The organism is Anaerosolibacter carboniphilus, from assembly GCF_014205875.1.
GTDB lineage: Bacteria > Bacillota > Clostridia > Peptostreptococcales > Thermotaleaceae > Anaerosolibacter > Anaerosolibacter carboniphilus.
This window is the reverse complement of sequence record NZ_JACHEN010000029.1, coordinates 1-57671: the sequence shown is the minus strand read 5'-3', so window position 1 is coordinate 57671 and position 57671 is coordinate 1. Positions and strand designations below refer to the sequence as shown.

Annotated in this window: 43 protein-coding genes and 2 riboswitches (1 of these 45 running past the window's edge); of the genes, 10 read left to right on the top strand and 33 right to left on the bottom strand. The window is 36.2% G+C overall.

From position 1 onward, the window contains the following. The 13 genes from HNQ80_RS19585 to HNQ80_RS19525 all read right to left on the bottom strand — a co-directional run. Nucleotides 1–366, bottom strand: the 5' portion of a protein-coding gene (locus HNQ80_RS19585) for a 6-phospho-beta-glucosidase (RefSeq protein WP_184312384.1). It extends 948 nt beyond the left edge of the window; the window shows 366 of its 1314 coding nt (coding positions 1–366); its start codon is at nucleotides 364–366; the stop codon falls past the left edge of the window. 61 nt (nucleotides 367–427) lie between these two features. Continuing rightward, nucleotides 428–1864 carry a 6-phospho-beta-glucosidase gene (gene ascB, locus HNQ80_RS19580; protein ID WP_334297395.1) on the bottom strand — a complete coding sequence of 479 codons (1437 nt, stop codon included), beginning with the start codon at nucleotides 1862–1864 and terminating at the stop codon, nucleotides 428–430. A gap of 67 nt (nucleotides 1865–1931) precedes the next feature. Then, the gene (locus tag HNQ80_RS19575; protein WP_184312382.1) at nucleotides 1932–2258 is read right to left on the bottom strand and encodes a PTS lactose/cellobiose transporter subunit IIA; all 327 of its coding nucleotides are present in this window, start codon (nucleotides 2256–2258) and stop codon (nucleotides 1932–1934) included. Nucleotides 2259–2353: 95 nt separating this feature from the next. Then, nucleotides 2354–3712: a PTS sugar transporter subunit IIC gene (locus HNQ80_RS19570; protein WP_184312381.1), complete on the bottom strand. Its 1359-nt coding sequence runs from the start codon at nucleotides 3710–3712 to the stop codon at nucleotides 2354–2356. Nucleotides 3713–3714: 2 nt separating this feature from the next. After that, complete coding sequence (locus HNQ80_RS19565) at nucleotides 3715–4035, bottom strand: PTS sugar transporter subunit IIB (RefSeq protein WP_184312380.1); 321 nt, start codon at nucleotides 4033–4035, stop codon at nucleotides 3715–3717. A gap of 505 nt (nucleotides 4036–4540) precedes the next feature. Then, entirely contained in the window at nucleotides 4541–7309 is a 2769-nt protein-coding gene (locus HNQ80_RS19560) for a sigma 54-interacting transcriptional regulator (protein WP_184312379.1), read from the bottom strand. A 470-nt stretch (nucleotides 7310–7779) separates the two neighbouring features. Beyond that, nucleotides 7780–8739: a 6-phosphofructokinase gene (gene pfkA, locus HNQ80_RS19555; protein ID WP_184312378.1), complete on the bottom strand. Its 960-nt coding sequence runs from the start codon at nucleotides 8737–8739 to the stop codon at nucleotides 7780–7782. A 90-nt stretch (nucleotides 8740–8829) separates the two neighbouring features. Continuing rightward, complete coding sequence (ptsP, locus tag HNQ80_RS19550; RefSeq protein ID WP_184312377.1) at nucleotides 8830–10539, bottom strand: phosphoenolpyruvate--protein phosphotransferase; 1710 nt, start codon at nucleotides 10537–10539, stop codon at nucleotides 8830–8832. Nucleotides 10540–10555: 16 nt separating this feature from the next. Then, nucleotides 10556–10816, bottom strand: coding sequence for an HPr family phosphocarrier protein (locus HNQ80_RS19545; protein WP_184312376.1), 261 nt, complete (start codon nucleotides 10814–10816; stop codon nucleotides 10556–10558). A 121-nt stretch (nucleotides 10817–10937) separates the two neighbouring features. Next, the gene (gene ptsG, locus HNQ80_RS19540) at nucleotides 10938–12950 is read right to left on the bottom strand and encodes a glucose-specific PTS transporter subunit IIBC (protein ID WP_184312375.1); all 2013 of its coding nucleotides are present in this window, start codon (nucleotides 12948–12950) and stop codon (nucleotides 10938–10940) included. Between the two features lie 380 nt (nucleotides 12951–13330). After that, entirely contained in the window at nucleotides 13331–15313 is a 1983-nt protein-coding gene (locus tag HNQ80_RS19535; protein WP_184312374.1) for a PTS transporter subunit IIABC, read from the bottom strand. Between the two features lie 112 nt (nucleotides 15314–15425). After that, nucleotides 15426–16262, bottom strand: a complete 837-nt coding sequence (locus HNQ80_RS19530) for a BglG family transcription antiterminator (RefSeq protein ID WP_330602965.1) — start codon at nucleotides 16260–16262, stop codon at nucleotides 15426–15428. 358 nt (nucleotides 16263–16620) lie between these two features. Further along, the gene (locus tag HNQ80_RS19525; protein WP_184312372.1) at nucleotides 16621–17499 is read right to left on the bottom strand and encodes a glycoside hydrolase family 16 protein; all 879 of its coding nucleotides are present in this window, start codon (nucleotides 17497–17499) and stop codon (nucleotides 16621–16623) included. 156 nt (nucleotides 17500–17655) lie between these two features. Here HNQ80_RS19525 and HNQ80_RS19520 point away from each other — a divergent pair, with 156 nt between their 5' ends. From HNQ80_RS19520 to HNQ80_RS19505, 4 genes are read left to right on the top strand one after another with little or no spacing between them, the layout of a single operon-like run. Next, the gene (locus tag HNQ80_RS19520) at nucleotides 17656–18288 is read left to right on the top strand and encodes a PIG-L deacetylase family protein (protein ID WP_184312371.1); all 633 of its coding nucleotides are present in this window, start codon (nucleotides 17656–17658) and stop codon (nucleotides 18286–18288) included. 39 nt (nucleotides 18289–18327) lie between these two features. After that, complete coding sequence (locus tag HNQ80_RS19515; protein ID WP_184312370.1) at nucleotides 18328–19461, top strand: glycosyltransferase; 1134 nt, start codon at nucleotides 18328–18330, stop codon at nucleotides 19459–19461. 21 nt (nucleotides 19462–19482) lie between these two features. Next, nucleotides 19483–20094 carry an LbetaH domain-containing protein gene (locus HNQ80_RS19510; protein ID WP_184312369.1) on the top strand — a complete coding sequence of 204 codons (612 nt, stop codon included), beginning with the start codon at nucleotides 19483–19485 and terminating at the stop codon, nucleotides 20092–20094. A 19-nt stretch (nucleotides 20095–20113) separates the two neighbouring features. Continuing rightward, on the top strand, nucleotides 20114–20929 hold the full coding sequence (locus HNQ80_RS19505; protein WP_184312368.1) for a polysaccharide deacetylase family protein: 816 nt from the start codon (nucleotides 20114–20116) through the stop codon (nucleotides 20927–20929). 64 nt (nucleotides 20930–20993) lie between these two features. Here HNQ80_RS19505 and HNQ80_RS19500 read toward each other — a convergent pair whose 3' ends face one another. The 5 genes from HNQ80_RS19500 to HNQ80_RS19480 form a co-directional block, all read right to left on the bottom strand. Further along, complete coding sequence (locus HNQ80_RS19500; RefSeq protein WP_243183420.1) at nucleotides 20994–29615, bottom strand: GH36-type glycosyl hydrolase domain-containing protein; 8622 nt, start codon at nucleotides 29613–29615, stop codon at nucleotides 20994–20996. Between the two features lie 74 nt (nucleotides 29616–29689). Continuing rightward, nucleotides 29690–32254, bottom strand: a complete 2565-nt coding sequence (locus tag HNQ80_RS19495; RefSeq protein ID WP_207727107.1) for a sugar phosphate nucleotidyltransferase — start codon at nucleotides 32252–32254, stop codon at nucleotides 29690–29692. A 111-nt stretch (nucleotides 32255–32365) separates the two neighbouring features. After that, nucleotides 32366–33655: a protease modulator HflC gene (gene hflC, locus HNQ80_RS19490; protein WP_184312366.1), complete on the bottom strand. Its 1290-nt coding sequence runs from the start codon at nucleotides 33653–33655 to the stop codon at nucleotides 32366–32368. A gap of 11 nt (nucleotides 33656–33666) precedes the next feature. Further along, a complete protein-coding gene (hflK, locus tag HNQ80_RS19485; protein ID WP_184312365.1) occupies nucleotides 33667–34593 on the bottom strand; it encodes an FtsH protease activity modulator HflK in 927 nt (308 codons plus the stop codon). 354 nt (nucleotides 34594–34947) lie between these two features. Then, on the bottom strand, nucleotides 34948–35628 hold the full coding sequence (locus HNQ80_RS19480) for a phosphoribosyltransferase (protein WP_330602964.1): 681 nt from the start codon (nucleotides 35626–35628) through the stop codon (nucleotides 34948–34950). A gap of 158 nt (nucleotides 35629–35786) precedes the next feature. On the opposite strand from HNQ80_RS19480, the gene HNQ80_RS19475 reads away from it, so the two are divergent. Continuing rightward, entirely contained in the window at nucleotides 35787–36875 is a 1089-nt protein-coding gene (locus HNQ80_RS19475; protein WP_184312364.1) for a radical SAM protein, read from the top strand. Nucleotides 36876–36994: 119 nt separating this feature from the next. On the opposite strand, the gene HNQ80_RS19470 is transcribed toward HNQ80_RS19475, so the two are convergent. The 4 genes from HNQ80_RS19470 to HNQ80_RS19455 all read right to left on the bottom strand — a co-directional run bounded on the left by HNQ80_RS19470 (nucleotide 36995) and on the right by HNQ80_RS19455 (nucleotide 41406). Next, nucleotides 36995–37684, bottom strand: coding sequence for an S-layer homology domain-containing protein (locus tag HNQ80_RS19470; RefSeq protein ID WP_184312363.1), 690 nt, complete (start codon nucleotides 37682–37684; stop codon nucleotides 36995–36997). A gap of 448 nt (nucleotides 37685–38132) precedes the next feature. After that, nucleotides 38133–39029, bottom strand: coding sequence for an EamA family transporter (locus HNQ80_RS19465; protein ID WP_184312362.1), 897 nt, complete (start codon nucleotides 39027–39029; stop codon nucleotides 38133–38135). Between the two features lie 488 nt (nucleotides 39030–39517). After that, the gene (locus HNQ80_RS19460; RefSeq protein WP_184312361.1) at nucleotides 39518–40657 is read right to left on the bottom strand and encodes a DUF1266 domain-containing protein; all 1140 of its coding nucleotides are present in this window, start codon (nucleotides 40655–40657) and stop codon (nucleotides 39518–39520) included. Nucleotides 40658–40683: 26 nt separating this feature from the next. Then, complete coding sequence (locus tag HNQ80_RS19455) at nucleotides 40684–41406, bottom strand: copper amine oxidase N-terminal domain-containing protein (protein WP_184312360.1); 723 nt, start codon at nucleotides 41404–41406, stop codon at nucleotides 40684–40686. Between the two features lie 117 nt (nucleotides 41407–41523). Further along, nucleotides 41524–41611, bottom strand: a riboswitch (cyclic di-GMP riboswitch). 152 nt (nucleotides 41612–41763) lie between these two features. On the opposite strand from HNQ80_RS19455, the gene HNQ80_RS19450 reads away from it, so the two are divergent. Further along, on the top strand, nucleotides 41764–42105 hold the full coding sequence (locus tag HNQ80_RS19450) for a carboxymuconolactone decarboxylase family protein (protein WP_184312359.1): 342 nt from the start codon (nucleotides 41764–41766) through the stop codon (nucleotides 42103–42105). A 99-nt stretch (nucleotides 42106–42204) separates the two neighbouring features. On the opposite strand, the gene HNQ80_RS19445 is transcribed toward HNQ80_RS19450, so the two are convergent. Genes HNQ80_RS19445 through HNQ80_RS19430 form a run of 4 tightly spaced genes read right to left on the bottom strand, consistent with a single transcriptional unit; the run spans nucleotide 42205 to nucleotide 47138 of the window. Further along, nucleotides 42205–43575, bottom strand: coding sequence for a uracil-xanthine permease family protein (locus HNQ80_RS19445; RefSeq protein WP_184312358.1), 1371 nt, complete (start codon nucleotides 43573–43575; stop codon nucleotides 42205–42207). 44 nt (nucleotides 43576–43619) lie between these two features. Then, entirely contained in the window at nucleotides 43620–45902 is a 2283-nt protein-coding gene (locus HNQ80_RS19440; protein WP_184312357.1) for a xanthine dehydrogenase family protein molybdopterin-binding subunit, read from the bottom strand. A 1-nt stretch (nucleotide 45903) separates the two neighbouring features. Next, nucleotides 45904–46353 (bottom strand): (2Fe-2S)-binding protein, encoded by a 450-nt coding sequence (locus HNQ80_RS19435; protein ID WP_184312356.1) that lies wholly within the window; start codon nucleotides 46351–46353, stop codon nucleotides 45904–45906. After that, a complete protein-coding gene (locus HNQ80_RS19430; protein ID WP_184312355.1) occupies nucleotides 46344–47138 on the bottom strand; it encodes an FAD binding domain-containing protein in 795 nt (264 codons plus the stop codon). Before HNQ80_RS19430 ends, HNQ80_RS19435 begins: the two co-directional genes overlap by 10 nt. Before the next feature lie 298 nt (nucleotides 47139–47436). Next, a riboswitch (purine riboswitch) is annotated at nucleotides 47437–47538 on the bottom strand. A gap of 203 nt (nucleotides 47539–47741) precedes the next feature. On the opposite strand from HNQ80_RS19430, the gene HNQ80_RS19425 reads away from it, so the two are divergent. Further along, nucleotides 47742–48509, top strand: a complete 768-nt coding sequence (locus HNQ80_RS19425) for an Mrp/NBP35 family ATP-binding protein (RefSeq protein WP_184312354.1) — start codon at nucleotides 47742–47744, stop codon at nucleotides 48507–48509. 154 nt (nucleotides 48510–48663) lie between these two features. Here HNQ80_RS19425 and HNQ80_RS19420 read toward each other — a convergent pair whose 3' ends face one another. The 4 genes from HNQ80_RS19420 to HNQ80_RS19405 all read right to left on the bottom strand — a co-directional run bounded on the left by HNQ80_RS19420 (nucleotide 48664) and on the right by HNQ80_RS19405 (nucleotide 52741). Then, entirely contained in the window at nucleotides 48664–49890 is a 1227-nt protein-coding gene (locus HNQ80_RS19420) for an NAD(P)/FAD-dependent oxidoreductase (protein ID WP_184312353.1), read from the bottom strand. Next, on the bottom strand, nucleotides 49887–50339 hold the full coding sequence (locus HNQ80_RS19415; RefSeq protein ID WP_184312352.1) for a 4Fe-4S dicluster domain-containing protein: 453 nt from the start codon (nucleotides 50337–50339) through the stop codon (nucleotides 49887–49889). The genes HNQ80_RS19420 and HNQ80_RS19415 overlap by 4 nt, the downstream gene beginning before the upstream one ends. 19 nt (nucleotides 50340–50358) lie before the next feature. Then, complete coding sequence (gene cooS / locus HNQ80_RS19410) at nucleotides 50359–52242, bottom strand: anaerobic carbon-monoxide dehydrogenase catalytic subunit (protein ID WP_184312351.1); 1884 nt, start codon at nucleotides 52240–52242, stop codon at nucleotides 50359–50361. A gap of 82 nt (nucleotides 52243–52324) precedes the next feature. Further along, a complete protein-coding gene (locus HNQ80_RS19405; protein WP_184312350.1) occupies nucleotides 52325–52741 on the bottom strand; it encodes an RrF2 family transcriptional regulator in 417 nt (138 codons plus the stop codon). Between the two features lie 300 nt (nucleotides 52742–53041). On the opposite strand from HNQ80_RS19405, the gene HNQ80_RS19400 reads away from it, so the two are divergent. From HNQ80_RS19400 to HNQ80_RS19390, 3 genes are read left to right on the top strand one after another with little or no spacing between them, the layout of a single operon-like run. After that, nucleotides 53042–53401 carry a GntR family transcriptional regulator gene (locus tag HNQ80_RS19400; RefSeq protein ID WP_184312349.1) on the top strand — a complete coding sequence of 120 codons (360 nt, stop codon included), beginning with the start codon at nucleotides 53042–53044 and terminating at the stop codon, nucleotides 53399–53401. 1 nt (nucleotide 53402) lies between these two features. Continuing rightward, the gene (locus HNQ80_RS19395; RefSeq protein ID WP_184312348.1) at nucleotides 53403–54101 is read left to right on the top strand and encodes an ABC transporter ATP-binding protein; all 699 of its coding nucleotides are present in this window, start codon (nucleotides 53403–53405) and stop codon (nucleotides 54099–54101) included. After that, the gene (locus HNQ80_RS19390; RefSeq protein WP_184312347.1) at nucleotides 54094–54822 is read left to right on the top strand and encodes a hypothetical protein; all 729 of its coding nucleotides are present in this window, start codon (nucleotides 54094–54096) and stop codon (nucleotides 54820–54822) included. The genes HNQ80_RS19395 and HNQ80_RS19390 overlap by 8 nt, the downstream gene beginning before the upstream one ends. A 103-nt stretch (nucleotides 54823–54925) precedes the next feature. Here the strand turns inward: HNQ80_RS19390 and HNQ80_RS19385 are convergent, their stop codons facing one another. The 3 genes from HNQ80_RS19385 to HNQ80_RS19375 all read right to left on the bottom strand — a co-directional run. After that, nucleotides 54926–55477 carry a helix-turn-helix domain-containing protein gene (locus HNQ80_RS19385; protein WP_184312346.1) on the bottom strand — a complete coding sequence of 184 codons (552 nt, stop codon included), beginning with the start codon at nucleotides 55475–55477 and terminating at the stop codon, nucleotides 54926–54928. Between the two features lie 144 nt (nucleotides 55478–55621). Next, nucleotides 55622–56968, bottom strand: a complete 1347-nt coding sequence (locus HNQ80_RS19380) for an aspartate aminotransferase family protein (RefSeq protein WP_243183419.1) — start codon at nucleotides 56966–56968, stop codon at nucleotides 55622–55624. A 551-nt stretch (nucleotides 56969–57519) separates the two neighbouring features. Beyond that, a partial coding sequence (locus HNQ80_RS19375) for an IS3 family transposase (RefSeq protein ID WP_184312344.1) occupies nucleotides 57520–57671 on the bottom strand: 152 nt, incomplete at its 5' end.

Here is a 57671-nt window from a genome sequence, read left to right as displayed (position 1 = left end):
TGCAAAACCACCTGCGCCATTTGTTTCCTGCCCAAGCAAACCATATCTTAAGGGAATTTTTTCATCTCTAATTCTTGCATCCAACAATCCGACTCTGAATTGTGTCGTTACAAAATCCGCATCTTTTAAAGCCGATCGCCTATCCAGTGTCAGGTGAATTTTTATATCTGCTCCCGCCTTTTCAACCATCCTCCTGGCTAGGTTGCCCACGATTTCTAGTTTTTCTTTACCTTCTTCTATATCTACAAGATATAGCTCTTCAATCGGTAGGCTCCCATCTAGTTTTCTTTTAATCATTCCTTCGACAATCTCTGGTGTATAACTGGACCCCCCACCAATCGTAACAATTTTTAACCCTTTTCCCATTACATTTCCTCCTCTATTCATATCACCTTTTCCAATACTTCACAAAGCTGATTCCTTTCTACTAATTTTCGAAAAGTAATTCTCCATTTGTTTCTATTACTTGCTTATACCAATTAAAGCTCTTCTTTTTCACTCTTCTCAGCGTCCCACGCCCTTCATTATCTTTGTCTACATAAATAAAACCATATCGTTTTTTCATCTCCCCTGTTGACACACTTACAAGGTCAATGGGCCCCCAGGTAGTGTACCCAATCAAATCGACGCCATCTTCAATAGCTTCTGCCACTTGAACAAGATGATCTCTCAAATAGTCAATTCTATAGTCATCATTGATGACCTCTCCTTCTTCAACGATATCCACTGCACCCAAACCATTTTCCACTATGAATAACGGTTTTTGATAACGGTCATAAAATTGATTTAAAATGTATCTTAAACCCTTTGGGTCTATCTGCCATCCCCAATCTGAAGCTTTCAAATATGGATTTTTAACACCTCCAAATATATTTCTTTTCACTTCTCCTGCTTTCTCTGGAGATGTACTTACCGCATGGCTCATATAATAACTAAATGCCACATAATCCACGGTATTTTGCTTTAGAATCTCTTCGTCTCCATCTTCCATTTCAATATTTACATTGTTTTCTCTAAAAAAACGCTTTATATAGTTTGGATAGTATCCTCTTGATTGAACATCCCCGAAAAATAGTGAAATTCTGTCTTTCTGCATTGCTTCAAATACATCTTCTGGATTGCAGGTATACGGATAGTTTGGTCCACCGGCCAACATACACCCAATTTTTGCGTCGGAGATTATTTCATGACATGCTTTAACAGCAAGCGCACTTCCTACAAACTGATGATGTATGGCTTGGTATATGACCTGATATTTGCTGTCGTCTTCTTTAAGGATAATACCTGCACCGATAAATGGAACATGAGCAGTAATATTGATTTCATTGAAGGTCATCCAATATTTAACCTTATCTTTGTATCTTTCAAAAAGAGATTTAGCATATCTCTCAAAGAAATATACTACCTTGCGATCTCTCCATCCGCCATACTTTTTAACCAATCCTAAAGGCATTTCATAATGGGAAATGGTGATTACTGGCTGAATGTCATATTTCAGTAATTCATCAAATAAATCATCATAGAATTTCAGCCCATTTTCATTGGGCATTTCTTCATCCCCATTGGGAAAAATTCTTGACCAAGCAACGGATGTTCGGAAGCATTTAAAGCCCATTTGCGCAAACAATGCTACATCTTCTTTATATCTGTGATAAAAATCAATGGCTTCATGGGATGGGTAGTATCCTTCTATCCTATTCATTAACGCATTCATTGCTGATGTATCCATGGAACGCTCCAATCGATCCGCGCCACATGGTAACACATCTGCTGTTGACAATCCCTTTCCGTCTTCTAAGTATGCGCCTTCAGCTTGGTTCGCTGCAATAGCGCCGCCCCACAAGAAATTTTGGGGGAATCTTATAGAATTTTCAACACCCATTTTACTCCTCCTTATTGATTGAAGATACCTACTTTCAAACATGCTTATCTTATTTACTCGTACTTATTTGATAGATTTGCTTCTGCATTTCTACCATTTGTTCAATCAAGTCCTTTGCCAGAATAGATGTCATCAAATGATCCTGGGCGTGTACCATTAAGAGACTAACCTGCACACTTTGCCCACTGGCTTCCTGTTGAATAAGGTTGGTTTGAACCTGATGGGCATCTACTAGTTCATTACCTGCTGCTTCAAGACACTCTGTTGCCTTATCAAAATCATTTTTTCTAGCATATTCAAGGGCTTCAAATACATGGCTTCTGGCTGAGCCTGAATTTGTTATCAATTGAAATATGATCCCTTCCATTTCGTTCATCGTCATGTACCTCCCGATTGTTGTTGATATTTTTAGGGTCCCTCTTGTGCTAGACAGGGACCCTTATTTATTTCAAAGTATTTTAAATACTTTCATTATTTAGCTTCTACTTCTGTCATTTCTTGTTCTATTAAATTCTTCTCATACATCTTGAAGAATGGGAAGTATATAACATAATCTATTGCAATAAGTGCAAATACAAGTAATACTGCCTTAAAATCCATTGTTGCTAGCCCAGCTCCGATAAATGGAGGTGTCGTCCACGGTGCTGCTGCGAAGGCTTTCCCAACTAACCCTATGGAAGTGACAATATATGCAATAATCAAGTTAGCGATAGGAGCCAGAATAAATGGAATACCCAGGATAGGATTCATTACAATAGGTGAACCGAAAGTCACTGGTTCATTAATATTAAATAAACCCGGTAAAAATGCAACCTCACCTACCATCTTCAATTGTTTGGATCTACTTCTTAACATCATTAGCACCAGTGCCATAGTTGCACCCGAACCAGCAAGGGTGATGTAGAAAGCCCAAAACGGCTCAGTAAAAATATTGGGCAGTGGTTGACCTGCAACTTTAGCAGAAGCATTTGCCATAATATTAGAAATATATATTGGATTTGTTACGGTTCCTACAAGTGCTGCCCCATGTATCCCAATAAACCACATGAGCTGGCAGAACAACACGACAAACAGCATACCCCATATGGTGTTTATTCCGCTTACTGCAGGAGATAGGACCGCCATGACAGTCTGAGGTAGATTCATACCCACTGTCGAATCGAGAATAAGGACAATAGTATAAAATATGGCCATATTTGCTGCCATGGGGATTAATGAATTGAAGGATCTCGCCACTGCCGGAGGAACTCCTTCAGGCATCTTAATCGTAAATCCTCTGCGCTCTAAGAACTTGGTAATTTCTACTGTAATTAATCCAACCAGCATAGCTGTAAAAAGACCTTTTGCATCAAAATAGGTTGTTGGAAGCACACTGATGGTCTGGTTTAAAGCATCGCCGCCTTTTTGTACATTCTCGATCAATACGGCTGTCTTTGAAGATCCAGCCACTAGCAGAAATACTACACAAGATGTGATGGCATTCGAGAATCCGTCAAGATCATAGGATTTTGCAAGGCTGTATGCAACACCAAAAGCACAAAAGATCGCCATTAATGCCATTGTCATGTTGAAAGGTGTCAATATAGCACCCATATGTGCTGAAGCCCAAGCTGCCCAAGCCAGCAATGGTTTTAGTAATGGATTATTTGGATTCGCCTTTGCTGGATCAATAGGGGGGAATGCCACAATCAAACAGAGGCCTCCTATAACAGTTAAAGGAATCGTAGACATGATTCCATCTCTAATTGCTGCTAAATGTTTTTGCTGACCAAGGGCTGCTCCAATAGGCATCAATTTTTCTTCAAGAAAACTCATAAATGAACCTCTCATTTTTATTCCTCCTTTTCATTTTTTTCATATAATTCCTTTGCAGCCTTAAGGATTTTATCTCCTCTGCAAAGGCCATAGTCTGTTGTGTTGATAACATCTACAGGTATGCCATACGCCTTAGCTATTTTCTCAAACTCGGACTTTTTAAATCTGACTTGTGGTCCAAGCATCACGACATCGAAGTCTTTCACAATTTCCTTAAATTTCTCTACAGGCTCAGCAATAATGACAAAATGCTCTTCACCAGGTCCAAGAGCCTTTTTCATTTTCTCGACTACTAAGCTTGTTGACATGCCTGCAGCACATACTAATAAAATCTTCATGTATGATTCCTCCTTTTCTAGATTTATAATAATTTCAATTATTTTATTAGCAATATCTATGCCAAGGACAATTAAGCTATCCTAAAGGAAAACGATTGGATGAAATATTAGGAATATGCTTATCTAGAAGTTAATTCTAACGTTGCTTTAGGGTAGGGGCACAAGATGGTATATACACATCGTTCAATAATCTATACACTTTAAAGTGTGAGTCCTTATAAATATATATATTATGACGACCCCGACAACCACTGAGAAAGTCCAGAGCTCTGTCATTCTGAATGAAACAAAGTGAAATGTCATCCACCCCTGCGAATAAAAATAGATTCTATTTTATATCTAGATGTTTCTAGATTAAAAGAAAAAGAGCTAAATCTTTTAGCTCTCATACACTGGGAAACACATTTTATTTGTATTCAGAAAATCTATACACATAGATCGTTATTATATACACATTATTTTGTTCGCTATACACTTTCATTCAATTCTGAAATTTCTTTAATTTTTATTCATTTTTTATAATCATCAATATAAAACATACTTCATCCTGAGAAATCTTGATTTTATAATAGTCTTCTATTTCTTTTAAATTATTCTTTATAAGTCCAAACGCTTCAGGATACTTATTTATGAAAAAATCCCTGCTTTCACATGGTGGTGTATTGCCATCCCGGACAATTCGCTCTAACGCACAGGACATATGGAGGATTAACCCAACTAATGTGTCCCTATCCAAAACACAGTTTAACTGTTTTTCAATATTGCTCCTGAAAGTTTTGAAAAGTCTTTTGAATGTTTCTACATCATAGCTCTTTATTTCTTTTTCGATCATATCAAAGATGCTATCATATAGCTCTTCATCATCCATCACTTGATCACAATGATCGCTACATCCGATTTTGCCTATTAACTCTCTTATTTTATTGTAGTTTTGATCCATAAATAATTCAGCAACGGATATATAAGGAATACCATATATATCTGGATTAATTGTTCCAACAATCGCTATTATTTTTTTATCCTTTGATAGTTTACTTATTTTCCTATACAGATTTTTCTTGTCGCTGATAGACATTGGAATAATCTGTACATTTGTATTTTCAATGTTTACATTTTCTTCGATCATGTTTTTCAATTTTACTGCGCTGCCTTCACCGGTGGTACACACTGTAATGATGATGTTATCCTTTTGAGGATTGAATCCCTGGAACATACTTGTTCCATAATTGATAATATATGGACTCCTATTTTTAATCACCTCATATATGACATCAATAGATCCTTCCGCTAGCGCCTTCCTTGCACACTCTAAAGCCATAGGTGTAGAAACTGAATCCACTACTCGTATTTCTATTCCAGTCTCTTCACTGATAATTTCTCCAAACATTCCAAGGGAGCCCATATCCACAAGGAGCATGATCCCAGCTCCTTTGTCATTCTCTTTGATCAAATCCCTCAGTTCTTCATATGCCGTACTTGTATTCTTATCCAAACTCATATCATATGCGAATGTATTGTCTCCACCTACTAATTTATTGACGACTTCTGCCATCGATGAAGCCGTAGCTTTTCCATGCATTGCGATGATCACCACAGGTTTTACGCCCTGCTTTTCCTCATCCATGTTGTCTTCACTCAGAAACATAGCCATAAAACCTACTTCATCCACGGGAATATGGATATTTTCTTTTTTTTCAATGATCCCAGAAAAGTGAAGTGCCACAGCATATTCATCAGGATATTTTTCAATAATTTCTGCCAGGTTGTAATTTATGATAGGTTTATTGCTTCTAATGCGTCGCAAACTAGCATTTATATGAAGGCATAATCCATAGAAAACCTTAGAAGAAAATATTTTTTTCAGTTTTTGTGATGCAAATTCTAAATATTGTTCTACTAAGGAAATGATTTTGTTATCAACAACCTTTGAGAGCTCTTCTTTATTAATATTTGTATTACATTTATGTATGTACTTTTTAAAATAATTCTCTATATCAAAGGTCATGATTAAATTTATATCCTTGTCCTCTATTCCTCTGGACTGAAGTTCTTGTATCCTTTTTTCTATATCTTCGTAAAAATTATTTGGAAGCATATAGTCTCCACTTTCGATGAAGGTTTCAATACCTTTTGCAGTAAATGTTAATATTGCGTCATCTTTAATGATTTCGTCCATCTGCTCTCTATATTTTTTATAATTAAGCATTCCCTTTCTTATATTTTCAGAAAAATCTACAGAATGAACCTTTATCTTTTTCTCCCCTTTAGAAATACATTTTAAGAAAGCATTTGCGCATCCTAGCTGTATATCACTCTTCAGCTGTCCTATATTTCCCGTACAAGTATACAAAAGTAGGCTTTTGATTACATCTGAAGTAACAACAATTTCCTTACCGATTTTTTTGGATTCCATTCTGAAGAAATCACGAATTAGCTCAAATCGCTCCTTCAAAGATCGGTCTCTTAATGATGGGATCATTATAGTCATGGGGATTCTTCTTGTAAAGGTTGATAAAAGTGCACTATCTTTATCTTCTGTCGTGGCACAAATAATTAGGACATCCACATTTTTCTTATTATCTATCTCTCCTAATGGTGTATACATCCCTTTATCTATCAGATAAAATAACATTTCTTGCCCTTCTGGCGGCAACCTATGCACTTCATCTAAAAATAAAATCCCCCCATTTGCTTTTTCAACGATGCCAGTCCGATCTTTATCCGCTCCTGTAAATGCACCCTTCTTCGAACCAAATAAATGAGATAATAATAACTGTGGATTGCAGCAGTAATCAGCACAATTAAACGATACAAATGGTGCCTCATAGCTGAATACACCATTCTCAATGGCAAATTTGTGCATCAATTCTGCGAACATGGTCTTCCCTACGCCGGTCGGCCCGAGAATCAAGGAATGTAGTCCATGAGGTGGATACAACATGGCCGCCTTTGCCTGCTGTATGCATTTTTTAAGACTTCCTTCATTTCCGGCTAGCATGTCAAAACTATATTTTTCAGATAGCAGTTTCTTTTCATGCTTTTTATCCATATCCACAAGATACAATACTGGTTTTCCTTTTATCTTCAATATTTTACCTTCCGTATAAAGCTTGTTCAAAATACTGCTTGCATTTGTTCGTTGTATCCCAAATTGTTCCGCTATATCACCTGTAGAACATCCAACAATTTTCCCTCTCTTGCTTTTTTGAGCCAAACATTCATTCATAATGCACTCTATCACTGCATCTTCAATTTTTTGGTTTTTAACTTTCATTTCGCCCCCTCCTTATTATGTATATACAGTGTTTGCTTTAAATAGAATGTTTGGCATACACATCATATACACTTTTGTTGGTTCAAGTATACACATACACATATTTTTTGTCAATCGCTTCCATATTGGGAAATTCACCCCAATGAACAAAGTTGCCTATCGGCAATTTGTTTTCGCTAGGAAACCCTAGGTTTCCTTCGACGGCTGCAAAGCAGCTTCCTGAGGACCTTCCTTAATACGGCAAAGGGGAAAATCCTCTCTGCACACCCCATATCTAGGAAATTGAAGACCATAATTTCCTAGATATCAATGAAAGGAATAAAGGAACTCTCTTATCTCCATATCAAGAATAAGATTCACCCACCTTATTCTAAAATCATAATAAACCTAAGACTGTATTTCTTTAATACAGCCTTAGGTTTAATTAGTGGATGTGATGGGAATCGAAACCCTTCTGCTAACAGCTTTCCTTAAATTGAAAGTATTTTTGCCAATCGATACATGTCTTCATCAAATCTCTTTTTCTTTGAAAGGGCTTCATGGATATCTATATCGATAATTTTGTTATTATGAATGCCTAGCGCTCTGCCTGATTTACCATCTAGCAATAGTTCAACAGCTCTTGCTCCCATTTTGCTTGCAAAGACTCTGTCAAAGGCCGTAGGATTTCCGCCTCTTTGAATGTGCCCCAATACAGTTACTTTTGTTTCTATACCCGTTTTACCTTCAATTTCTTTTCCTAGTTCAAAGGCATTTCCAATACCTTCAGCAAGCATAATAATGCTGTGTAATTTTCCTCTCGTTTTTCCTCTAATAAGCTTTTCGCACACATCGCCCGTCTCGAAGTCTACTTCTGGCACGATGATACTCTCTGCACCACCTGCCAAACCTGTATAAAGTGCTATATCCCCACAATGTCTTCCCATTACTTCAATGACGTTTGCTCGTCCATGGGATGTCGAAGTATCTCTCAACTTACTAATGGATTCTAGAACGGTGTTGATGGCGGTATCAAAGCCAATTGTATAATCTGTATACCCCAAATCATTATCGATTGTACCAGGTATCCCGATGGTTTGAATCCCTGATTGACTCAGTTTTTGCGCTCCCATAAAGGACCCGTCTCCGCCGATCACAACAAGTCCATCGATCCCGAAAACATTTAATACATTCAATGCTTTCTTTCGACCTTCTTCTGTTTTGAATTCTTCACATCGGGCTGTTTTTAAAATGGTTCCGCCTCTATGGATAATATCCGCAACGGAAGATAGATCCATTTCTTTAATTTTGCCATTGATTAATCCGTCATATCCTCTTTCTATTCCTATCACCTTAAGGTTATTATAAATACCTGCTCTTACTACAGCTCGAATGGCTGCATTCATACCTGGAGCATCTCCCCCGCTTGTTAGAACACCAATTGTTTTCAAATTCCCACGCCCCCTTAACTTCAACGTCCTGCTATCTCTACCAACAGAATCAAAAAATTTATATTTTCGCTGCTATGGCCTGTTTCCATATTATGCTTGATTGAATTTTTCCATGTACGCCTCTATTTCATTTACTGTGCCCATGGACAATACTTCCTCCGCAAGCTTCTTCGCAGCATCATAAGTTAGTGTTTGAATCAGTTTCCTTGTAGGTAAAATAGATGTTGGACTCATACTGAATTCGTCAAGCCCCATTCCCAGCAGAATTGGGATCATCTTCTTATCCCCGGCCATTTCACCGCACATACCTACCCATATTCCTTCCTTGTGACCGTTATTAATAACTGTTTTTATCAATCTTAGCACGCCTGGATTGAAGGGTTGGTAAAGATGATTAATTTTTTCATTCATTCTGTCTACTGCACAAGTATACTGGATCAAATCATTGGTTCCTATGCTAAAAAAGTCTACATGCTTTGCAAAAATATCACTCATGATTGCAGCAGAAGGAATTTCAATCATCATTCCTATTTCAATATTGCTAGCATAGATTATACCCTCTTGATCCATTTCTTCCTTTACCCTATTCAATGCGCTCTTTGCTTCCAAAAGTTCTTCCAAACTCGAAATCATCGGAAACATGATCTTTAGATTTCCATGTACACTCGCTCTTAATAAGGCTCTCAACTGTGTTTTGAAAATTTCTTGTTCATTTAGGCACAAACGAATCGCCCGATATCCTAAGAATGGGTTCATCTCTTCATCAATCTTAAGATAAGAAAGTTTCTTGTCGCCTCCGATATCTAAGGTTCTTATCACCACAGGTTTTGGATTCAATGCTTCCAACACCTCTTTGTATGCACCGAATTGTTCTTCTTCACTAGGAAGCGCATCTTTGTTCATATAGATAAATTCTGTTCTAAATAAACCTACACCCTCTGCATCATTCTTTTGTAGACCGCCAATATCCTGAGGTGTACCTATATTCCCTGCAAGTTCCACCTTTCTGCCGTCTGTTGTCATGCTCTCTTTCCCTTTTACTGCATCTAAAGCCGCTCTCTCTTTTTCAAAGGCTAATTTCAATTCTTTGTATCGTCTGACTTCTTCTTCCGATGGATTGACCATGATCTCTCCTGTTTCTCCATTGAGGATGACAAAATCTTGGGATACTAACTTTTCTGTAATGTCCTTCAAACCAACTACTGCTGGTATTTCAAGGGTCCTGGCCATAATAGCCGTATGGGATGTTCTCCCTCCAACATTCGTAAGAAAACCTAATACTTTTTCCTTATTCATGGTGGCCGTATCTGAAGGGGTTAAATCGTGGGCAATCAAGATTACATCCTCTTCAAGCATTGACAGGTCAATCATTTTCTGTCCTGTAATATTCCTCAGAACCCGGTCAGATACATCTCTAATATCCGCTGCTCTCTCTTTCATATAGGCATTGTCCATCGCCTCAAAAATAGTGATGAACTCCTCAGCAATTTGTTTCAACGCATAGGCAGCATTCAGTTTTTCTGATTCAATCTTACTAATAATATTTCCGATGAACTCAGGATCTTCCAAGATCATTTTATGAGCATCAAAAATGGATGCTTTCTCCTCACCTATTTCGTGAACTACTTTGTTTCTGATCTTCGTTATTTCTAATTTTGAAACTTCCAAAGCTTCGAGTAGTTTTTCCTTCTCTGCTTCTACATTTATCATTGTTTCCTTTTCTATTCTCAAAGGTTCGTCCTTTATAATCAATGCTTTTCCTAAGGCAATACCCGGAGAAGCTCCTGTTCCCATGATCATATTTGAAACCTCCTTATTATTCGCCAAATTTTGAGTTAATAAGGTCTGCTAATGCTTCGACTGCTTCCTTCTCATCTGAACCTTTTGCAACAATTTTAATCTCGTCTCCTTTTTGCAGACCAGCACTTAAAATACTCATGATAGATTTTGCAATAAAGACATTATCCTTGAATTCTATTGTGATTTCTGAAGAAAAAGGAGTCGCTGCTTTTACCAATAAGGATGCAGGTCTTGCATGCAATCCTGTTTCGTTCAATATTTTTACAATTTTTTCCATGTTCATTTCCTCCTCAATTGTTTTAAAGTTTTTAGGAATGAAGCCTCTGCCCGAGGATGAATAACTTAGCCAGATATGCATCCATCGAACAGAAGCCTGATTTTTATTTTATAATCGATGACTATTTAATTGTTACCCTATCTCTTTCACCTGATTTTACCTGACTCCCCATCTCAAAGGACACACTTTGACCTTCTGATAGGTTTGTAAAAATGATCGGTGTAATGATGGAAGTTGCTTGTTCTTTTACTGTGTTTAAATCTACACGTAAAATAGGCTGTCCCACTTTTACGCTGTCTCCTTGCTTTACAAGGGCTTCAAATCCCTTTCCTTTTAAATTAACGGTATCAATTCCAAAGTGGATTAAGATCTCAAGACCATTCTCAGCTACAATACCTACAGCATGTTTTGTTGGGAATAAAGTAGTCACCTTCCCGTTCACAGGTGAAACTACTTCACCATTTATTGGATCAATTGCAAAACCGTCTCCCATCATTTTCTTTGAAAAGACCTGGTCTGGCACTTCCTCTAGCTGTAATATCTTTCCACTCACAGGAATCACCACATCATCTTTTCCTGTAATTTCATTGATTTTTTGCGATGCTATCATTTCTGACGGTACATTACCATCCATTATTTCTTTGATCTGTGTCTTTAATTGATCTGACTTTGGTCCGAAGATAGCTTGTACATTGTCGCCAACTTCAAGCACCCCAGAAGCACCTAGATTCTTAAGTCGTCCTTTATCTACTTTTTTAACATCTTTCACGCTTATACGAAGGCGAGTAATGCATGCATCCAGATTTCGAATATTTGCTTTTCCTCCCAACGCTTCTAAAACGCCTATTGCCAGTTCTCCTGCTATTACACCACCATTATTCACTTCTGTTTCACTATCGTCACGTCCAGGTGTTTTAATATTCCATTTTCTAATGGCAAAGCGGAATCCAAAATAATAAATCGCGGAGAATAGTAATCCTACTGGAATAACCAACCACCAAGCTGTTCGGTTTGGCAATACTCCGAACAGTAAATAGTCAATCACACCGCCAGAGAATGTCATACCAATCTTTACATTTAAAATATGCATGGTCATAAATGATAATCCTGCAAACACCGCATGCACTGCAAATAGTGCTGGTGCCACGAACAAGAAAGTAAATTCTATCGGTTCTGTAATCCCTGTCAAGAATGATGTCAATGCCGCAGACATCATAATCCCTGCAACGTACTTTTTCTTATCTTCATGGGCTTCATGATACATAGCCAAGGCGGCTGCCGGTAAACCAAACATCATAAATGGGAATTTACCAGTCATAAAAGTACCCGCAGTAAATGGAACATTATCCTTTAACTGAGCAAAGAAAATACTTTGATCCCCACGAACTAATTCTCCTGCTTTATTTACATATTCACCAAATTCATACCAGAACGGATTATAGAAGATATGGTGTAATCCAAATGGAATTAATGAACGTTCGATGACTCCAAATATAAATGCTGCTAAAGTTTTATTTGCATCAATCATTCCATAGGAAAATGCGTTTAAACCACTTTGAATCGGGGGCCAAACAAAAGTCATGGCAATCCCTAATCCAAGAGAAGAAACAGCCGTAATAATTGGAACAAAGCGCTTGCCTGCAAAGAATCCTAGATATGGCGGAAGCTCAATGTTATAGTACTTCTTATATAGAGATGCAGCCAGTACCCCTATGATAATACCACCAAACACGCCCGTTTGAAGTGTTGGAATGCCTAATGCACTGGTATAAGCCGGACTCGTACCCAATAAATCTGGCGTAACGTTGGCAATGATACCCATTGTTACGTTCATTACCAAGTACCCTACAATGGCAGCCAATCCTGCTACCCCTTCTCCTCCAGCCAATCCTACAGCTACACCCACAGCAAACAATAAGGGAAGATTTGCGAAGACAATACCACCGGATTGTTCCATCACTCTTGCAACCAATTGGATCCAAGCTGCACCTAATGATGGTATTTTTTCCAACAGTGCTGGATTCTGGAACGCGTTACCAAAGGCCAGCAGTAGTCCAGCAGCTGGCAATATGGCTACCGGTAACATGAGGGCTTTACCAACTTGTTGTAAAACTCCAAATGCTTTTTTAAACATATTGATCTCTCCTTTTCTTGTACGATACTACGAAAAAAGGCATGAGCAAAGACGGTTGAAATAGAGATATACTATCTCAACACATCTTTCACTCATGCCTGATCGTATCAGTAACACGTAGTATCATTTTTTAGTAATTTAAAATTATATTAACATAAAACGTTTTCACATTCAACATTTTTCTTCTTTTTTCTACATGCAATATGAATATACGACTAAGAAACCTACTTTTTTAGAACGAATACCCTTTCGTTCTGTAGAAAATTCAGCCCAATGGGCGGACAGAGTCGTCCACCCCTACACAAATATACTTTATGTGATAAGCGTAGGCTTATGGCTTACTGCTCTAGTAATCGCTTAAGAAAATTCTTTGAGTATATTTATAAATGTATCTTTAGCAATTCATCTTTTGTTTTGATCTTTCCTTCTTTTAATACTTGTATTCCATTAAAATCATCATTATTTATGATAATAATGGGTGTTATGATAGACTTTGCTTTTTTTTGAATGCATGTGGGATCAAAGGTCATTAAATGATCACCTATTCTTACTTTGTCTCCTTGGGATACAGATACTTGAAATCCCTCTCCATTCATTTTTACTGTATCAATCCCGATATGAATTAATATCTCTACACCTTCTTCCGATAGTATTCCTATTGCATGATTTGTCCGAAACAATTGAATAACCTCGCCATTCACAGGAGAGCAGACAACATGATCAGAAGGATAGATCGCAATCCCGTCCCCAATGATTTTTTCTGCAAATAAATCATCTGGCACTTCTTCAAGTTGCATAATTTCACCTGAAATTGGCGCATAAATCAGAACATGCTGCTGTTCTCTTTTTTCTCCCTTAAGTCTATTTACTTCAACATCCATATCAGAGCTTTCTTCAACTTGATCATATCTGTGCTTTCCTATTATACTTTTTATTTGATCTCTGAGCATATCTGCTTCTGTTCCAAATATTGCTTGAAAGTTACCACTTCCTGCATGAAATATGCCTGCTGCACCAAGCTGTCTCAATCTATTCTGATCCACCTTGTCAAAATCTTGGACTGCAAGTCTTAATCTCGTGATGCACGCATCAATATGTTGAATATTTTCTACATCACCCAATGCTTTTAATACTTCAACGGCTTTTTCTGAAGCAGGCGTCATAAAAATCTCTTGCTGCTCTTCGCCCTCTCTCCCGAGGGTTTTAATGTTCAAAGCTCCTATCAACCAATAGAATACCGTAAAGTAAAGAATCCCTATAATAGGTCCAATCACTAAGAATAAGTAAATACTGTTTTCTTGATTATAAAATCCCACAATATAATCGATCAAAGATGCTGAAAATGTGTACCCTAATCGTACATTGAAATAATTAGTCAATACACCCGATAGAAAGGCAGCCCCTACATGAAATACATACAGCATTGGGCCTACAAAAATAAATGTAAATTCTATGGGCTCAGTAATTCCAGTAATCATCGAAGTCAGGGCTGCTGAAAGCATGATTCCAGAGATAACTCTTCTTTTATTTTTGTCTGCCCGAAGAACCATAGCAAGGGCAGCAGCAGGTAATCCGAACAACATAATTGGAAACTCCGAGGCCATAAATTTGCCTGCTGCAGGGTCTCCGGCAAAATATCTTGGACTCTCCCCGTGCAGTATTTGACCAGTATTCGTAATGAATTCACCAAATTCAAATAGAAAGGGAGGGTAGTAAACGTGATGTAATCCAACAGGAATCAGCAGTCTTTTCCCAGCTGCATAAAATGCAGGTCCCAGTGAAGAACTGGTTATGTAGATACCAAATTCCCTTATCCGTTCTTGTATTGGAGGCCATATAAATCCAAAGCATAGACCCATACCAATCGCTGCCACGGCGGTAATGATTGGCACCAATCTTTTGCCTGAGAAAAATCCAAATATAGGATGAAATTTTGTTTCAGAGTATTTATTATAAATCCTCGCAGTTACTAGGCCTATCATAATTCCGCCAAAAACACCTGTATTCATTTCAAATCCTAATTGTCGGATTTCCCCTAAAACGCTGATTACATTCAATATGGTAAAATATCCGACTACAGATGACAATGCAGCCACACCTGCGCCACTTGTAAATCCAATGGCAACCCCTACCGCAAATACGACTGGCAGTTGTTCAAAGATGGCCATCCCACCGCTGTACAGAATTTGACCAAATCCAAAAAACAACTTGCTCTGCGTTCCTGCGGCTACTTGAGATATATTTTGTATCATCCTCCCCAATGCCACGAGCAATCCAGCAGCAGGCAGAACAGATACAGGAATCATTAAGGACTGGCCTATTTTTTGAAGGATCGAAAAATAATGGCCTCTCCCTTTTTTCATACGGTGTCCTCCTCATTCGTTTATAAAAAAGACACAAATTAACAGCTTAAACGAAATCCAAAGGTTCGTTTCATCTTAAGCAATTAGTTCATGCCCAATTCATAACAATATATTAGCGCTTATAACTATTTAATCTGTGCAAATGGAGAGCAATATAGCCCACTTCACTTTCCGGAACACGAAGCTTCAATGTTTTTTCCAATATTTTTGATATGTCATAAGCCACCTTGAATTCATATCTAAGATCATCTTTCAGCTTTGACACGAAGTTTTTTTCTATACATTGATTCTTTTTTACTCTACTCATAACACCTATTAAATGCATCATCAATCGTTGACAGTCAAAAGGATACTTGTCCATATCAATCTCTAATTTTTTTCCTACATGACTTAAAATCTGATTCATCATTTTTGAATGCTTCAAAGCTTCTTCTTTGTCATTGTTTCCTCTTCCACCATAAAGATGTAAAGCCAAAAAACCAATCTCAGCTTCTGGAATATTCATCTCCAAATTCTCTTTTAATATTGATACAGCTTTTTCAGCAAGTTCATATTCAACAGGATACAATAGCTTTGTCTCAAATAGAAAAGGATTCACGATTTCAATACCTTCCATCAACCTTTTGATCGCTAAGTTTACGTGATCAATCAATCCAGCGTGAATCTTAGGATTTAGGTTTTCATCTAACTCACAAGCTACCATTTCTATAATTTTCTTGCATAATTCTATAATCTTTGGATCTACTGTTTCCAAGAAATGTTCATACTCAAAATCCGCTAATCCTTCTAATGATATAAACTTCTCTTCAATTTCGTTTAGATCTTCAAGAAATGCTCCCCTCTTTTTCCCAAAACCTATTCCTTTTCCAACAAGTACATAACTTTTTTGATTTTTTTCAACGAGTACTACATTGTTACTTAATATTTTCTTGATCATATACTGCTCCACGATAAACCTCCAAGCACCAGCATTTTTTTGTTGGAAAATTTTATTTAACATTATGAAAATTGTATTACATTCCTATATATCTGTCAATGCAGCAGTAATTGATAATTACTTCTTTTGAATCGACTCTTTGATAGACTTTCCTTTCATTCATTTTCTTATTCCACCACCAGAACTTTCTCCTTCAACTCACGATTCGTTCTTTAACGGCTGCTTTATTCTCTAGGTTACCAGAGAACTCTTCCGTAAATTAATATTAAAGAGTTACTATTGCATAAGTATATTGCTTACATTAAATAGAACTTTTAGAATCAAATTGACATATTGCTTATAAATACTTATAATCCATTAAAATACATATCTATTTTCTATAGTATCTTACATAGTCAATTTCCATCTGTGCAGGAAATATTGCTTCACTTAAATCATTACCCGGCCAGTCACCGCCAATAGCAATATTTAAAATTAAGTAAAATCTTTTACTAAAGGGATGATAATCCTCATTAAATACTTTATCTATTTCGAGTATATAATAATCTTTGCCGTCTATAAACCACTTCAGTTCCCTTTTGTTCCATTCTAAAGAATAGATGTGAAAGTCTTCTGAAAAATCAATGTTATTATCCTCGCACTTTCCCCATGATTTGTATTTTTCATTTATAGAATAGTGAGCAACAGCATAGATAACTTTAGGATTATCCCCTAACATTTCCATAATGTCAATCTCCCCATTTTTTCTCCTATCTTGATAATTATCTTCACTAGGTAATAGCCAAAAAGCTGGCAATAGACCCTTACCTTTTGGTAGTCTTGCTTTAATATCTATTCTTCCATATAGAAAGTCAACTTTTCCCTTTGTCATAATTCTTGCCGATGTAAATTGATTATTCTCAAAGTGCTCGTTCATTGCTCGTATTATTAATTTTCCATTTTCAACATAACAATTTTCTCTTCTGTCTGTATAGTATTGTAATTCATTATTACCCCAACCATTTCCTCCCCTCTGAAAAGACCAATACTCTTTGTTTAATTTAGCTCCATTAAATTCGTCATACCAAACAAGTTTCCAGCCATTATTCAAGTTAGTAGTAATTTTATTATTTTCTGAGCTACCTTCATCCATATTTATCGGTGTGTCTTTATTCGTGTCTGAATCGGTATTAAATATTGTAAAAACCATATAGTAGGTTAAAAGAATGAAAAATACAATAAATACACACAAAACTATACATTTTCTCATCAATAAGCTCCCCTTATTATGTTTACTCTTTACTTAATATATTTTATTAAACCTAGTAAAATCACTAGTTCTATTTTATATACGGTTAAATATATTTTGTAAAAAGGAATTGTTATTTACTAAATGTCCTAACTTTGATATAGGGGGATTGAAAGTGTGAACAAAAAGAAAGTTCTATTTATAGGCGCCCACCCAGATGATATCGATTTAGGTTGTGCAATTATTTTGCACGATCATTATTTAAAAAATGATGAAATACAATCAATCATATTGACGAACGGTGAAAAAGGAGGCGTTTCCACAAATCGAGCCCAGGAACAGAATAATTCATTTAAGATTTTAGCGCCAAATTTGAAATGTATATTTCTAGACTTTCCAGATACACAGCTTTTTTCTCATATGCATGAAATTATAAGCAGAGTTCGAGAAATTATCATAGATGATATCCCAGATGTTGTTTATATTCCTTCAGATCATGATTTCCATCAAGATCATGTTGTTACACACGAGTGTGCATTAGCAGTTTTCAATAATGTCAGTGTTAGCAAGATTATTTGTTATGAAACCCCTTCCACCATGCCCAAATTCTCTCCTAATTTCTTTAAACTTTGTGATCTAGAAAAATTCAAAATAAAAATTGATGCCTTAAAATGCCATGAATCTCAGAGAAACAAATCATATTTCGCAGAGGAAACAGTCTACTCTATCGCAAAAATGAGGGCTGTTCAAGGCAGATACCATAGCGGCGTTGCGGAAGCATTTGAAATCGTGAGACTAACTGAGTTCTAATTAGAACAAATACAATTGCACATCAAAAGGAGGCTTATGATGTTTTTTCATAGCATGTTATCAAGCCCTCGGTTTCTAATTTTTGTCATATTTATCGTTGCATTTATTATCTGGCTCTTGGTGAAAAAAGGAGAAAAAGAATGTTCCGATCGTTACAATTCCGTTGATGCCGTTGTCCCTGCATACAATGAAGAGGTTACAATAGGTAAAACAGTCAATGATTTATTGGAGAATAAGTTCATTCGGAGAGTAATTGTTGTTGATGATGGCTCCACAGACCAGACTGTTCGAATAATTCAACAGCTACAACAAATATATGCGAATCGCATTAGCTTAATTTCTCAACTCAACACGGGTAAGGCAGGAGCACTTAATAAAGGTATTCATTATGTTGAAACTGAAATGGTTTTTCTAACAGATGCTGATATAAGAATACCAAATAATGATGGTTTAGGTTATTTAATAAAGGCTATTGAAAATGGTGCAGATGCTGTAGCAGGAATACCAGGGTCTGATTTAAACAATATAAGTTTTTCTGGAAAAGTACGAGCTTCTATTAAGATTTTCTTTGCCACTTTCAGAAAATGCGGCGGCGAAATCATTGGAGGACATCCATTTTGCGTTTCGGGTAGCGTAGGTATGTATAGAGTGGATGTATTAAGAAAAGTTATGTTTCCTGATAGAACATGCGTCGAAGATTTGGATTTAACATGGGAGCTTATTGCTAGAGGATATAAAATCGCTCAATCAGCAAAAGCCATCGTTTATAGCCAAGAAGCTGCTTGTTTTGCTGATGACATTAAAAGATGGAAAAGATGGATTAGCGGGTATGCAGTCTGTATGAGAATTCATAAGGGTTTATTATTAAGCAGGTTTGGATTAACTGTCATTTTACCTAACTTTTTAATAGGGTTATTTGGAGCTGTATTCATGGTTATTCCATTTATTATTGATTTCAAAAGTGCTTTCATTGGGTTAATTATTTGGTTGATTACACTGATCTTTGCATCTAGTTATTCAGCTAGTAAACAAGGTAAAAAGTGGTGGCTAATATTCTATTCTCCTTTCTCTATTCTTATTATCCTTTTGATTTTCTACTGTTGGATTATTTGGGGAATACCAAGTCTTGTAACAGGAAACGAAAAAAAATGGACTAAAGTAAAAAGGTATTAAATTATGCTTAGGAGGTGAATTATGATATATCGCTGGTGGAAAGATTTAAAAGATCAGTTAGCAAATATCTCTAAACCTTGTTTGTATTCAAAGGATACGGATGCTCATACACAATGTTTTCAAGATTTTCAAGGTACATTGTCAGTTGGTAAAGATAGCTATATATCTAAAGATACTCATCTTAGTGGTAATATTGTCATCGGAAATCATTGCATGATAGGTAAAGGAGTTATCATAAGAGGGAATGTGGTCATTTATGATCATGTGCGAATTGGTTATGGCGTAGAAATAAAAGATTCAATTATAAAAGAAAATACTACAATTGGCCCCTTATGTTATATAGGTGATTCATTGGTTGAGAAGAATGTATATTTAGGTGCGTTGGTCAGAACATCCAACCATAGACTTGATAGAGCTAATATAAACTCATGGAATGGAGAATTTTATGAAAACACAGATTTAGAAAAGTTAGGTGCATGGATAAAAGAAAATACAAATTTAGGTGTAGGCGTTGTCATACTGCCTGGAAGAATCGTACCAGAAAGTAGTAGTTTTACCCCAAATACTGTAATTACAAAAAACTATCCTCCAGGAATTTATAAAATGATTCAAAACATTATAAAAATCGACTGATTTAATAATAGGAGGAAAAATGAGTAGATTATTGAAATTAACTACAGCATATATACTCTATTTTACAATTATTATTGTATTCGTATTTTCGGTACTACATTTCAATAATAAATTACCTAATAAAAACAATAATTTATCCAAAGATACCAGACTCTCAGATACTGAAAATTTAATTATTCCGTCAAACATTAATGACAAATATATCATATTAACATTTGATGACGGCTGGAGTTCACAATATGAGGCCTTTAAAATGATCAAACCTATTAAAGGCACGCTGTATATTTGTTCATCTTTTATCGGTCAAGAGAATAGATTAACTTTAGACAATTTAACTGAAATGTACAATAATGGTTGGGATATATCGAATCATACGGTACACCATGCAAACTTAACAAAAGTAAGCTTAGAAAAAGCATATGATGAAATTTATGGATGTTCTGCCTGGATAAAAGGTCATGGATTTACACGGGATAATGCTTATAAGCATTTTGCTTATCCTGAAGGAGGTTATGATGAGAGTATATTAAAAATACTTAAGGATCAAGACTTTTTGACAGCAAGAACTACAAATCCAGGAAATGACACAACTAATCCTTTGCAATTAGGGAGAACATCTTTACATGGCATGACAAAAAAAAATATAAGAGATAATATACTTTCTGATAGAAAATTAATAATTCTTAGTTTCCATAGAATTATTCCAGATGATTCAACAGATATTAAAGATATTGATCTAAAAGAGTCATATTTTAAAGAAGTAATGAGTGCCATTCATGAAAGCGGAAGACAAGTAATAACTATTAGCGAATGGTATAAACTGAATGGACAATAAATCAAGTAAAATGCTGCTCTCGTAATGGCATACGAGAACAGCATTTTACTTTTTAAATCAATCATTACGCATCACCTAAAATAATCTCTATGCTGTGTTGGTTTTTATCGTTCACTAATGAAATTTGTTTCTCTTCAACTTCTTTACCATCCAAACGTAAGTACTTTACTTTACTATTTACATGGTTTGGATTTTTAACAATAATCGTATAGTTTGTATCTATATATTTATACTTCATGCTATATTCTAGCCAGTCCTTTGGAATACACGGATCTATGGTCAGCTGATTTCCATGTTTCTTGAATCCTAAAATATGTTCTAATCCAACCTTATACATCCATCCTGCAGCGCCAGTATACCAAGTCCAGCCGCCTCTTCCCACATGGGGACTGACAGCATAAACATCTGCTGCCATCACATATGGCTCTACTTTATATGTAGCACACTCTATAGGCGTTCTTGTATGATTGATCGGATTGATGAGATGATATAACTCCCAAGCTTTGTCACCTTCGCCCATCATAGCAAAAGCGTTGATAACCCATGTTGCTGCGTGGGTGTACTGCCCCCCATTTTCCCTCACTCCTGGCACATAACCTTTGATATATCCAGGATTTTGATCACTTTTATCAAATGGCGGTGTAAAGAGCTGTATTAACCCTTCCTCTTTTTTTATCAGATACTGCTCTACTGCCTTCATTCCTTCTTTTGCTCTTCTCTCTCTTCCACCTTTCGAAATAACTGCCCATGATTGAGCAAGGGAATCAATGATACATTCCGTGTTTTTGGACGAACCTAAGGGACTGCCGTCATCATAAAATGCTCTTATATACCATGCTCCATCCCATGCATTTTCTTCCATTGCCAGTGCAATTTTTTCAGCAATTTCTAGATATCTTTCTCCTCTTTGTGAATCATTCATTTCTTTACAAATAGGTGCAAATTTCATTAAAGTAGAATAAATAAACCAACCTAACCAAACACTCTCTCCCTTGCCCTTATTTCCTACTGTATTCATTCCATCATTCCAATCACCTGAACCCATAAGCGGTATCCGGTGCTCCCCAAATTTCAGTGATTTTTCTATCGCTCTGATACAGTGGTCATATACAGAAGCCTTCTCCTCAGATATTCGGGGTATTCCATATCTTTCGTCCTCGTGTTCTCTCAATGGCTCTTCTTCAAGGAAGTGAATTTCTTCTTTCAATATTTCATAATCCTCTGTGATATAGATATACTCGGCAGTCACAAATGGAAGCCACACCAGGTCGTCGGAAAATCTCGTCCGTATGCCTTTATCTCCAGCTCCTGGATGCCACCAGTGTTGGACATCCCCTTCAACAAATTGATGAGCACAATGTCTCAGAATTTGCTCTTTTGTAGCTTCAGGGAAAACAAGAACTGCATTCATTGTATCTTGCAGTTGATCTCTAAAACCATAGGCGCCACCTGACTGATAAAAGGCTGATCTTGCCCAAACCCTACAAGCTATGGTTTGATACATTAACCAATAGTTCAGCATGAAATCCATGGATAGGTCTGGTGTCTTCACTTGAATGATTTCTAGTAATTCCATCCAATAGTTCTTTACGCTTTCCAAGGCTTCTTTACAATTCAGGATACTTTTATATTGATCAACAACTTCATAAACTGTCTTCACTTCTTTGGCTTGTCCAAATAAGAACAGTAACTCCTTTTCTTCATTTTCACTCATCTCAATTTCAGCCTGAATACATACGCAAGGATCATAGCCTGCCCCTGCTGTATTTGAAAGGCACGTTCCCTTTAACGCCATTGGATTAGTCAAATCACTATTGACTCCAACGAATTCAGCACGATCACATGTATAAGATACAATTTTTTCTGATGATCCTACAAAGGCTATTCTTCCTGGAAAATCAGAATTATAGGAGTTCTTAACCAATATTACTTCTTTGCTTGTATCCATCTCAGTCGTAATAAACTGTTGCGTGAACTGTTCATTCACGCCTAATACTGGTCGGAGATAATAGGTAATAGTAAACTTTCTTCTTGCATTAGAAATATTTTTTAGTTTGATAAAATTGATCTTTACAGACGCTTCAACAGGTACAAACATGGTAAGCTCCTGTCGAATACCATGGCTATTATGCTCGAAAACAGAATACCCTAGCCCATGCCGTATCGTATAGCTTCCCTCTTCACGTATTGGCAGTGGCGTAACAGACCAAGATTCTCCCGTTTCATCGTCGGTGATATAAATAATCTCTCCTGGTGTATCTGATATAGGATCATTAGACCATGGCGTCAACTTATTTTCTCTACTGTTTTCAGACCATGTATATCCAGATCCATTCTCGGATACCTGAAAACCGAATTTATTGTTCCCAATAACATTTATCCAAGGAGCTGGCGTTTGTATATTCTCTTTTAGTCTAATAATATACTCCTTTCCAGCTTTGCCAAAACCACCATATCCGTTAAAATATTTTGTATCTAGAGGCTCATCATTACTAATATAAGTAATACGCTTCTCACCAAATTCTTTTTGTTCCAGGGGCATAGCTTGATAATTATCTAATTGAATTTGTTTATGAATTGATTCCCCTTCACCTTTTAGTACAATTCTAGCTGCAGTATACAGCAATATCCAATCCTCTTCTGGCATTATGTTCGCATTGTGGATAAAAATTCCTCCGGGTTTGTCCAGCATGTGATTTCCATTACTTCCCAACACCACGTCATGGATCAATTGCTGTAATGGTTGTAGGTAATTGCTCTCATCCTCATTCAATATAATAAGATCTACGTTTAGTCCCTTTGTCCTCCAATATTCATGGGCTTTAAGCAATTTGCGAACAATATCTATGTCCTCTGTTCGCTTAATACTTACAAGCACAATTGGAAGATCTCCTGATATTCCATATGCCCAAAGACCTGATTGACCTTTCCAATTTTTCATCAAAATCTTCTCATTTTTTCGTCTTAACGGACTTAAATAAATAATTTGTGAAAGCATATCCTGATAGGTCATGATTTCCTCTGCCTTCAAATTAAGATAGGATGCTTCTACTTCACTTCTCGTAATGGCCAACTGGAATGTTCTGAGAACAGCGGCATAATCACGGTACTTCTGAGCTAATTCAATGGCTTCATCCCTATGATTTGCAACACCTATAATATAGGATACAACTGCATTCTTACCAGATTCTATTCTGATTTTTCTTCGTAAACTCATAATTGGATCTAAGACAATGCCCACCGTATTTGTAAGTGGTTGCGTAGATGCAATAGGATTTGAAATAGTTCTTCCTCTACCGATGAAATTTCCTCTGTTGGTTTCATATTGCAATCCACCAACCGTTTCACCTTCAACATTTACAGAGTGAAAAGCCCATTTGGTTACTTGATGCTCCTCTCGAGGTCTCCTGGAAGCGATCAAACAGGCATATTCAGGAACTAATTCAGTTCTGACAAATAAATTGCTGAATGCTGGATGGGCAATATCTCCCGACTGTGATCCGATCACTGTTTCAAAATAGCTCGTTATTTCAAGATAAACCGGCTCATTTCCATGATTTGTAAGAGTAATTCTTCTGATCTCCACATTGTCTTCCGTTGATACAACAATTTCCGTATGGGTAGTAATATTCTCATCTGTCCTCAAAAATTCAATCTTATCCTGTGAAAATATCGCTTTATATCCATCAGGTTCTTTGTTTATTGGCTCATAAGTAGCTGACCAAACCTCATCTGTCGATAGATTATGAACAAAAACATATGTCCCGTATTTTCCTGTAATTCGGTCTTCTCTCCATCTTGTAACCTGAATATCTTCCATTTTGCTGTATCCATTACCTCCATTAGTAACCATGACAGCATATCTTCCATTGGAAAGCAAGTGACATTTCGGAACGATTTCATCAGGGATTCCATAATTTCTAACAACCTTCTCAACCCTTGTATCAACATCTTTTAAAGGCTCAATCTGTTCCTTGTATTCTTTTGTAATAATCACTCTTAAAGGAACCTTTTCTTGAAGTAGGATTTCACCGACTTTTATCCGCGGATCAGCATGAAATCTATTTTGCATAACATTTCCATGGAGATAATTATTCAGCGCAGTAAAAATCATTCCCTGATGATGGGCCATAAAGCTCTGAATGATTTCCTTTTTCCTACCAGGAGACAATCTTTTTAGGGTATAATCCACCGCTTCATAAAGTCCGTAATCTCCTTCAAGTCCATCGGCTAATAATTTTTTCAAGTTCTCTATCACTCCCTTTGCATCAAAGGGAAGTGCCAGAATTGTAGAATATGGAGAAACAACCATATCATCAATAAGCCCCCGCTTCAATCCCAGATCAGGAACTCCAAAAGCCTTGTACTGATAATTTAATACCATGTCAAAGGCATAATATCCTGATTCAGAGACTCCCCAAGGTACATTTCTTTTATCCCCATATCTTTTTTGTGCCTTCACAACAGTTGCATAGCTCTCATCCATGAGGGTATTCTCAAAATTTTTCATAATAATATTCGGCATAAAATATTCAAACATCGTACCAGTCCATGAAACAAGTCCCCTATATCCATTGATCACAGATAAGGCTCTGCCTAACTTGAACCAGTGTTTTTTTGGTATTTCTCTGCGTGCTATTGCCAAATAACTTGTTGCTCTCGCTTCTGAGGCTAAAAGATCGTAATAAGAACTTGTAAGACTTTCTTTTTCCACATCGTATCCAATAGAAAATAAGTTTCTCTTTGAATCATATAAATGTATAAACTGTGTAGTATCAATGATTTGATTTATCCTATTTATCAAATCATCCATTTGTTCGAGGATATTTCCAACGTTACTCTTTAACCTGATGATCTCGGCCTTCAGTTGTACAAGATATTCATTCTCTTTTTCATGATTCTTTACAAGATCTATTAATCTGTCAATCTCATAAATCATATTGCTATAAAGTTTTATTAACCCTGCAAGAGAAATATTCCCTTGCAGTTCTTCAAATTGTTCCTTTAATTCTCTATACTTCTCATCATCAGTAACGAATATTTTTGCATTACTTAAAATTTCTGCATGAGGAAATAGCTGTTCATTTTCTCTTTTAAAATTGACTACCATTTCGTTAATCCTTGTATTTAAGTCTATTCTTCCGTACTGGCCTATCGATAAGGTTTCAAGTAAAATAATCCACTCCGTCAACGAAATTTTTCTACTTCCAATCATTTCATCAATGTATTGTATTTCAAGTTTATCATTTTCTTCCATCATCTCGATTGTATCCTTTAACCCCTGCAGTAGATTTATATCTATCACAGGATTATGTATATATTCTGATAGCCCTTCCTTAACAGCGATTAAATAAGTTACAAAATTTCCGCTGTCTACACTTGATATATAAAACGGCCTCAAAACTTCTAGCGTTCTGGTATCGTACCAATTAAAAAGATGCCCTTTCCACGTTTCCATCCTTTCAATCGTCGAGATGGTCTTCTCTATTTTATCCATCATTTGTATTATCGATATATATCCAAAATCTCTTGCAGATAAAATGGACATCAAAAGAAACCCAATATTGGTTGGTGAAGTTCGATGAGCGACCCCATTGGGCGGGTATACTTGGTAGTTATCCGGTGGAAGGAAATTGTTCTCTTCTCCAGCAAAATCTTCATAATAAGCCCAGGTTTTTCTAGCTATTTTTTTCAATAATTGAGTATCCAGTTCATTTAATAGCTCTACTTTTTTAATAACCTCTCCGCTTACATAGAACGCTACATAAGGAGACGCAAGCCACAACAATACGAGTGGAACTACGTATACAAGATTACTTGGATTTATCCATAACACTAGGAAAAAGATTATAACATCTATTAATACTGCAATTTTCATTCTCTTAAAACAACTGAAAAAATCATTTTTGAGAGTTCTTTCCATATCAGCTGCCGTAATCCATTCAAGCATATTTCTTTTAGAAATATATACTCTGTATAGAGTCCTTACGATAGCATCTGTCATGATATAGGCATGGTAGGGTAAAAACACCAAATTCAGCATTGCTTGATAAAAAGCTGCTTTTAATCCAATAATCAAATTCCCATTTAATTTCTCTCTTATGGATTTGTAATATCTTAATCTTATGTAATCCACAAAACTCATAAAAAGAGGAAAGCAAATTGTAAAAATCCCAAATCCTACCCATACAATTGCTCTTCCGGGCAATACGATTAATCCAAGAATAAAAAGGACCATTAGACTTATAGATACAAGGCTTCTTCTTAGATTATCTAGTATCTTCCATTTCGATAAAGTAGATAGGGGATTTCTAACTATTTCATTATATCGATTATGAACAAAAGGAGTTAGCCATTTTATCAACTGCCAGTCCCCCCTTACCCATCTGTGCTGTCTCATCATAAAAGAACTGTATTTTGAAGGATAACCATCTATGAGTTCAATATCACTAGCTAATCCAGCTCTAATATAGCTTCCCTCAAGCAAGTCATGACTTAACACCGTATTATCCGGTATGGCATCCTTCAATATTTTTTGAAAAATCTTGATATCATAAATACCTTTTCCTGTGAATATTCCCTCTCCAAATAGGTCCTGATAAATATCAGAAAATGCAGTTGTATAAGGATCCACCCCCCCCTGTCCAGCAAAGATTCTTGTAAAGTAGGATTTGTTGGCACTTTCAAGACTAAGACTAATTCTAGGTTGAATTAACCCATACCCCTCCTTGATAACCCCATTCTTTTCATCCATAACAGCTTTATTGAGTGGATGTGAAATGATTCCTATCAGTTCTTTGGCTGTATCAATTGGAAGATTCGTATCTGCATCAATCGTAATGACATACTTAATATGTTTCAAATCAGAAATATCACTGGAGATAATTGTATATGAAGTATTCTTTACACCAGATATCAACTCATTAAATTCAACCAAAGCCCCTCTTTTTCGCTCCCAGCCCATCCACTTATTCTGTTTCTCACAATATTGCCTATCTCTGTGAAAGAAATAAAAAACATCCCTTCCATCAGCATACTTCTTATTCAACTTTTCTATTGCTTCTAGCGCAGTCCGTACGATTAATTGGTCTTCTGGCAGTTCTTTATGCTCGGCATCCTTATAATCACCTACTAATGCAAAGAAGATCCTATCCTCCTTATTTGAGAGATAATACACTTCAAGTTGCTCTAAAAGCTCCTTTACTCTCTTCTCATTTGGCAGTAACGTAGGCATTACGATTATGGTTGCAGTATCTGCCGGGATTCCTTCTTTATACTCAAGTCTAGGTAAAAATGTAGGTGGAAATATATGCAGCAAAGTCCAGTTTATGATCGTTACAGCAATATCACTGGCCGGAATAAAAACTACAATACCCGCCAGCAAGCTGATCACAAAACGATAGGTAACCGAAGTCCCGTAGGCATAAAACATAAAAAGTAGGGTAATGAGTATCGTAATGGTCATAATGGGCGATACATAAACGGATAAAGGTTGATTTTGAAAGCGATCTTTTACGCCCTCAAGTCCTAACTTGCTCATCAGCTCATCTATACCCTTATCGATTAAATAATATCCTACATGGGTTACTTTATTTTCAGGACCTATGTTATTGGCTCTCTCTGCACATTCAATCGCTTTCCATGCAATTTTTGTTTCAGAAATATTATATTTATTTGCTATTTTCTCGATACGATTTCTGTAATAATCTCGTGATTGAAAGTCCATGAGTGGATAAATTCCACTTGGATCTTTCCTTAATATCCCTTCAACGATACTTAGGGTTTCAAAAATATCATTCCAATCTATTGTCCCTACAGTATGAAGGCTAACAATAGAATTTCCTATGGATATTTTTCTGGCAGCCTGTTCTAGATGTTCTTCATCTATTAATTTTTTAACAGATGTATTATACTCGCTTAACTTTTTTTCAATGTAAGTGAGTATTTCCCCCGAATCAATGCCTTCCCTTCTCAACTTTTTCAAAAAATGCTCGATATAGGAGGAACATATCCTATTATTGTTTTCGATTCCTTGTTTAAATGCCTCCACTATTTCATTCGGATATCTTGCAATTACATTTTCTGCATCTCTCCATTCGTTTTGTGTTTGATTTATTTTTTCGCATATATTTCTAATATTCTCGATAAGGGCGATTCTGATCATAAGAGAGAGAGACCAAATTTCTGCAATAGAAAGTATCTTTTGTGATTGATATGCTTCTATAAAATCAATCAGTAATTTTTCGTCGATTCTGCCGTCTGTGTGAGAAATCAACTCAAGGGCTACCCCATATGTCCGTGGGTAGCCTTTCAAAAAACCACTACTCAGTGTATCCAGTTTTATAAATTTGTCTTTCATCAGATTTTGTCTTACTTCTTTTACTTGTTCCTCAATCTTATAGAAATTATCAAGCAGCCATTCTGAAGCAGGAGAGATATCCCTATTCATTTTGGCATCTTCATTAAAGCGCTTGTATACTGAAAATATCATTTTATAATTATTTTCCAATCGATACAAAAGAGCTTGGGTTGACTTATGCTTTCCAGAAACGTTATGGGTTTTAGCAATCTCCTTTGCATGATGATTTAACTCTTCAGGATTCAGTAAAACATCCTTAATACCTATGTATTCATTATTTTCCCTTTTAAAATTTCTTCTATAAAAAGATAACATCTCATGCGTCAACACCTTTCAATCGTACTCTGCATAACATGAATAAAACTTTCAAAATAGATAGGTAATGAAAAAATCAAAGGCGATTACTCCCTCTGATTCTTTAATAAACGTTCTACCTTATCACTGAAGAAAAGTGAAAGTTCCTCAGCATACTCCTGGGAATATCCTTCTGTATATATATTAAATACAGGTCTTTCACTATCAGGAAGAATTAAAGCCCAACCTTTATCATCGAGAATCTTTACCCCCTCAAATAATTCAATGTTTTTTCCTTTGTTCTCTTCTATAATTTCCCTGATAACGCTGCCCTTATGCTTCCAATCACATGCAATTTCATTTTTTATAAAGTAGAAATTAGGAAGTTCATCCACAAGGTCACTTAGTTTTAATCCATTTCCAACGAGATAATCTATGATCATTCCAATTCCCCAGATTGGATGATAGTTTAGAATATACTGAAACAATGCATTATCTTGTGCATTTTCATGACTCAGCATTGTATTCATCATACTCGAAGGATTTGATTTTGATAGTATAACTTCCACATTATGAGATTTCGCGATATTTTCAATCTTATTCGGAACGATATAGGGCAAAACAAGTTTTTGTTTCAGATCATTTTTGATCGTCATAAGTGATACAAAGGCCATATACTTTTCGTTTTCAATAATTCTTCCTTTATTATCTATCAAGATAAAATTTTCTCCGTTTTCATGAACGACTACAGCAAAATCAATATTTTGCCTATGCAATTTTTTCGCTAGCCAAGATAAATATTCATTCATTGTTTTATATTGATTCATTGACCGATCAAACTGAACTTCACATCCAATGTTTTCAAGAAAATCTGATGTAAATCGAAGGATATTTTCGGTTTTTGAAGCGATAAGTATTTTGGGATTTTCTCTTTTTATTTTGGAGATGTTTTTCAATAGGTCTATACCACTTTTTACATACAAGGATGAAAAATGATCGATGTTCACTACATTTTTTATCTTGTCTGCATTACATCTTTCAAAATCTTCTCTATTTAATAGATGCTCGATTTCTCTTTCTATTTTTCTATCTATATTTGCACCATTCTTCGCTACAAGTTCAATATATATTTTATTGATGTTTGTATGATCCGATCTTAGGTGTATACCACCGTTTGCCTTATAATATCTCACTGCAAAACGATTCATCGGTATAACAGTATTGCTTATATTTACTACGCCTGTACCTGTTGAAAGCACTCCTGATATCAAAGAATTTTTAATCAGATAGGATCCTTTAGCGTCGTCACTGCTAACTATAATTGTAGAATCTTCTTCCATCATAGAAGCAAAGGATGCACCTAATCTTGATGCAAATTCAGGAGTAATATCAATATTAATATCTCCAGAAATATCTCTATACCCAAAAATTGTTTTTGAAGCTTTTGTACCCCATACAAGATTCTGATTGATTACTGTATTTTCCTCAATTTTTTTATGCGGCCATATTTTAATATCAGGCTTAACGATTACACCCGCTGATAATACAGTACCTTCTCCAATAACCGAATCTTCATATAAATTTACTCCTTTTTTAATTACCACATTCGAGCAGACCGTTGTTCCACTACAATGAGCATCATCCTCAATAACTGTATTTTTCCATAAGATGCTTCTTTTTAATGAAGTATCTTTTCCTATTTTGCAATTGTTTCCGATGATGGTAAACGCATCAATCTTTTTCGTATTTTTGATGATGCAATTTTTTCCTATGTAAACAGGTGGTATGATTTCAACTTCACTGCTCACAGTAGAGCCTTCACCAATCCAAATCCCTTTTTTAATTTCAATACTGTCCAATTCCAGGTTTACTTTTCCTTCTAATATGTCAAATTGTGTTTGCTTATATGAATGGACATCTCCAATATCACACCAATAATCTTCAGTAACATACCCAAATATTGGTACATTATCTTTTAGTAGTCTTGGAAAAAGATCTTTACTAAAATCAAAATTGTCACCTTTCTTGTAATAGTTTAAGACTTCAGGTTCTAGTATATAGATACCTGTATTGATTGTATCGCTGAATACCTCTCCCCAACTTGGCTTTTCAAGGAATCGTATGATTCTGCCGCTTTCATCTGTAATAACTACACCATATTCTATAGGAACTGGCTCTTTCTTTAATACGAGTGTTGCCTTTGATTTTTTCATCTTATGATATTTTACAGCCTGCTTTATGTCTAAATCTGTTAAGGCGTCCCCGCTAATTACAATAAATGTGTCGTCGAGAAAATCCTCTGCATTTTTTACGCTTCCACCCGTTCCAAGTGGTATTTCTTCGTTAAAATAGTTTAGATGAACTCCCCATTTATATCCATCTGCAAAGTAATCAGTAATAACAGTAGGTAGATATGCCATCGTAACAGCAATATCACTTATTTCATATTTTTTTAATAGATTAATGCTATATTCCATTACAGGTTTGTTGAGAATTGGAACCATTGGTTTTGGTATCCCACATGTAAGGGGTCTTAATCTGGTCCCTTTTCCCCCTGCCATTATTACAGCTTTAATACGGATCACTCCTTTTTCTTTGGTTAAAATGATGTAGAAAATATATCTATCCAAAGATTTAACATTATTTTGTGAAATAAATTTGATAATATTCATCTGCTTAGATTTGAAAACCCGTGTATTCTTTTCTGAATCCCTAATATAAGAATAAGAACCCTTCATTCGCGCTTTCGCGAATGAAGAGTTCTTATTTTTGATTGTGATCACTTATTTCCCACTGCTAAATATTCTTAAGATTTCATTATTCTTGTCAAGATAGATCGTTGTATCGCTGTCGATACTATTCTCATAGGTTTTTAGCGTTCGTAAAAACTCATAAAACTCAGGATCTTTGCTAAAGGCTTCAGAGTAAATTTTTAAAGCTTCTGCATCAGCTTCTCCTCTGACACGTTCGCTTTCTTCAATCGCTGCGCCTATCAAATCTTTCTTTTCACGATCGGTGGCAGCTACTACCTTATTATATTCCTCATCCCCTTCGCTTCTTATTTGCTGTGCTATCGCTTGGCGCTCTTTTATCATCTTATCGTAAGTCGAAGCGATGTTTGCTGGAGGCAATAAGGTTCTATGAATCTCTATATCATCAACTTCTATTCCATATAATGCAATTTTTTCGTTCAATTCTTCTTTACTTTCTTCTAGCTCTTTGTACAGCCTTTCCTTGTTCGTTAAAAATTCTTCACTTGGCAACTTGTTTATCTTTTTGATGATTACTGGATAAATCAAGTTATCTAGCGTAGCATTGGCTTTAGAGAAACCTCCCATACTTACTTCAAACAATCCAGGATGTGTAACTTTGTACTGTGCAAAGAATTTAACCATGTACTGCCTTTTGTCACCTGTTGTTACAAGTTCTTCTGTTGACTCATAAGTAATTAATTTACTGGTATAAGGGTTAATGTCTTGAAGAAAAGGGATCTTGAAGAACAAACCTTTATCTTTTACGATCTCCAGATCTTTAAAATCTGGCTTTAGTGCATTCTGAATGTCGACTGCAGCATTATCCTTACTTACGATTACTTTATTCATGTTTCCCAGTGTTTTTACAACAACCGTAGTAGATTCATCAACCGTAAACGTACATAAATTAAATATAATAATGAGCCCAAATACTACTAAGACTGTGCTCAATGTTTTTTTATCAAAATGAAAGTGATTTCCGATTTGACTGAAATCGATATTCAGCCTACCTAGTTTTGTTTCTGATTTGGCATTACTCACTATGTTCCCCCCTTGTTTCTGTTGATTTTTATGGTGAAGGGTGTTCGTTATAGGTTTATTGTTTTTGTCTACATGTTCATCTGTTTGTTCAGTGGAATTATTAACCGTTTTGAAAAATATCTTTCCGATTTCCTTTCTATTGTGTATTAGTAACACAAGAAGTAATAGTATCAAAGATTTTATAAACCCCAAGAATATTATTGCACAAACAAACAATACAGGCAGATATTTTGGAATAAACTCAGGAAATTTAGAATTAGACTTGCTTCCTTTTACCATAAAACCTCCCCCTACTTCCCTATTGGAATATATTTTATAGCACCGTCTTGTATATCAACAATGTATTTGTTTTTTGCGATCTTTAAAACTTTTTCCATTGTTTCCAAGTACAATCTTTTCTTTGTTCCATTAGGAGCTACTTTGTACTGTTCATAAACTTGCAGGAAGCTTGCAACATCTCCTTTTGCCTGCCCTACTTTTTCTGATTTATATCCTTTTGCATCTTCTACCATTTTATATGCTTCAGCTCTTGCTTCAGGGATTATCGAATTCTTATATTTGTTGGCTTCTTCTAATCTTCCACTTTTTTCGTTTTTGGCGTTATTTACATCGTCGTATGCCGCTTTGACTTCACTTGGTACGCTGATATTTTGAATTTCAACGTTTACTACTTCTATTCCTAAGCCATATTCGTTGACTTTCTTTCTAATCTCAGGCAAAATCTCAGCCGATATTACTTCTTTATTCAGTAAAGCATCATCCAAGCTCTTATTTTGAACGTTACGCCTGATTACACTTTCCAAGGCGAGTCGCAAGGTTCCTATTTGATCGTCAACTTTGTAATGGTAATCATAAACATTCCCTATTTTATATTGTAGAATGAGTTCTCCGTTGACAATATAGCTTCCTTTTGTTAGCAGTAAGGATTCAGCTTGATTGTCAGTATATCCCAATTTAACCGATTGATCATTTTCACCATTTCTCTCTTGGTGCGATATAAATCCATATTCTAACTGATGTAATTCTTCAGTATTGTACTTGATAATACGATCTATAAAAGGTATTTTAAATTTTAGTCCGGTTGTGATTTCTACTTTTACGTTTTCTCCAAATCGTACTACTAAGGCTTTTTCTCCTGTCTTTAAAATATACCAGCAGTTTGAGGCTAGGATTACTCCTAAAATGACGTATAAAAAGATTTTGGATTTTACCTTCATGCACGTTCCCCCTTTTTATATAAATAGATTTTGCAGATCCATAAAGCAATTCCATTTGATCCTCTGCTTTTGTACAGAAAAATTCTCGCAAACATTACTTAGAATAAAATAATTTTGAACTGTATTCTCTACGTCCATATTGATAGTTCCGTATTCTAAATAAATATTTTCACGTATCTTAACATATGCCTTATAAAACATAAATTTTACCTTAAAATGGTAAATCCTATATATACAAAAACGGCCTATGCAGATTCATAGTCCGTTTTTGTATGTTAAAATAAACTTTTCTAGAACATATCTAACGCCATCTTCATCGTTCGAAAGCGTTACAAAATCAGCAACTTCTTTTATCTACCTCCTCAATTCATTCATCATTCGAAATACTTCTTCATCCGTGACCTGCTCAAAATTCATATAATATGCTCCTACAGCATAAAACTCATCAGGTATATGAAGACATATTATTTCATCAACAAACTTCTTAAATTTTTCTATCATATCCTTTGGGCCAACGGGAACAGCTAAAACAGTTTTTGATGCTCCCTGTTTCTTAACCGCCTTCAAAGCAGCAAGTATCGTAAATCCCGTAGCGATTCCGTCATCAATGATGATCACCGTCTTACCCTCAACCTTTGGAAACGTATCGCTGCCTCTGTACTCCCTCATTCTTCGGTGAATTTCTTTAATTTGTTCTGAGATTTCCAGCTCTATATAGGCTTGCGATACACCCAGCATGTTCACATAATGATCATCGAGAAAATAACTGCCATCCGCTGATACTGCTCCTATCGCTATTTCTTTGTTATGGGGAGCACCTATTTTTCTTGGAATAATTAAATCCCATTCGAAATTAAAGCTTTTTATTGGATCATAGGCTACCTCAAGTCCACCTCTCGGCACTGCAAGAACAATTACATCTTCTTTTTTAAATTTTTCCAAATTCTCACAAAGTTTTTTTCCTGCATCATTTCTATCTACAAATATCATTTTACGCACCACACTTTTCAGCTTGTTCAGATAAAGTTTTAGCACAATGAAGCTGATTTATTCCTATGCAGCGAAATCATCGTCATGCTGAAATTTTATGACATCAACATTTTTTCCACTTTTTTCCTATAAAATTTATTGACAACCAAATAGCATATTGATATATTTAGTCTTATCAAAAGGGATTCAAAGGGGTGTTAGAAATGGAGTTTCCTGACATTTTTACTTTTAACAAAAGGATGAATGAAGGAATCAATCGACTATTGGAAAACATACTGAAAGAAAATCTTCGTAGTCCGTCTCAGGTTTCTTTTCTACTTAAGACCATTGCGTCACAAAGGAAGGCAGCGCGAAGGCGAGAAGAATATGAAAACCAAGGGCTGCATATTCCTGCCTTTATGATTGCAAGCATCACCCATCGATGCAATCTGAGATGTGCAGGCTGCTACGCCCATGCACAGCATAGAAATTCCTCTGGAGAAATAGCTTTTGAACGACTAAAAACCATGGTGGGCGAAGCCAGAGAATTAGGTATTTCCTTTATTTTACTAGCTGGTGGAGAGCCTTTGGTGCGAAAGCATGAAATTATGGATATTGCTAATTCATACAGCGATATAATATTCCCCGTATTCACCAATGGCCTCATGATCGATGATGAATTGGTGAAAAACTTACGATCATTAAAAAATATCGTCCCCGTAATCAGTATAGAGGGACTGGAAGAGGATACCGATCATAGACGAGGCGATGGCGTTTATAAAAAACTAAAAACCCTATTTAAAAATCTACAAGAATACCGTATATTTTACGGATGCGCTATCACTGTTACATCAAGCAATCTGAATACAGTTACAAATCAACAGTTTATAAGAGAACTACTTCGTGATCGCTGTAAGCTGTTCTTCTTTATTGAATATGTTCCAGTGGAAGCTGGGACGGAACATTTGATCCTGAGTGATGACCAAAAACAATTATTGATGGAGCGCCTAGATATCCTGAAAGATACTCTTCCCGCGTCATTTATAGCTTTTCCTGGAGATGAGCAATACTTTGGAGGTTGCATAGCTTCAGGACGGGGTTTTGTTCATATAAGTCCGGACGGCAGCGTGGAACCCTGCCCTTTCGCACCATTTTCTGACTCGAATTTGAGGGATAAGACCTTAAAGGAATGTCTAGAATCGGACTATTTGAAAAGAATTCGAGAAAATCATGAATTACTTGTTGAAAATCAAGGTGGCTGTGCTCTCTGGGAGAACAGAGAGTTGATAAAGTCTTATCTTGCAAAAGGATAAAAAAATTCATCAAAACGATCGAGAACTTCGGAATATCAACAACACCCCCCTCGACATTTCTGCCGAGGGGGGTGTTTAAAATTGTAAATAACTCTATTTGCTTTTTTCTTTTATCACATTTATTCTGTTGCAGCCTCCTCCAAATCTATAGCTGGTGCTGGATGTGCCTTGATATATTCAAGGACATTGTAGATTTGTCCTGCTGCTTCTTCACGTGAAATTTTAGCTCTTGGATTGAATTTTCCTTCTGCATCCAGCTGAACAACACCATAAATAAGTGCACGTTGAATAGCACCACTGTAATCCATCGTTATCTGATCTCCATCTGTAATATCAGCTGGAATAATTTTAATCATTGGAAGATTGCTGTGCGCTTCTACAGCTTTAATCAGATGATACGTAAACTCTTCTCGGGTCCATTCTTGACTTGGATCAAGATCGTTAGGAAATTCGAGACCGTTTACAGCAGCAATAATCAAAGCACCTGCATACCAAGCATCATCATTCGCCTTTGTATAGTAATCAGTCGCTTTTGGCTCCTTAATGAATCTTACCGTATCAAGATTCAGCTCTAAAGCATTAACAATAAGTTGAATACCTTCGGCTGCTGTAATTACACTATTAGGAGCAAACAAACCATCAGCAACACCCTTTACATAGCCTTTTTCTTGAAGTACAAGAATCTTCTCTTTTGCATTTATGTCTCCAAGATCTGTAAATGGAATTGCTGCTGCAAAACTATGTCCTGCTAATGTTAATGTTATTACCGCAGCACTACCAAGAGAAATCATTTTAGATTTTATAGCCATTGTCTCACCTCATCTATTTGTTTTTTCTTTCTTATTTTAGACGGACTACATGAACAATGGTTCCCAAATACTATGACTTTATTTTTCTAGAACATTTATTTACAATATTATCGTTATCAATGGCTTCCCCCATGAATCGATTCTAACAGGACATTAAACTTTAACAGAGCCTACTCTAAAGAACAAAGTTGCCTATCGGCAATTTGTTTTCGCTAGGAAACCCTAGGTTTCCTTCGACGGCTGCAAAGCAGCTTCCTGAGGACCTTCCTTAATACGGCAAAGGGGAAAATCCCCTCTGCACACCCCATATCTAGGAAATTGAAGACCATAATTTCCTAGATATTAACAAAAGCCGCATAAAATGCGGCTTTTGAACTATTGTGGATTTAATTAGCAGGAGCGAAACACGCTCCCACAAATCCAAAATTGAGTTAATTGAATAGAAACACTATACCTGCTTCTTCTCTATACTTTTCTCTAACCGTCCGCCAAAAACATTGACTACCAAACCTATCATCACCAGCAGGGCTCCCATAATCTGCCACAGGGAGAATGTTTCCCTCAGGAACAGCACAGCGCTGCTCATACCTATTATCGGAACCAATAGCGCAAAAGGAGAAACCACAGCTGCAGGATAACGAGAAAGTAATTTTCCCCACAGGCCATAACCACCCAAGGATGCAAAATAGGCTAAGTAGATTACCGAAACTACTGTAACCCAGTTAACTGAATGCCATGCTGCCTGCCATGCGCCAAGACCTTCTATGCATAAGGACAAAAAAGCTAGCGGAAATATAGCCACCGCACCTGCCCAGACGACTAAAGATACCATAGAAAAAGGAGGAACTCCTTGAGTAGCCCGACGCATAATTACATTACCAGTGCCCCAGCTAGCAGATGCCGCCAGGGTGAGCCAAAATCCAGCTGCCGTCATACTGCCACCTTGTTGTGATCCTACAACAACCATACCCACAGCGGCTATCATAAGGCCAACGACATGATTCCAATGCCAACGCTCTCCTATCAGCAAGGCTGCAATTACCAATGTGAAAAAAGCCTGGGACTGATGTACAAGAGAAGAAAGTCCCGCAGGCATGCCCAATTTAACGCCCATAAAGAGAAACGCAAATTGCCCCACATTAAGAGTCAATCCCAGCGCAATGAGCCAACGCCAATCTACTGGCGGCCGAGGCAAGAAGAATATGGCCGGAATACATAAAACAACAAAGCGAATCGTTGCCAGCAACAGCGGTGGCATATTCGCCACCCCCATTTTAATAGCAATAAAGTTGAGACCCCACAAAATTGCTACGATGAATCCTATACCTATATCACGTCTATTCAAGAGTATAACCCCCTAAGTATATTAGATTTTAAATAGATTTTTTACTTTTCTTTTTGGGGAACTCCTGACATAGTATTTTAAACTGAATCTTCTACTAAGATAAATTTCATTGATCAGGCTGTTTCCCCATATTAATAAGTCATAGTTGGTGGGGGATTATGGGAAAGTTGATACTGTATGCTTAATCGTTGCATTCTTAATCGACTCCTTTCTAAAATAAATGATATCTCCTTATAATACTCAATTCTATATCACTATATATACCACATGATTTTATTACATTAATTATATTCATCAACTCCAAATAATTCAATATTTTTTAAATATAATTCCTGTATTTATTTGTATCAACAATTGAAAATAAGTTTATATTCGGAACGCTGCTGCTCTTCTCCTAAAAACATAACCTTCTGCAAGTCGCTATTTAAGCAACCTACAGAAGGTCGTGACAGTGTTTTTTCAGTGCTTTCAAATTGTCCTTCCTACTATCAATATGTCTTCGTATTATCATCCGGTTCTAATGACATATTCCAAGGCAAGGTATTATAAGGACTATTTTCGTAATTTATCAATTTTTTGTGTATATCCATACGATATGCGGCACCACTCCCCTGTGTATCGACAGATTCTCCTGACCAAAATTCATAACCACGTACATAGCTTAATCCTATATCATCCCATGAATCAAAGACCTTTTGAACAGATTGTGCAACACCCATGATTATTTCAGTAGCTTCTTCGTAACTCAAATATCCTGCTAGATAACCCCACCCCGTAACACTAACCATTCGAGACCAATCCCATCCAATGATGCCACGATCTCCTAATTCCTTATCATATTTCTTTACAAAATTTATTTCCGCCTTAGCCTGGTCATTAATTTTAATATCTTTCATCATTTCACTAAATTGTTTATCTGTCATTGCGTCTAAAACGTATTTCACCTCTAGATAAACTTCATTATGCATACCCCTATATAGTTGTTGGAGAGTTTTAATGCACTCTTCACGGTCATCTATTCCCCATCCGCTTGACAATAGATCACGATGAAATGATGCAATTGCTGCTGGGGATTCATCCGTGCTTTTGGGTCGCTTCACAAGCGGTCGCCTAGACACGCCACCTAGACATCTGGTTGATCCATTATTTACTGTAGTCAGATTCGCCGCTACTGCATATCCCCACCATAATTGTTCTTGCGTATAGCGAACAGGCTTTTCCTTAATATTCACTATCTTATATTTACTATCCCATGTCACATCTTGGTTAAAAGCTTCTGATATAACCCGCAGTGGTACATATGTATGTCCATCTTTTAATATTGGAGCAACATCAAGTTCAACAGCTACTCCATTTATATATGCAGTCTTTTGGTTAATGATCATCCTTACCTCTACGTCTGCACGTTTCGCTGCTACGGTTTGGGTTTTTCCATCCCATGAAATGATGGCACCTAGAATTTCAAGCACTCCCCTTACTGGTATCATCGTGCGCCCTTCTATCAAGAAAGGAGAAGTGTCCAATTTTGTGAAAAAATCATCAATCCTTATCTTTATATCTTCTTCTGCCCATACATTTACTGTAAAACAGAACATAAATATCAATATCAAGGCTATAATCCTTTTCATCTTATCTATATCCCTTCGAATATTTTCTATTCCACCCTTATTAAATCACCAAGTTTTATTTGTTTGATCAATTCACCAAAATTCTCAGCATCAATCTTTATATCTTCCCCTGACCTTGAAAACGGATCAATATAAAATTGCTTATCTCCATCCTGGGCTAAGATATTATATATCGTTTCCCCTGTCATCAAATTCACTTGATTGTTCACTTTTTTCACAGTGTATACGCCTGGCTGTATATTTCTTCCTGCACTAATGATTGGATATATATTTTTGTCTATCACTATCAGTTTTTTTGCCACATCAATCGTAAGAGTAGGTACTGTTAAATCTGTTATCGTTACAATACCATTTTTATATTCAACATTCTTTTGTAATGTTTCAGATATGAAACGAAGAGGCACCATCGTACGGCCTTCTTTTAATATGGGTTTTGTATCTAAAGTTATAGGTTTTTCGTTTACTGTGATGACCTCATCATCAATTTTTAATAGAATTACATTCCCATCACTCGTTATTTTGACACTACTTTCTTCCTTATTCCATTCTACATTTGCTCCCAGTTCAGTAGCAACAAAACGTATGGGTACTAGGGTGCGGTTATCCGCATTAACATAGGGCTGTACGTCAGGAAATACACATTCCTTACCATCTAAGATAATTTTAATAGGTGTAGCAGCCATAGCGTTGATACTTCCAACAAAGAAAACAATCACTAAACAAAGTATTATTGTTCTAAATAGTTTCATTAAATTTCCTCCCTTATTTTTTAAAATTCTTTCTTGCTGTATTTCCTCAAAAAATAACTAGCGCAATAAGGTAGTCACCTTGTTGCGCTAGCAGTAATAAAATAAAAACCACACTCTTTCGGCAACCTGGCAATCATAGTTTGTGAAAAACCTTAGACCCATAGCTTTGCGTCTCTACCTTTCGATAGATTTGCCATTTTCACTATTTATATGAAAATATTAACATGTAGAATTATAGCATAAAATGTAAAATAATACAATTAAGATTTAGCGGAGTATGTGGGGTATATCGTTTATCAATGAAACTTTTAGTCCATAATATGAACTAGTGATATTTAAATGTAAGGTGGAGGTCATATGAATGATTATTTTGATAATCTAGATGTTATTGAAAAAAATCTTAAGTACTTCATTGAAAATCATGGTGAAATCTATGATGCTTACGAAAACTTTGGAAAGTTAGTTCATGTAAAAGGTGGGCCCCTAGATGAAAAAACTCGTTGGCTCATTAAAGTAGCCCTCTCTACAAGCTCTCAATATGAATATGCCTTAAGAACACATATTCTTAAAGCTTTAAAAAGTGGCGGCACTAAGGAGGAAATAGAACACGCCATACTCCTGGTAGCACCCACATGCGGATTCCCTAAGATGATGCAAGGTTTACTAATATTAAGGCATATTCTAAAGCAGCAAGAATAATCTTCTATATTCAATAGCTACATTACTAAACTAAACTCCTAAAAAGGGAGCCCTAAATTAAGAGCTCCCTTTACGAGTTTAGTATTTTATTCGTACAAATTATATATTAGCAGCTGCACCCTTTGTAGTTGCTTTACTCTTTTCAACAGCACTCTGCTTTTCTTTAGGTAGAATGATATTTAGAACTAACGCAATCATACAAGAAACTACCATACCAGAACCTGAGAAAATGAGATTTACTGATTCTGGTAAATGCTGCAGCGCTTCAGGAACCGAACCTAATCCCAAGCCTAATCCTAATGCAACAGCGACGATTAATAAATTCCTCTGATTTAAATCATCTTTCGTAACCAATACAATTCCGGAGGTTGCAATCATGGCAAACATGATAACAGCTGCTCCTCCAAGAACACTTTGAGGCATTACGGCAAGTATAGCTCCCAATTTAGGAACTAAAGCTGCAAGGATTAAGAAAAAAGCACCCACACTTACTACATACCTACTCATAATTCCCGTCAAGGATACGATTCCTACGTTCTGACTAAAAGAAGTATTCGGAAAAGCATTGAAGATAGCTGCAAAACTACTCGCTAAACCATCGGCAATAACGCCACCTGAAAGTTCTTTATCTGTAGCTTCTCTTCCAGCACCACCAACAGTAATACCTGAAATATCACCAACGGTTTCAACAGTTGTTACCACATATAAGATGAGCATAGCGATAATCGCTGATCCGTGAAAAGTCATTCCATACGTCATAGGTGTTGGAATAGAAAACCAAGCAGCATCAGCTACAGAAGCAAAATCAACTTTACCCATGAAAATAGCAGCTATATAACCTACGATGATACCTATTAAAATGGCTGCCATTCGCAAAATTCCTTTAAAATACTGATTAAAGAATATGATTGTCACCAATACCAAGCTGCCTAATGCTAGATTCTGCAAAGATCCAAAGTCTGGTGCTCCGGCTCCACCAGCGAAATATTTAACTCCTGTAGGTAGTAATGATAAACCAATCGTAAGCAATACTGTCCCAGTAACAATCGGGGGAAAATATTTACGCAAGGGCTTTAAAAAGTAACCTAAGATCGCTTCAAAAAATCCTCCAACAAAAGCGGCACCTAATATACCAGATAAACCAAACTGCTTGCCAATTGCTATAGAAGTAGGAACGAAACCAAAACTAGTACCCATAACAATCGGTAAATTAGCACCTACTGGACCAACTCGATTCGCCTGAATAAGGGTAGCAATCCCTGCCACTAGCATGGCACACTGAATTAAAAAAGTTTTTTCACCTATTGTTAATCCGAGAGCACCAGCAATGATTAATGGTACTGTAACATTACCTGCGAACATAGCCAGTACGTGTTGTAACCCAAGGGGAATCGCTTCCTTTAAAGGCGGCTTACCATCTACATCATACTTTGAATCAAGATTTGGATTGTTGTCTTTCGCATTTGACATTTTGTTCCCTCCATTTTTAGTTATAGTTTAAAGAACTACAGATTCTAAATTTGCTGCATTGCTAAGAATACTTTTTCTGGAGTTATTGGAAGATCCGTCAATCGAACCCTCACTGCATTATAAACCGCATCTATAATTGCCGGAGCCGGTGTATTTATCACAACTTCTCCTATTGACTTTGCGCCAAAGGGTCCTGTTGGTTCAAAGCTTTCTTCAAAGACTACCCGAATGTTTCCAATATCCTTTCTAGTTGGAATTTTATATTGCATAAAGCTATTGGTTGTCATCCTGCCGCCCTCGTCATATCTCACGTCTTCATACATTGCGAGCCCAATCCCTTGAACAAGTCCACCTTCAGCCTGAATTGTTGCTAGATTTGGATTGATCACTGTACCACAATCGATCACGGCTACATAATCTATTAATTGTATCTTACCAGTTTCCTTATCAACTTCCACCTCTGCAAATCCTGCTATGAACGGAGGTGGGGATATGGGGCTGCCATAAGTTGCATTGCCCACCAGTTGTCTTTTTCCTCCAAAGCCTAAAACCTGAAGTTCTGCAATTTTTTCAAGGGTAATTTTTTTATCTTCATAAACTGTCATTACCGTTTGTCCATCAAATACCACTTCGTCTGTCGAAACCTCTAATATGGCCGCTCCACTTTCTATAATCTGTTTCTTTAAATCTTCAGCAGCTTTTACTACTGCCATCCCCGTCACATAAGTCGTACTGGAAGCATAAGAGCCCGGATCATAGGGAGATATATCCGTATCAGCAGCATGAACAATGATATTATCTATGGATGTTTCTAAAACCTCAGCCGCCATCTGACTTAATATGGTGTCACTGCCTGTTCCCATATCGGTAGATCCGATTAACAACGTAAAATTTCCGTCATCATTTAATCGAATCTCAGCCGAGGCCGTATCTATGTTGGCAATTCCTGAACCTTGCATCGTTACGGCCATTCCCAAAGCCCTAACCTTATGATCGCCTACTTCTTGTCTCGGGTACTTATCCCTCCAGCCGATCAGTTCTCTGCCCTTTTCTATGCATTTATGCAAGGTTGAACTTCCCAGTTTTACTCCATCAGACACCAAAGAGGTCTCACCCTCTTTCATTAAGTTCTTTAATCGAACTTCCGTGGGATCCATATTTAGTCTTTCGGACAGCTTGTTAACAGCAGTTTCTAAAGCAAATGTTCCTTGTGTGGCTCCATAGCCTCTAAAGGCTCCTGCTGGCATCTTGTTCGTATAGACCACGTTTCCCATAAATCGAACAGCCTGTGTCTTGTTATAAAGGGGAAGAGTTTTCTGACCCACAACCCCAAAAGTTGTAGACGCATGTTCCCCATAAGCCCCAGTATCCGATAAGCCCTGAATATCCACCACTCTGATGTAGCCTTCCTTATCTGCTCCTAACCTAACCTTTAATCGCATTGCATGACGGCTATTTGTTGCAATAAAAGTTTCTTTTCTGTCATAGATAATTTTCGCTGGTTTTCCAGTAGCTAGGGTTACAATCGCTGCAAACATTTCCACTGCCCCCGTCTGCTTGCCACCAAAGCCTCCACCTATTCTGGGCTTAATCACCCTTATTTTGCTTGCAGGTATCTTTAAAGCTCTCGATAACTGTCTTCTCACATGAAAAGGAATCTGAGTTGAGCTAACAACCACCAGTCTGCCTGTATGGTCAAGATAGCTAAATGCACGATAGGTTTCCATCATGCCGTGGGCCTGAGCTTGAGTGTAACAAGTCTCTTCCACAACCACATCGCATTTTTCTAGTTCTTCTTCCACATTGCCAACCTCTACCTTTTGGGAAGAGACGATATTCCTTCCCTTCTGCATCCCTATATCAAAATTGCAGTGCAAATCTGTTTCTGCATGGATAATAGAAGGATGATCTATGGCTTTTTCAAAATCTAAGACAGGTTCAAATACCTCGTAATCAATCTTTATTAATTTCATAGCCTTTTCAGCTGTTTCTTCATCTGTAGCTGCGACAATTGCCACTTCATCCCCTACGTACCTTACGATTTCATCTAGAATTAAGCGATCATAAGGCGAAGGTTCTGGATAAGACTGTCCTGCTAACGTAAATCTAGTATCTGGCACATCTTTGTAAGTAAGAATACATGCTACATTCTCTAATTTTTCAGCTTTTGAGGTGTCTATGGCCCTAATTCTAGCAAAGGCATAGGGGCTTCTGAGCAGCTTTACAACAAGCGCATTTGGAGGTGCCATATCTTCAGTATAAACAGGTTTTCCTGTGGCAATGGCCATTCCATCTATTTTAGGTATGCTCTTACCTACAAAATTCATGTTACGCCACCCCCAAATATTTCTTTATAGCCCTTAGTTGTCCCAAGTAGCCTGTACATCTACACAAATTTCCAGTCAAATAGTGGACAATCTCTTCCTCTGTAGGATTTTTAAGTTCCCTTTTCATTGCTAATACGGTCATAATAAAGCCTGGGCTACAGAAGCCGCACTGCTCTGAGCCCTCCGATACAAGGACTTGTGCGAATTCTTCTGCTTCTTTTTGAAGCCCTTCCATCGTCGTAATGTTTTTTCCATTCGCTCGAATGGAAAGCACTGCACATGATAGCACAGGTTTTTCTTCAATCCATACGGTGCAAAGTCCACAACATGTGGTATCACAACCTTTTCTTACACTGAACACACCATAAGTTCTCAATGAATCCGCTAGGTATTCATTATTTTTCACATCCAAAGCTACCTTTTTCCCATTTAAGATTATCTCTATTTGCATTGTAAGACCTCCATCATAGCTCTTTTCACCAACACTTTGCACATCGCCTGTCGGTATTCGGCTGTGCCTCTCTCATTGGTACCAAAAGTCAACTCTTCAGCAGCAATATTTGCATAGTGGGCCAAATTTTCTGCGTCTAAATGATTGGATAGCTCTTCTGATGCTTTTTTAGCAATAACAGCCTTTTGCGGTCTTGCCCCCACAGCAATCGTCCACTGATTATCCAGTCTTGAAACTGCAACATTTAATATAGGGTAATCACTTACTGAGTTTCTTAGATCCTGATAGGACGCCAGTCTTTGATTTTTCTTTATAAGTACCCTGGTCAAGATATCTTTCTCATAGGGCCTTTTCAAAAAATCATCTAATGTCATTCTGCCTGCTTTATACAGTTCTATCTCTGTGTCTAAAACCAGTAGTGCTGTTATTAAATCTGAAAATCCATATTTTGAAAAAACTGAAGCACCAACCGTCACGATATTTCTAAATTGAACACCAATAATGTTCTTCACTGCCTTGGAAATGACACCATTGAAATGATTTACTAATATCGGACTGGTTTCAACTTCTCTAAAAGTTGTAAATGCGCCAATTTCAATATAATCATCCTGATCTTTTATATAGCTTAGCTCAAGGTTGGATAGATCTACTGCTGTATCAATTTTTTTTGAACCCATTCTTAAAAAAGCACTGCCGCCAATCACCATATTATTTCTTCTACTTATAAGTGTGTTATACGCTTCTTCGATTGTTTTTGGTTGTACGAGTTCTTTTATCGTAAACATCCTACTACTCCCTCCATAGTCCAACAGTAGATAATGAAGAACAAAGTTGCCTATCGGCAATTTGTTTTCGCTAGGAAACCCTAGGTTTCCTTCGACGGCTGCAAAGCAGCCTGAGCACCTTCCTGAATACGGCAAAGGGGAATCCCCTCTGCACACCCCATATATAGGAAATTGTAAACCAGCATTTCCTATATATTAAAAAAAGGCGCGTTAGTTTTACTCGAGCAAAGAGTAAAACCTAACACGCCTAGAATCTTTCCCTATTGTGCAGGTTAAAACAGTATCCCTAAGATAAATTCTTAGAAACACGCTTGCTCATAGTCAGACCATTTACGGTAGTCCGGTAGAAACTTGCAGACCATATCTCTGCGATTATATGAACCGTATATTTTTTCTTGTAAATACATTTTACGACAAACTTAGATAATAGGTCAACCTTTTTCGTACATTTTTATTAAAATAATATTTATCGTTCGTAATTTATTGTTTTACTCTTCGTGTATTCTTTAAAGGATCTATCCAAAATATCGCTCTCAAAAGCTTAAATATTAAAAGCCACATTGTGTAAATACTAATCATATAAACAAACGAGGGAGCGATGTTATGCCACATGAAAATGATAATAAAACTGCAAAAATAAAAAAAATGATTGCCATTATGAGTGGCAAAGGTGGTGTAGGTAAATCTACAGTAAGTGCTTTGTTAGCAACGCATCTTAAAAGATTAGGCTATACAGTAGGTTTGTTAGATGGAGACATAAAGGGTCCTAGCATACCCAGGATGTTTGGTGTAAGCGGTCCTTTAGAAAAAGATGCCCATGGCTTAATTCCTGCTATAAGCCCAGCTGGAATCAAAATTATGTCTATGAATTTGCTGTTGGAACACGAAGATGATCCTGTTATTTGGAGAGGCCCTGTAGTTAGCGGTGTGCTAAAACAATTTTGGAATGATGTCAACTGGGGAGAATTAGATTATCTACTAATTGACTTCCCTCCAGGAACTGGAGATGTTCAGCTGACTGCTATGCAAAGTTTCGTACTAGACGGAGTCATTATGGTTACTTCTCCCCAGAGTTTAGTACAAATGATTGTTGGCAAGGGTGTTAATCTTACAAATAAATTTTCAGTTCCAATTTTCGGGCTCATCGAAAACATGAGTTATGTGAAATGTCCAGACTGTGGTAAAGAGATATTTATTTTTGGGGAAAGCAAAGCAAAAACAACTGCCGAAAAATACGACATTGATCTATTGGCTCAATTACCTATAGATCCCGAGCTTTCAAAGCTCTCGGATAATGGCAAAATAGAAAGGTTCGAAAGTAAAACCTTTAAGGAAATTGCTCACTTGATAGCAACAAAAGATTGTCAATAAAGTTTAGATTCTGCAATAAATGCTTGGAATTACCATACCAGCTTTTATTGTAGAATTGCTTTTCTTTATTAGAAATTTTGTTTCTACATAAAAAATCAGCACTGATGACGAAAGCATCGGCGCTGATTTTTTATACTATTAGACAAAGTCTTGACTAAGATTTTATAGGCATAACGTAGTTTCCTGTTGGGTCTATTCCATAAAAATCTGCATATTGTAATGCGAAAATATCCTCATATGGAAAATCGATTTTAATCTTTTCTTTGATGAGATGGCTCCAAAATCCACTTCTGGAAATATCGCCTTGGAAAATCATGCCATAGATTACGTTGTTTTTATGAATAACCTTTTTGTATATATCTTTATTATTAAAAACCTCTACCTTATAGGTGTCATCCGGTGGCTCTATTAATCCAAGAGAAATCGTTTTTAATCCAAAAACATTCATTGTATTCTTTTCTGTAAAATAGTCTTCATAGTATCTTTCTACACCAGCCATATTACTTGCAGCCACTATTCCTTGCTTTACTGCTACAGGCCATATGGCCGATTTTCCAGTTACATCTCCGGCAGCATATATATTCTGAATGGTTGTTTCCATCTTATCATTTACAAGAATTCCCTTTTCCACCTTAAGCTTTTCAGAATCAATAAACGTCCTATTGGGCTTAACCCCTGCGGCTACAATGATCATATCACATCGTATGTCCATACCATTATTTAGCCTTACGATATTCCTATTCCCTTCACGTTCTATCTCCACTACAGAGACACCTTCCCTCACAACAGCCCCTTTTGCTCCAAGGAGTTCTTTATATCTACAGGAGGATATATGGTCTAATTGAAGTGGTAGAATTCTATTGGCCATTTCCACGATAGTCACGGATATATGCTTTTCTATTAACGCCATGGATGCATCTATACCAATTAAACCGCCACCAATAACTACTGCGGATTTACCTGCATCGATGGCTGAAATAATTTCACGGACATCTTTAAGGTTTCTCAAAGTGAAAACATTGGCTCCATCTTTCAGCCCTTTGACAGGAGGGAGGATTGCATCTGCTCCAGAAGCAATTAATAACTTATCATATGGAATCCTTTTGCCATCATCTAGTATTACTTCTTGAGACATAACTGCTACTTCCGTCGCCGTGGTGCCCTTTAGCCATTGTATATTATACTTCTCAGTCCAATCTCCCTCCACAAAAGCCGATGTTTCTTCATCACGGTTACCTGAAATGACATGATGCAGCATACATCTAGAAATAATTTTTTCATCCTGAGATATCACAGTGATTTGTCCATCTTCATCAAGTTTCCTAAGGGTTTTCACTGCATGAATCCCTGCAGCGCTAGCCCCAATAATTACGTATCTCATCGAGACTCCACCTCCATCACATGAAGTGCCTTATTCGGGCAATTTTCCACACATGCCGGTGTACACCGATCCCCACAGAAATCACATTTCATTACGAACTCACCCTTTGCATTATCAGGCTTTAGTACGCCATAGGGGCAGGACATTACACACATAAAGCAGGAGGCACATTGTTGGGGATCATAAGACACAATTCCTGTGGTATCGTCTTTTGTCATGGCACCACTCATACAAGCTAAAACACATTCTGGTTCATCACAGTGTCTGCAAAATATTGGTGTTGGATTTCTCTTATAATCCAATGCAATATAATGCCGCCCTTCGTTTTCCATATTCGTTAAATCTAGTTTATGTATAGACTTACCATCAGGGTTATGTTCGACCATGCAGGCGATCGTACAACTCAAGCAACCATTACATTTCTCCTTTTCTATCATGATTCTTTTCATCATTTCATCCCCCTTGGTCCTAAAGACCTAAACCTTTTCTTCTTTCAATTACAATTTCTTCCAACTTATCTGCTGCTAGGATAATGTCATCTTCTAAAATCAATTGTCCCCCGGTAAGATTTTTCATATCCTTCGTTAGCACTTGGCTAACTAACTTGCTGCCTGTTGAAAAAGGTGGAATTGCTAGATGCAACGGCAAACCCAATGCTAATCCAAAGGAGCCATTTGCCAATGCTTGTTCTTCTAACCATTGAGGCGCTGACAAAACTAGAGGCAACTGAGGCAAATCTACATTTAAAGTTTCTGCTATTTCTGCTGCAACCATTTCTAATCTTCCTATTGCCAAGCAAGGCCCAAAATTCAACACTGGTGGAATATCAAGGCTTTCACACACTGCTCGCAACTGTTCTCCTGCAAAAACAGAAGCCTTTGGAGACATTAGACCCACATTTTCTAGCCCACCACTGGAACACCCTGCAGACAATACAATGATATCCCTTTTAATAAGTTCTTTGGTCAACTCCACTGTAAATACGTCATGTCCCTTTGCTGTAAGATTGGAACATCCTACGATTCCTGCAATTCCCTTTATTTTACCTGTGACAATCAGGTCTATTAAAGGCTTCCAGCTACCTCCTAAAAAGTTCTTTAAAGAGACTTCACTAACACCTGTAAGTACATCATCATCTCCGTGATTTTTTGGTATATTAATACTCACATTCTTTCGTCTTTCCTTATAACTTGCAATAGACTCATGAATAATTTGTTCACAAATACTGCGATCATCTTCAAAGTCATAAGGCAGCATTTCAGCATTTGCTTTTTTAGCCATATCATCTAGACAATACATTCTAACCATAAATTCGTTTGCTAATGGCTCAATTCCTGGAAGGCTGCAGTTAAACTCGGACACGATCAGGTCAATGGCACCCGTCGTTATAACAGATTCACTGGTAAAGTTGTTACCTGCGTGACCTGAGAAAACCTTCTTATTATGTTCTCCTCGAAGCTGCATGTCTTGCCCAACACAGGTACAGCCTATTAACCGAATCCCTTTTGCTCCTGCCTCCATAGCTTTCGAAATAACATCCTCTTCTGCCAAGCGTTCTTCTAATCTAGCAAATAGAGAATGCTGATGTCCCGTGTTCATAATATTGATATAGTCCCCATCAATAACCCTTAATCCTACCGATGCTTTCCTCAACGAAGGTTCACCTAACATCACATCATTCAATAGATTTGTCAAGGTTAATCCATAGATGCCCGTGGAGATTCCTAGCTTCAGACAGTGCAACAACATATTTACAGGATCACTATTTAAGTTGGTTGAGGTCTTCACTACTCCATCAAAGACTTCTGACTTAGCTCCCCCCGGTAAAATATTTAATTTTTTCCAAACTTCTAATCTAGGTCCATAAGCTAGATTTTGTATTAGTTCCATCTTTTCATAGCTAGGCTTATACAGATCTTTCAAAACAGCCTCCCCTATTAGATAAGCCGTTTCATGTAGATCTTTCCCTTGAATATCAAAGATGTCTGCTAATTTATTTAAAGTTTCCATGCCTTTGATTGGGAGTTTCTTTTCTCCAATATTCTTTAAATTTCTAGCAGTGTTTTCAATAATATGTATATAACAGCCTGATCCTGCTGAAACAGCCCTTAAAAAGTTTCTCGCTACGATTGTATCTGCATCCGCACCACAAACACCTTTCTGGCTCTCTGGTGTAATTCTGCAGGGACCGTTAGAACATAATCTGCAACAGACTCCCTGTTGGCCAAACCCGCATTTTAGTTTTTGTTTTTCTACCCTGTGATGGGAGGTTTCATAATCCATAGATTTAATAAAATCACTTAGAATTCCATCTGCCGATTGACAGGTCATGCATTGTTTTGTAATTGTCATAAAATTACCCCCTTTGAAAATATACTAATTTGGTATACTTTTATTTCATAATTTATCGGGAATGCTATTCCCGATAATTTGATTACTGAATATCTTGTTCCATAATTTTTTTGAAGGTAATGCTTTCTAATTCTGTGATAAGATTTTTTTGGACTTTGTTCAATGCTTTATGAACATCACAAGTGTAGGTTCTATTGAGATTACAGTAAGCACTGTCATAGAAACATCTATTGACATAAATAGGCCCATCTATCGCTTCGATCACTTGCTTTAAAGTAATGTTCTGTGGTTCATGGGCTATCATATAGCCGCCGCCTACACCTCTAAATGATTTTACGACGTTTGCATGCACTAATTTCCTTAATAATTTCAATAAAAAACGTACAGGAATATTTTCATGCATGGCAATGGTCTTCGCTTCAATTTTCTCATCTATGCCTAGCTTACATAGATAAAGCACTACCCTCAATGCATAATCTGCTTCTTGTGTTAGTTTCATGTTCACCTCAAAGTATACTCAATTGGTATATTTTAACTATACTGCTTTGATAATCATTTGTCAATATATGTTTTTATAATTTTTAATCGAGATGTCTTGCGCTTCCCGCAAAACCTACACAACTTCTTACAAATTTATTCGCCCATGACTATTGTACATTCATGGGAAATCTTAGAATTATCCCCTTCCCATATGTATCGTGTCATTAGATTTTCAAAAAAAGTACATACTAAAGCATTGACACAAATACATCCATAGTGTACTATTTAAATATAACAGTAATACAAGCGAGGTGAAATGATGGACTTTGATACAAGGATTCCTATTTATTTGCAAATCATTGAGTTAATAAAAAAGGATATTGTACTGGGCAATATGAAAAAAGGTGATAAGCTTCCTTCTGTACGGGTGATGGCAAATCATCTCAAAGTCAATGTAAATACAGTTCAACGAGTATATCAAGAGCTTGAAAGAGAAGGTATTACATTTACTGAAAGAGGCAAAGGATCTTTTATAACGGAGGATGAAGAATTGATAAATAAATTAAAAAATAACATGGCCTGTGAGTTACTTAAGAAGTTTGTAGATGGGATGAAAGAACTAGGATACTCCCATGAAAATATTCTAGATCATTTAAGCAATTATATGAAGGAGGATTAGCATGGAAATATTAAAGGCAGAAAATTTGACTAAAAAGTATATAAATAAAACCGCTTTAGATAATCTAAATATAACCCTTGAAAAGGGGAAAATATATGGTCTTCTAGGCCCTAATGGAAGCGGTAAAACTACACTTATGAAAATCATCGCCGGATTGCTGCAAGCTAGCAGCGGCAATATTCAAATTATGGAGAGCATGATAGGAAAAGACACAAAAAAATTAGTATCTTATATGCCAACGACGAATCATCTGTCCAATGGTATGAAAATAAAACATTGGATTGAATGCTTTCATGATTACTTTGAAGATTTTAATAAAGAGAAAGCCCAGGAATTAATAGATTTTATGAAATTAAAGCAGGACATGAAAATAAAGAATCTATCTACTGGAATGGTGCAGAGATTAAAAATTAGCTTAGCAATTTCAAGGGATGCAATTCTATATGTTTTTGATGAACCCTTTAATGGCATTGACCCTGTATCCCGTGAAAAGATAATGGAAACTCTTCTAAATAATTTGGATGAAGAAAAGACGATCATTATATCTAGCCATATGGTAAGTGAACTGGAGAGAATATTGGATAGAGTTATATTCTTAGATGATGGGAAGTTAATCATCAATGAAGATGCAGATTTCCTTCGCGTAGAAAGAAAAATGTCTATAGATGAACTTTATAGGGAGGTATATAAAGATGCTTAATATAATTAAATATGAGTGGATCAGCAGGTGGAAATTCTTTTTATCAGGAGTAATATTATTTATACTCTTAGATATTGAGATCATTAGAAATGCTACGAATAATAGTGCGCCGACTGCATTTGCTGGTATCTTGGTTGCAATCTTATTTGCCCTGGGAATTGCCTTGTTTTTGGATCATATAGGAAGAATGTATAAAAGCTTATTTAAAGAAGATGGATATTTTTTATTTACAACGCCTTTAACCGGATACAGTATTTTAGGTGGAAAAATGGTTACAGTATTTTTAGAAATTTTAGGAATTCTGTTATTTTGGGGAGGGATTGCCTATATAGATTATCTGATTCTTTCTCCTTCTCTTCCTGAAATAAATTTTGATTTGGTCTTTTCTTCAAATCATATATTTACAGCATTGAAAGTGGTTTTTAGTATTATTCTTGGATATTTAGTATTTTTGCTTATGATTTATTTATCCATGACCCTGGCAAGAAGTATCTTTGCTGCTTTTAAATACGGGAAAGCATTGTCACTTATATGTTTTATTGTACTATCCAAAGTCATAACTGAATTCTCAACAGCATTCTATGATTTAACGAATCAAGGTGTCCATAATGCGATAAATTTTAGTCCGAGTGTTGGAGGCTTTATGTTGATTAATACAATTATTTTTATTGTATTATTTATAACTACAGGATATCTATTGGACCGTAAAATTAATTTATAGTTATTTAAACAGGCCGTGTTAGATTTGATTCTAATACGGCCTGTTTTTATTGACCCCTTTTCCATCTCCAACACAGATTGAATAACAAATGTTAATCTGTCAATTAATATATAGGAGGACAAATATTGCTAATACCTACCACAACCTCATTTCTTGGGTTATAGAACCTATGAGGTATATTTTCTATAATATATATACTGTCACCTTCCTCAAGAACATACTTCTCTTTATCTAAATATACTTCTAATTGACCTTTTAAAATAAAAATGCATTCATCCGCTGCATGTATTATGAATTCTTCACTACTCCAGCTTTTAGCTTCTAATTTGAAATATACCATTTCCATTTTTATATTTGCTGATTTATCTGAAGCCATTGGACTTATAAATTCATAGATTATGCTGCTGTTAGGTAGAGCAAGTTTTCTACGCTGCGTAGCCTTCGTTAAAACATGCTGTTTACTTTCATGCGTTAAAAATGTATATATAGGTACTTTTAGTGCCATGGCTATTTTCCTAAGTGACGATAACGATGGGTCTATTAAATCCCGTTCAATTTGAGATAAATAGCTTGCGGTTAATTGAGTTTTTTCTGCTAACTCATTAAGTGTTAAAGAGTTCTGCTGCCTAATTTCTCTAATTTTTGCTCCTAACAATCTATTTCCTCCTTAACCGTTAAAACATCCATAAATTTACTATTCATTGTTAGTATAATATACTGATTTACCGTTGTCAATTTCAGCAGATATGACTTTCTTTCTAGTTAAGCATAACTCTTTTTAATGTTACTGTTAGATTTACTACCAGCCTTTTACTAACTTCAGTACATCATCAGCTATTCTTCCTCCTAAATAATCATCAATAGATGATTTTATAATCTCTAAAGCTTTAGACATCTCTTTTTCTGTAATATTCAAAGGTGGTTGAATTCTAAGTACGTTTCCATTTAAAGTTATTAATACTACGCCTTTTTCATAACATCTATAACAAATCTTCGATGCAGCTTGAATATCTTTTTCCTTTTTAATACGATCTGTTACAAGCTCTACCCCTATTGATAGACCAAGCCCTCGGACATCTCCTATAATTTCATACGCATCTTTAATTTTATTGAAATATTCTTTGACTAGATTTCCTATTTTATTAACATGTTCTAAAAATCCCTTTTCAGAAATTATTTCAATTGTACTTAAAGCGGCGCAACAGCATACAGGATTGGCAGCTGTTGTAAATGCATGTGCAGGCGCTTCAAGGGATTGCATTATTTCCTCTCTTGCTACAATTGCACTAAGAGGCATACCTGAAGCAATAGATTTACCTAAGATTACAGCATCAGGTATAACATCAAAATTATCAATACCAAACCATTTACCAGTACGCCCAAAGCCTTGTTGTACTTCCTCACTTACGAACAGAATTTTGTTTTTGATACATAGTTCATATAACTTCTTAATATATTTTTTTGGTGGTACAATAATTCCACCATCTCCCTGAATTGGCTCGATGATTATTGCAGCTACTTCATCTATAGGTATATAGTTCTTAAATGCTTCCTTAATTTGCTCAAGACATTCTAGATTACAACAATCTTCACTTTTTCCAAAATTACATCTATAGCAATTAGGATACATAAAACTGTGAATATCAGGTACAAAAGGGCCTATTTTTCTTCGCATTTTAGGAGTGATTGCTGACATAGTCATTGAGCCATATGTTGAACCATGATATGCCCCAATGAAAGTAATTATAGAACTTCTACCAGTATAGGCTCTGGCAAATTTTATAATACCATCATTAGCATCTGACCCTGAAAGCCCAAATGCAACTTTTTTACTATAATTTCCAGGCGTAATCTCAATAAGTTTTTCGGCTAAACGAATCATAGGCTCATGATATGAATAAGCAGGTGTATAATGTATGAATTTACTAAGCTGTTCAATTATCGCCTCTTTAACTCTTGAATTTGAACCACCTACATTTAATGCACCTGCACTTGACAACAAATCAATGTATTTGTTTCCATCTATATCTTCAATAGTTGCTCCATCTATACTACTTATAACCAATGGATAATAAGAAATCCTAGATGAATCAGCAATAACCTTCCTATCTCTTTCTACTGCTTTAATGCACTTAGTTATATTCATACCCATATCCCCTTTGCACATTAATATTAATATATACTTAAAATTTTAAGTATATATTAATATTAATGTGCATCTGTAATTTTTGTCAAGCGTATTTTTAGTATTTATTCATTTTTTAATTATTTATTAATACTATTATTTGCAAAGATCTCTTTGTTCCCATTATTTTATGTTTTTTTAACATAATTTCTAAAGCATTTCTTTTACTTTTTTTAAAATCTCGTCTATTTAAAAAACGATATTAGATTTATCCAATACCGCATTAAGTTTTCTATTCTTGATCAATTTCTCTCGTTCCATTTAAACATAAAAATGATTACCTATATTCTCATATGCTCTGCTCACATGATATTTTATAAAGATATATATTCCTTTTAAAAACATAAATAAAGTGGATATTGCTAATATCTACTTTACTTAGTTCTCAATCCTTTATAAAATACTGTTAAAACAAATTATAGTTTATTTTCTATATAACCATCTATAATGTATTAAAACAAATAGGAATATTCGATAGTATTATGTGACCTTTCCCCGATAAAATAGACACGCTATACGGCTAGTTTTCTTTCATTTTCATAGGATATCGGGGTTTTATATCCAAGAGTAGAATGTAGCCTTTTTCGGTTATAAAATATTTCAATATACTCAAAAACAGATTGTCTTGCTTCTGATCTAGTTCTAAAACTATTAAAGTACACAA

Bases quoted from the DNA above. Each gene is read 5' to 3' on its own strand.
- HNQ80_RS19400 (WP_184312349.1), top strand. From the start codon at position 53,042: ATGGACTTTGATACAAGGATTCCTATTTATTTGCAAATCATTGAGTTA.
- HNQ80_RS19435 (WP_184312356.1), bottom strand. From the start codon at position 46,353: ATGCAAATAGAGATAATCTTAAATGGGAAAAAGGTAGCTTTGGATGTG.
- HNQ80_RS19570 (WP_184312381.1), bottom strand. From the start codon at position 3,712: ATGAGAGGTTCATTTATGAGTTTTCTTGAAGAAAAATTGATGCCTATT.
- HNQ80_RS19395 (WP_184312348.1), top strand. From the start codon at position 53,403: ATGGAAATATTAAAGGCAGAAAATTTGACTAAAAAGTATATAAATAAA.
- HNQ80_RS19460 (WP_184312361.1), bottom strand. From the start codon at position 40,657: ATGAAAAGGATTATAGCCTTGATATTGATATTTATGTTCTGTTTTACA.
- HNQ80_RS19575 (WP_184312382.1), bottom strand. From the start codon at position 2,258: ATGAACGAAATGGAAGGGATCATATTTCAATTGATAACAAATTCAGGC.
- HNQ80_RS19560 (WP_184312379.1), bottom strand. From the start codon at position 7,309: ATGAAAGTTAAAAACCAAAAAATTGAAGATGCAGTGATAGAGTGCATT.
- HNQ80_RS19565 (WP_184312380.1), bottom strand. From the start codon at position 4,035: ATGAAGATTTTATTAGTATGTGCTGCAGGCATGTCAACAAGCTTAGTA.
- HNQ80_RS19505 (WP_184312368.1), top strand. From the start codon at position 20,114: ATGAGTAGATTATTGAAATTAACTACAGCATATATACTCTATTTTACA.
- HNQ80_RS19545 (WP_184312376.1), bottom strand. From the start codon at position 10,816: ATGGAAAAAATTGTAAAAATATTGAACGAAACAGGATTGCATGCAAGA.
- HNQ80_RS19425 (WP_184312354.1), top strand. From the start codon at position 47,742: ATGCCACATGAAAATGATAATAAAACTGCAAAAATAAAAAAAATGATT.
- HNQ80_RS19450 (WP_184312359.1), top strand. From the start codon at position 41,764: ATGAATGATTATTTTGATAATCTAGATGTTATTGAAAAAAATCTTAAG.
- HNQ80_RS19415 (WP_184312352.1), bottom strand. From the start codon at position 50,339: ATGAAAAGAATCATGATAGAAAAGGAGAAATGTAATGGTTGCTTGAGT.
- HNQ80_RS19510 (WP_184312369.1), top strand. From the start codon at position 19,483: ATGATATATCGCTGGTGGAAAGATTTAAAAGATCAGTTAGCAAATATC.
- HNQ80_RS19380 (WP_243183419.1), bottom strand. From the start codon at position 56,968: ATGAATATAACTAAGTGCATTAAAGCAGTAGAAAGAGATAGGAAGGTT.
- HNQ80_RS19525 (WP_184312372.1), bottom strand. From the start codon at position 17,499: ATGAGAAAATGTATAGTTTTGTGTGTATTTATTGTATTTTTCATTCTT.
- HNQ80_RS19470 (WP_184312363.1), bottom strand. From the start codon at position 37,684: ATGGCTATAAAATCTAAAATGATTTCTCTTGGTAGTGCTGCGGTAATA.
- HNQ80_RS19390 (WP_184312347.1), top strand. From the start codon at position 54,094: ATGCTTAATATAATTAAATATGAGTGGATCAGCAGGTGGAAATTCTTT.
- HNQ80_RS19495 (WP_207727107.1), bottom strand. From the start codon at position 32,254: ATGAATATTATCAAATTTATTTCACAAAATAATGTTAAATCTTTGGAT.
- hflK (WP_184312365.1), bottom strand. From the start codon at position 34,593: ATGAAGGTAAAATCCAAAATCTTTTTATACGTCATTTTAGGAGTAATC.
- HNQ80_RS19515 (WP_184312370.1), top strand. From the start codon at position 18,328: ATGTTTTTTCATAGCATGTTATCAAGCCCTCGGTTTCTAATTTTTGTC.
- HNQ80_RS19445 (WP_184312358.1), bottom strand. From the start codon at position 43,575: ATGTCAAATGCGAAAGACAACAATCCAAATCTTGATTCAAAGTATGAT.
- hflC (WP_184312366.1), bottom strand. From the start codon at position 33,655: ATGGTAAAAGGAAGCAAGTCTAATTCTAAATTTCCTGAGTTTATTCCA.
- HNQ80_RS19420 (WP_184312353.1), bottom strand. From the start codon at position 49,890: ATGAGATACGTAATTATTGGGGCTAGCGCTGCAGGGATTCATGCAGTG.
- ptsP (WP_184312377.1), bottom strand. From the start codon at position 10,539: ATGATCATGGGAACAGGAGCTTCTCCGGGTATTGCCTTAGGAAAAGCA.
- HNQ80_RS19440 (WP_184312357.1), bottom strand. From the start codon at position 45,902: ATGAATTTTGTAGGTAAGAGCATACCTAAAATAGATGGAATGGCCATT.
- HNQ80_RS19405 (WP_184312350.1), bottom strand. From the start codon at position 52,741: ATGAAACTAACACAAGAAGCAGATTATGCATTGAGGGTAGTGCTTTAT.
- HNQ80_RS19455 (WP_184312360.1), bottom strand. From the start codon at position 41,406: ATGAAACTATTTAGAACAATAATACTTTGTTTAGTGATTGTTTTCTTT.
- cooS (WP_184312351.1), bottom strand. From the start codon at position 52,242: ATGACAATTACAAAACAATGCATGACCTGTCAATCGGCAGATGGAATT.
- ptsG (WP_184312375.1), bottom strand. From the start codon at position 12,950: ATGTTTAAAAAAGCATTTGGAGTTTTACAACAAGTTGGTAAAGCCCTC.
- HNQ80_RS19535 (WP_184312374.1), bottom strand. From the start codon at position 15,313: ATGAAAAAAGGGAGAGGCCATTATTTTTCGATCCTTCAAAAAATAGGC.
- HNQ80_RS19430 (WP_184312355.1), bottom strand. From the start codon at position 47,138: ATGTTTACGATAAAAGAACTCGTACAACCAAAAACAATCGAAGAAGCG.
- HNQ80_RS19475 (WP_184312364.1), top strand. From the start codon at position 35,787: ATGGAGTTTCCTGACATTTTTACTTTTAACAAAAGGATGAATGAAGGA.